This window comes from Acidithiobacillus sp. 'AMD consortium', from assembly GCF_008926505.1.
Taxonomy (GTDB): domain Bacteria; phylum Pseudomonadota; class Gammaproteobacteria; order Acidithiobacillales; family Acidithiobacillaceae; genus Acidithiobacillus; species Acidithiobacillus ferridurans.
On the sequence record NZ_CP044411.1, the window covers coordinates 2,687,276 to 2,744,946 of the forward strand.

Here is a 57,671-nt window from a genome sequence, read left to right on the forward strand (position 1 = left end):
GCCGCTTGGAGCCAATTATTTATCAATCCGTCACTCAAGAGGCATTTTTGAGCACAGCAACGCCACAAGAAACACCTGTAGATCAATCGCCCGCTCCTGCACAGATTGAATCTACCTCCTGAGTTCAGCGGCGTTTGACGCGACGGCCGTTTTTGCGGCAGCAAAAATGGGTGCCGGGTCAAACGTCCGCTGCAACGATTTGTTAGCTGCGGGCTTCACGCTCGCGCCCTTCGCGAACGGAGCTGACAATTTCGTCTCGGCTGAGATTCAACTTCACGCCCTTGACGTCCAGAGGAGACGGAGATTCCTGAACCGGGCGGATTAGGAATGCGCGACCATCTCGACGTGTGATTTTAACCGCCCCTTCAAGTTGGGCTGAATCGAGTACTGACGAGAACTTTTGACGAGCTTCAGAGAATGTGTAGACCTTCATGAGCTAGACCTCCAGGACTTTGATGCCCAGGGACTCAGCCACCTGTTTAAGGGGTTGGTCGAGGGTAAGCAGTGGTGAATTGGATTGCATGGCACACACCAGCAAGTAGGCGCCGTAAGAAACATACAGCAACATTGCCATCACCTCCTCAAAGCCATCCAATCAGCCTCGAAATCTGCTTCGGTCTCCTCGAAACTCACAAAATCGACGGGATGCATATCACCAAAATAGTGTCGGTGATGGTATCCATGCTGATTGTCGTAGCCCACAACGCGACCATTATCTACTTACTCTGTCCATGCTTCTCCAGACTCTCCATGTACTGGCGCAGAACCTGGTTCATCAAGACTTGGTAGCGACCACCGCGGGACTTGAACCAAGTAATAACATCTTGATCGACTCTTATGGTTATAGGTTTTTTAGCACCATGATCTAGAACTTTTGCTTCTTTCCAGAAATCGGCGCCAAGCTCGGGCGCATCACTATAATCGATGTCATCATCACCCAACGCGTCCAAACGATTCCAGTCAGTCTGGGAAGTTTCCTGATTATCAACTCCTACGGTCCGCGTAATAACTGCAGGCTTATTCATTTGTTGCGTTTTCATAAGATCGAGTCTCCCGGCTATTAGCCTTTCGCAATGAGATGATCCGGACGACGTTTGCGCTCCTGTTGGTGTAAACAACGACCATCGCCCCTCCCTCTATGCGACCAGTCCCAACATAGCGGGATTCACCATATTCTCGTCTGGCATCCTCTGCCACAAGCATGGTCCCACCCCACATTTTTGGCGCATCCACAAAATCAACCCCATGTTTTTCAAGGTTGATAAGGCGCTTTGCTTCATCCCATTCAAAAATCATATGTACAATAATACATATTTACCATGGCCACCACCAACGCTTTCTCGAAGCGCACCGGGTTGGTGGCCGTGTAGCGCACCGTATGCTGGATGTTCCGATGCCCCAGATAGTCCTGAATGATCCGGGTGGTGGTGAGATGCTTTCTTTCGCCCTCCGAGGCCGTCCGGCGCTTTTTGGGTGTGGCTTCTGCCGCAGATAACAGCCCTTGTCCTGCGGACAGCAAATCAGAGGGCAAGACCGCGGCTACTGGTTCGACCGGATCGGGTGCCGCAGCCGTCACTGTGACCGTTTCCGCTGGCGTGACGCCCTGGCCGAGCGGGTGGCGGCACTGACCCGGGAGCGCGATACGCTAACCGGCAAAGCCGCCCAGCGGGCCGCCGACCTGGCCGAGGCACAGCGGCGCATCGGGCGCGAGCAGCAGGCGGCAGAGGCCGCCCGCGTGGAAGTGGCCACCGCCCGCCTCAAGATCGAGGCACAGGCCGAGTGCGGGAGCGAGCAGACTGTCGAGATCGAGCACTTACGTGTAACGGTTTGCAATCGAAAACGGTGTGCTCGCGATCAACGGGCGTTTTCGGCTCAGATTAACTGCGACTGACGACGCCTATATCGGCAGACCAACGGTAAGCGTCTAAGCAACCCACCTTCCCAAATTTCCTGACCTGACCGATCCTGATCTGCATTCAGCGCGGAGGGATGGTGATGAAGAAAGAAGAGAAAGTCGCTTATTGGCGGCAGCAGGTAGAGGGATTTCAGGCGAGCGGACAGTCGGTCAAGAATTATTGTGCGCAGGCGGGGATCGCCGTAGCCACGCTGCATTACTGGCGCAAACGCTTTGCCGATTCTATACAAACGCCGTTGCTGTCCGCCGTGCCCGAAGGGTTTTTGCCGGTAACTCTGGCCGCGCCGGTCAGGACGCCTGTTTCACCGGTGGAAATTCACCTGTTATCCGGTCGTAGCCTGAAGCTTGCGGCGCCGGTAGATACCAGCTGGCTCCAGACCTTGGTGCAGATTCTGGAAAGACCATGTGGCTAAATTCGAGCAGCCGGATCTGGCTCGCGGCAGCGCCCGTAGATATGCGGTTAGGCTTTGATGGCCTGGCGGCCAAGGTACAGGGGGTATTGGCTGCCGATCCTTTTTGCGGTCATGCTTTTGTCTTTCGCAACCGCCGAGGGGATCGTCTGAAATTGTTACTGTGGGATGGACTGGGCTTCTGGCTGGTGTATCGCCGTCTGGATCAGGGACGACTCCATTGGCCCCGCGCCGATGCCGGTGCCATAGAACTCTCCGCTGCGCAGTGGGCGATGCTGGTAGAGGGGCGCCCGTGGACGCCGTTACCGAGCCTGGAAAAATGCACACCAACACTGCTGTAACTAGCGGGAATTTCTTGTATAAATAGCCCAGTTCCGATACTATTTTCTGATGATTTCAGCGCCGCAAACGCCTCTTCCCACCAGCCCGGACGCCCTGCGCGATCTGGTGCTGAGCCTGCTGCAACAGCAGGAGGAACAGGAAGCGGAACGCACCCGGATCATCGCCCAACAGCAAGCGGCCATTGCCCTGCGCGATGAAACCATCGCCCGCCTGGAAAGCACCATCGCCAAACTGCAGCGCTGGCGATTCGGACGCCGTTCGGAAAAGCTCTCTCCCGACCAGATCAGTCTTTGGGAAGAAGCGCTGGATACCGAAATCGCGGCGATGGAAAGCCTCCTCGAAACCGTTCTGGAAGACAGTGCGGCCGTGACCGCTGGCCGTGCAGAGGGAGCAGCCGCCGACGCGCAGACCGTAACGGTCCCCGCCCGTCCCGTACGCCGGCACCCCGGCCGCATGGCGATCCCCGCCCATCTGCCCCGGGTAGAAGTACGTCACGATCCCAAGACTTGCACTTGCGCGCAATGTGGGGGTCCACTCGAAACGGTCGGGGAAGAGATCAGCGAAAAACTGGATTATATCCCCGGACGCTTCCAGGTCATTCGCCATATCCGCCCCAAACTGGCCTGCCGCCCCTGCGGTACCCTCGAAAGTCCGGCATTACCGGCACAGGTGATTGACAAGGGCTTGCCCACGGCGCGCCTGGTGGCCCATGTGATGACGGCGAAACACGTGGATCACCTGCCTTTGTACCGGCAGGAAACCCAGTACCAGCGAGCGGGCGTACCGATCTCTCGCGCCACCCTCTGCAGCTGGCTGGGTCAGGGCGAATACTGGATCAGCCTGCTCGCCGAAGCCTGCAAAAGGGCCTTGCTGGAAGGAAAGATTCTGCACGCCGACGAGACGCCCTTGCCGGTCCTCAACCCCGGCAGCGGCAAGACGGACAAAGCCTATCTCTGGGTGTATCGCAGCCAGGCGGATGCCCCGCATCCCGTCGTGGTCTTTGATTATGCCCCGGACCGTAAGGGGATCCACGCGCAGCACTTTCTGGGTGACTGGCAAGGCATCCTCCAGACCGATGACTATGGGGGGTATGATGCCCTCTACCGCAAGGAACAGATCATCGAAGCGGGATGCTGGGCGCATGTCCGCCGCCACTTCTATGACGTGGAACAGCGGGGTCCCAGTCCGGTAGCCCAGAAGGCCCTGGCCTGGATCGTCAAACTCTACGCCATCGAAGCGGAGATCAAGGAATCTCTACCAGATCAGAAAGTCGCCGCCCGGCAGCAGCGTGCCGGTCCCCTGCTGGAAGCCTTCCATGCCTGGCTCACGGAAACCCAGATGCAGGTGGCGCCGAAAAGTGGCATCGCTAAAGCCATCGGCTATGCCCTCAACCGTTGGAAAGCACTGACGCTCTACCTCGAAGAAGGACAACTCAGCATCGATAATAATCCGGTGGAGCGAGCGCTGCGGGGCGTGGCCATTGGTCGCAAGAATTTTTTATTTGTTGGAAATGATGCCGGTGGCGAGCGTGCCGCGTCCTTCTACAGCATCATCGAAACGTGCAAACTCAACGGCATCGAGCCCTTCGCGTACCTCTGTGACGTGCTCGAAAAGCTCCCGACCTGGCCCAACAAAAAACTCCACGAACTCTTGCCGTGGAACTGGAAAAAATCTGCATTAGCCTGATTGGCGCCAACCCGCAAGGGTGGGTTGGCTGAACGTTTACGACCAACGGCCAGCATTTTGTCCCGCAGTTCAGCGGCGCGTGAGGGTCGGATCCAGATCATCCATCTGCCGTGACAGCACCGATTCGACCACTTCTGCTGACATCAGGCGCTCGCCCACCTGATTTCAAGAGCAAGATTAGGGTTCAACCTGGCAAATGCCTGATGACATTCCGCCACATAATCCGCTGCTTCTCGAGAATCTTCACAGTCTACCAATTGTAAAGAAGGTAAAGATGGATATTGTGCCAAAGTATTGATCCGACCAGAATGGATCGATTGATCAGCACATCCTTCGGGTAACATCATCCCGTCATGACGGTCTCCCCGCAACAACCTAACATGCAATGGGTTAAATATTGCCCATTCCCGGCGAATGATCGCCATCCACTTAATAAATAGTTTCTTAATGTTTAAAGTTGAGTTTTTAGGACTTGTGAGACAAATATTCTGATAGACAATAAAATAAACCAGGGATCCCAGGGTAACGTAGTTCTAACATGAGATAACCCACCAATCACATTCCGCAAAGTACACGGCATGGTCAACGTACCGCCCTTGCAGGCATTCAGCCTCCTTATAAAACCCATGGAAACGATAGCCAAGCCGTTCAGGGATTCGCCGACTTTGGCTATTTTCGGCTGCACATCGAATTTCCACACGACGGATACCTTGGCGGCATAATGCCTCTTCTGTTAAATAATTACAGACTCGTGACATTATTCCCCGCCCTTGGCTTTTTTCGCTCAACCAGTATCCCAGTCGGCCAGCGCTCGAAAACGGTTCAAAGTAATGAAAACCTACACGCCCCACAATCGTATGATTGAATTTAATGACGTAATTAATATCCGTTCCCTGCTGAAGCTAAACAGGAGCTGTCATAATATGACTCCTTGTATCATCAACACAACGTGTTTCATCAACCCATGGGAGCCAACGGGACAAATAATCTCTGTTTTGATCGATCAAAGCAAAGACTTTCTCCGTGTGTTCAACCGCCAGCATAGCAACGCTTAGAGAGGGGTCAATTTGTATCTCTTGCGGCCACACAAGGCTTTTATTATTTCGGTTCTCATACATTTCCTGGCTCCTCGCTATTTTGAGTGAATAAAAACGAGACAGAACGCATTGTAATACCTAATGCTAGAACTTTTCTTGTCAAGACACGCGGATGGGCAATCCGCAGTTCAGAACAACGACCCGTTGCGGTAACGAAATAGTGCGACTTGTCACGCACCAATAAAACCCCTTCAGAATCCCGAACATTTTAGCTGAGCAAGGGTTAGGCGTCAGTTTCAATACGAGCTCCACGAACGATTGCTCCACTGCTGAGGATATCGGCAAACAGTCCGCCACGGTGAACCCAGTGCTTTATGACCGCAGCAGGGGTAAGAGACTCGCTACTTAAATGATTGCCAAGAAGGATGCATGGTTCGCACAGTTCGACACCGCGCAGCCTGACATTTCCGATTGAGAACTCAACATTCACCAGATCGTTCAACCTCACTCCTCTGGTTACAAGGTTTCGACGCGTGAGCGAAAGATCAGTGGTGCGATAAAACTCAGCGCAGAAGCGTTCGATTTCTTCAGCTTCGACCAATGTGATGTTCTGACCCGGTTGGGTACGTTTCCCAAAGTTCCGATCACCTAAGACTCCCATTCCGCCTTGAACTGCGATGTGTTGGCGCTCTACTTGATCCGCGCCGCGCTCTGGGCTGATGAAGATGCGTTCAACGATCACCGCTTACTCCTCGCCTAACGGCTGCTGCGAAATGTTGGACGGCATTATCACTACGCCTCAACGCCGGCCATGCGCAGAATTTCCTGGGCTGGCGTGGATGAGTGTGATCACCCATATCGATGCTTGTTCGGGATAGGTGCCCCAAAGTGGCGTTACTCCCGTAATGTCGCGCTGGAATGCCGTGGCCAAACCTTCGCTCACAACGGCCTCCAGCATACTGTACGGGCGCTGGGGGTTCGCTTCAATGACCCAGCCGCGTGCGAGGTGATGGCACTCGTGGGCCAGCATTGCGAACAGGTGCATTTGTGCAACTGCGGCGATACCACCAGAATGATGAGGATCTACAACCCAGCTGATCCTGCCCAATGAAACTGCCATACCGATAGAGCCGACTTCGGGGATGACGCGGCTACCGGTTTGAGCAGCGAACTCGATCGTCGCAGGCAACAACGGTATAGCCGACTGACCGGAATCGTCGGGCTGTCGCATCAGATGCGCAACTGGTTGAGCAGGTCGTCAGCATCCTTGGCGTGGTGAACATCCTCGCCACGCTCGCTATTCGCCAGCGTTTTCGCCGTCAACGCATTGGGTACGCGCATCTCGAACGGCAAAGCCTTTTCCTTGGCGATCTTGGTCAGCGCGATGCGCACCACGTCGGAAACGGTCAGGCCCATGTCGGCCAACACAGCGGCCGCTTCATTTTTCAGCGTTTCATCAATCCGCGCCCGGACAAATGCAGTTGCAGCCACGATCTAGCCTCCTATCAGAATGAGCCTTAGTTGTAGCTCAAACGAAGCACAATAGCTAGCGACTCATCCCTGGCGAATGGTCGCGCCCGGCGCCGTAGGCGGTAAGTGGGCGCTCCTTTAAAGATCATGACTAAAGATCATGACCGATAGCAGACTCGTCCCGGCAAAATAACAAACGCGTCTAGAAATTCGCGGGAATATCGCCCATGCGCCGGAAGGTGGCATTGAAAGGGTCCATATATTTGAGCAGGGTCAGCATGGAGCCACGAAACTGGAGTTGTTGGGTCAGAAAGGCTTTTTTGCCGCTGAGTTCCCGCTGGTGAATGCGCATCCAGGTTTCTCGGCTGGCATGTACGCGCAGTTGGGCTTTTTTAGGCAGGGTTTCTGTAACGCCATGCGGTAAGCCATTGACCAGGGTCAGGTAAACATTGGGGTAATCTGTGTCCAGCCAGCCGTATTCGATGCTGGCATTGAATCCTTTCAGTGCCGCCGCCAATGCCTCATCCGCGCTGCAATGCGCGGCATAGGCTTCCATCCAGGGAATACTCAGAAAACGTTCCATGATTTTTCCGAGGATACTGGAATGGGTCAATGATTGCCAAGGCGTCGTGCAACGGCGCACGCGCTATATCTTGATGAGTACGGACAAATGGCGTACAGTGAGACTGTTGCCATAAATCCATCCTAACGGGGCCGCGCCATGCTGAAAACGCCTGAAACGCACGATAAACCGCGCAATGCGCGCCTGGAAGCGCGCGTCTCCAGCGACCAGAAAGACTTTTTCCAGCGGGCCGCCTCGCTGACTGGGCGCACCTTGAGCGAACTCGTCATCGACAGTACCCAGGAAGCGGCGGCCAAGATCGTGCAGGAGCACGAAGTCATCCGCCTGTCCCGCGAGGAACAGGTCGCCTTTGTGAGCGCCTTGCTGGCGCCGTCCGAGCCGGGCGCGCGCATCGATAAGGCCGTCCGGAGCTACCGTCAAAAAACGAGGCCCTGATTGGCGCTCTCTTTAGTCCCTGAACATGTTGCTCCGCTTGAAAAGGCGCACGACCGCAAGTCCTTCGATTGCGGCAACGAGGAGCTGAATCGTTATCTGCGCGAGCAGGCGCGGCAAGACGCCGCGAAGCGCGTCGCCGCGCCTTTCATATTCACGCAGCCGGACAGTCCTGCGGTGCTCGGCTTCTACACCCTATCGTCATCCATCATCCCGGTAGCTGAACTACCGCCGGTCTTGATGAACCAACTACCGCGCTACGGGCAACTGCCGGTCACGTTGCTCGGAAGGTTGGCGGTGGACCGCTCGGTCAGTGGCCAGGGGCTGGGGGAGTTCCTGCTCGTAGACGCCCTACGCCGCAGCCTGGAAGCTGCGCAACAGATCGCGGCCATGGCGGTGATTGTGGAGGCCAAGGATCAGCGGGCCGAGAGCTTCTATCGGCATTTCGACTTTCGGCCTTTCCAGCAAACCCCGTTGCGTCTGTTCCTGCCCATGGGGCAGATTGCGAAACTGTTCGCGTAGTGGCTTCCCCAGGCGAGGCCCCTGTATCATAGAGTCCAGGCAACATCGGAAAAGGCGAAAGGTGGCTGATGAAGAGTATCGATCCATGAGTGAAAATAGCCTGATTCTTTCCCATATCAGTAAGTCCTTCCCCATCCACCATGGCCGGGATATGCGGCTGGTGCTGGATGATATTTCTCTGGACATTCATCCCGGTGAGCGCTGGGGGATTATGGGGCCAAACGGCGCGGGCAAATCGACCCTCATTCAGATTATCAGCGGCTCACTGCGGGCGGATGCGGGAACGGTGCGTCGCGGTATGACGGTTTCCTGGCCCTTGGCTTTTGGGGGGGCTTTTCAGGGGGCGTTGACCGGTCGGGATAATGCCCGCCTCATCGCCCGAGTATACGGGGTGGATGTGAAAGAAACCGTGGCACAAGTGGAAGATTTTGCGGAGCTTGGTATTTACCTGGATGAACCGGTCAAAAGCTATTCTTCGGGTATGAATTCCCGCTTGAGTTTTGCCATCAGCATGGCGGTGGATTTCGACTGCTATCTGGTGGATGAGGTGATTTCGGTGGGCGATGCGCGTTTCAACCGCCGCTGTGAGGATGAATTAAAGCGCCGGGCCACCAAGGCGATGGTGCTGGTGTCTCACCATGCCGATCTGATCCGCAATAATTGTGACCATGCGGCCATTCTCGAAAACGGGCGCTTGCGGGAGATTGATGACATCGACGAAGCCGTCCATTACTACACGAATATGTAATGGGAATGCTGCCAGACAGTAATGCCGATTGGCAAAAGATCGCACAAAATCGGCCTTATTATGGGGTGTTGAGCGAAGCGGCATATCAGGATTCTGCACTTTCCGACGAACAGCGCGCGGCCTTTTTTGAATCGGGTCAGCGCTACGTCAATATGGTTCTGGATCAATGTACGCGGTTTTTCGGGCCGGACTGGCAGGCGGGTAAGGCGCTGGATTTTGGCTGTGGGGTTGGACGGCTCGCCTTGCCCCTGTCGCGCCGCTTTACCGAGGTCACGGGGCTGGATGTGGCTCCGGCCATGCTCAGTGAGGCCCGGTTCTTGGCCGAACAAGCGAACGTTGCCAATATCCGGTGGCGGATCGCCGATGACGCATTGACCGCCATTGCGCAGGAACATTTTGATTTTATGTTATCTTTTATCGTGTTTCAGCACATTCCCGAAGTGCGTGGGCAGGCGATATTAAAACGGCTTTTGCAACATCTGGCGCCTGGGGGTATGGGTGTGTTCCATTTTAAGTATGCTCAGGTTAGCCCGCGTCATCCGGCGGCGACCTTCTTGAGTCACCGCATTCCGGGTGGGCGCATGCTCATCAATGCCCTGCGCGGCAAGCCGCTGCGAGAACCCCACATGCAAATGAACGCCTATAACCTCAACCGGTTGGTGCAGGCTTTTCAGGCCGCGGGCGCTCGGGAAATCCATACTCGTCTCGAAGATCACGGTGGGCATTGGGGTGTGGAAATGTATATTCGGCGGGGATACTGAGGCGGTGTCGCGCAGGGAACAGACATCCTGGTGGCGGCGTTGGCGTGGCCGTAATGAATCGACGGAAGACCCCGCCTGGGCGGCGCTGGATGATGAGGCGTTTCTGGACGCGATTTATCTCAAGTATCTGGGGCGTTCCACTGATCCAACGGGCAGGGACTTTTATCTCCGACGTCTGCAATCTCCACAGGCCCGCCGCCACGTCATGCGGACCCTCCAGAACTCCGAGGAAGGGCGGGCCTACCAGGAGCAGCAGCAACGGGTGGCCCTGCTGAACGCCTTGGAACAAGATGAGCAGCAATTCCCGCCGATACCCGCCATAGGCATTGCCCCGGCGGCCGAACAGCCCCGCTTGGCCATTCTGGGCACCTGTCTGATGGAAGGCTTGTTGCGGACGGCGCTGGCGGCCCACTGGCCGGTGCGCCATTATCTGATGGATTCCGGTCCCCATGATCCGGTACCCCCGCTGCCGGTCGGGGAACAGGATGCCGTTCTCGTGCAACTCACCCTGCGTTCCTTGCTGAGTCTGGTAACGGACGGCGGCGACGGGGATTTGTTCCACTTGCGCCCCGATCTCGACTGGAATCTGCTGCGGGAAAGTACCCGTCGTCCCCTGACCGCCATGGTGGAACGGGTGCTGGCGGGGTTGCCCGAGGGGATTCCCGTATTTTTTCTGAGCTTTCTGGAACCCGCCCCGCAGATCAACGGAATCCTGGGCCGGAACCGGCAGAAGTCGCTCTATGCCCTGATCCGGGACTTGAATGATGCCCTGGAGGAGCAACTGGCATCGCACCACCACGCTTTCTACCTGGAACTGAACGACCTGCGCCTGCACTATGGGGACAGTACCGCCTACGATGGGCATGTTTCCCATTTTACCCACGGCGGCTTGCTCAGTAGTCGTCAGGGAGATTTGATCCACCTGGGGATTCTGGACAAGGTCCGTGCGGCCTTGCGGATTTTGCAGGGCGAACATCCGGTGAAACTCATTATTACCGATCTCGATAATACGCTCTGGAAAGGCGTGCTCGCGGAAGCCGATGAGATTATCCCCCTGGAAGTCACGGAAGGTTGGCCCTTGGGTTACGCCGAAGCCTTGCTGGCGTGCAAGGCGCGGGGGCTTTTACTTGCGATCTGCAGTAAAAACGATGCCGCCAGCACCCGGGAGAATTTTGTGCGGGTCTGGGGCCGACGCCTGCGCCTGGAGGATTTCTGCTCGGTGCAGATCGGTTGGGAACCCAAGCCCGCCGGTATTGCCCGGATTCTGGCCGAAACCAACATCCTCCCAGAGCATGTGCTGTTTATTGATGACAACCCCCTGGAGATTGCGGAAGTTTCCCATGCCTATCCGGCCATGCGTACCCTGAGCGGCGACCCGGAGCGCTGGCGCTACACTCTGCTCTATGCGGCGGAAACCCAGGTGACCGACGTTTCCGAGGAATCCGCCCGACGCACGGAATTGATCCAGGCCAAAAAAGCGCGTGAAGAAGCGGCGGGGGGTCAGGATCGGGATGCCTGGCTGGCATCCTTGCAATTGGCCTTGCGCATGGAAGTCATGGCCGATGCCTCACACCCCCGCTATGCGCGGGCCCTGGAGTTGCTCAATAAAACCAACCAGTTCAACACCACCGGCCAGCGCTGGAGCGGTGCCGAAATGCAAGACTGGCTGGCCTCGGGCGGGGCATTACTGGCCGCCAGCGCGGAAGACCGTTTTGCCCCCCACGGACTGATTGCTCTGGCCTTGCTGCGCAATAACGCCATAGAGCAGGTGGTGCTGTCTTGCCGGGTATTTGGTCTGGGCATCGAAACCGCCCTGCTCGCCGCGGCGGTGCGGCAGATTCAGGCTGCCGGACACCCGGCGTATCTCGGGTATTACACGCCCACCGGCCGCAACGACGCCTGCCGGGATTTCTGGTCCAACCATGGCTGTACTTGGGATGCGGAGGCGCAGGTATGGCGGGGCGACGTCGTGCCTGTTAGCCCTGCCTGGATTCATCTGAACGGTTCCAAAAGCGATGGGCTACATCACGCATCCGCCAAAAAGTAGCGGGAACATCGCCCATGGGCGGAACGTCGCGCGGATGCGCCGCAAAGTGCAGGTAACCGTGCTGGTCCGGGAAAATGGGCGATCGTTGCCGTCCGGCTGCATGATGAGGTTTCTGGGCATGCTTGTGCAGATCGTCTATCCTACTCGCGGCCTGACCAACGCAGGAGTGCTCCCTTGAGTGTTTGCGCCTTATGAACCAGGGTGACCGCCCCTTATTGATCGATGTCACGCGCTTGATAGGGCGGGCGCGTAAAAAGCGGATGCCCACCGGGGTGGATCGCGTCTGCCTGGCGTATATCGCCTTTTTTCACCATCGTGCCCAGGCCCTGATGCAACACGGAGCCATCGCCGTGGCGTTGTCGCCCACCGCGTCATCTGCCCTTTTCGCCTGGCTCCTGGCTTGGCGAGATGGCCAGCCGCATCCCACTCTGGGGACGACCATGGCCTGGCTGGCGAGGCTGCCTTTGCGCGCCGTGCCTATGGGAAGTTGGGTATTGAACATGGGGCACAGCGGCCTGGACCGGCGCGGCTACGGTGCATGGATGGCACGCAAACGGATTCGCTTGCTGGTAATGGCCCATGACCTGATCCCCCTCACCCACCCCCAGTTCTGCCGTCCAGGGGAAGATGGTCGGCATGCCGCGCGTGTGCGGGTGATCCTGCGTCATGCGGCGGGTGTCGTCAGCAATTCTCAGCACACGGCGCGCGTTTTACGACATTATGCCCAACAATGGGGCGTAACCCTGCCGCCCATCTCAGTGATTCCTCTGGGTGCCAATCATTTTCACCACGCCCCACCCTCTGCAATCCATGCCCCCTTGCCGGCGTCTTATTTCCTCATGGTGGGAACCATAGAACCGCGTAAGAATCATCAGTTTGCCCTGGATCTGTGGCGGGAGTGGAAAAGCCGCCGGACGGATGTTCCGTTGCTGGTGGTGATTGGCCAGGTGGGATGGATGTGCGGTGATATTCAGGAACAGTTCCGTGCAGACGCGGCCCTGAAGGATTCGGTGCGGGTGTTGCATCATTGCGGGAATGACTGTCTCCGGGCTTACCTGCAGGGCGCGCGTGCTTTATTGTTCCCTTCCCACGAGGAGGGTTACGGCCTGCCGCTGGTGGAGGCGTTGGCGGTGGGAATTCCCGTCATTGCCAGCCCGCTGCCCGTTTTCCGGGAGATCGCCGGAGACGTGCCCGATTATATCGAAACCTCGGACGCCTCGGCCTGGCTCGCCGCTTTGAGCGACTATAGCCGCCCCGATAGCCCCATGCGCCAGGGGCAACTGGAGCGCCTGCGGCATTTTTCGCCCCCTACCTGGGAGCAGCACTTTGAGCAGTTCACCGAGTTCATGAATCGCTTATGACCATTTCTTGAAACGTCTCTCCAATCTACTGGCTGAACTTTACCTATAAAGTATTGCGTGAAGCCGTGGTGCTTGGTATTGAAGACATCGAGGCCGGCCGTTACACCGCCATGAATTCGACTGCTGATTTGCGCGCCCACATCAGCACCTTGACCAACGAGGACCTATGCTGAGACTTTGAGCCTGGCAATTGCCTAAAATGCTCATATTAACGATTCATGGGCTTGCTTTGCCTAGTCCATAATTCTGCATAGTGTCCGTTGGCCTGCAATAATTGCTGGTGATTACCCATTTCAGTAACCTGCCCATTTGCCATCACAATAATACGATCAAAATGGGCAATCGTGGAAATACGATGCGCAATGGAAATTACCGTACGTCCGGCCATGAGAGCATCCAACTCATGTTGAATTTCCTGCTCAGTAACAGAATCCAGAGCGGAAGTCGCTTCATCCAGGATCAATATGGGCGCATTTTTGAGGAACACTCGGGCAATGGCGATACGTTGACGTTGCCCGCCCGAGAGCTTGATGCCGCGTTCGCCCACCTGCGCATCAAGACCAACCCTCCCGTAGGAATCCGCCAGATCCAGCACAAAAGTATCTGCTCGTGCCTTGCGCAAAGCTTCTTCAACTTCTTCCCGAGTGGCACTTTGCCGCCCATAACGCACATTATCGAGAATGGATCGGTGGAGTAGAGAAGTATCCTGAGAAACAACGCCGATATACTGGCGAAAACTTTCTTGCTGTAAGTCCCTGACGTCCTGACCATCAATCAGGATACGTCCCTCGTTCACATCGAAAAAGCGTAACAGCAAACTGACCAACGTAGATTTTCCGGACCCGGAAGGACCTACAATAGCTACTCGCTCGCCGGGGGCGATGGTAATGGACACATTATCAATGTGTTTGATTTCGTCTACTGTGCCGTGCCGCTGATGGTAGCCGAACGAGACCTTATCAAAATCAATGCGCCCGCCCTTGAAAACAAAGGGCTTGGCGGTAGGGGTATCGCCCATAATCCGAGGACGGTCTACAGAACGCATGCCATCCTGGACAGTGCCGATATTTTCGAAGATGGCGGAAAGATTATTCGCGACCCAGCCCGACATATTCGCAATCTGCCAAACCAATGGAATGGCCGTGACCAATATCCCGACAGATATAGTGCCTTCATGCCATAACCAGAGTCCAACACCAGTCGTCGCACTGAGCAATAGGGCGTTCAGCACGGTCAAGGACGTCATCCAGGTGGTGACCATGCGCAGTGACGCTTTGAATGCAGAAGTATGACTGGTCAGCGCATCACGCACAAACTGATCTTCATCTTCTGATTTGGCAAACAGTTTTACGGTATGAATATTAGTATAGCTATCCACAATCGCTCCCGTCAGACCTGATCTCGCCTTGGACAGCATATTGGATCGCTGGGTCAATCGTGGAATAAAAAACCACATCAATGAACCATAAAATAAAAACCACAAAGATACCGGTACTGAAAGCGTCCAGCTTTGCTGTGCAAGAATAATGATGGAGCTGATTCCATACGTCAGTAAGTACCAGACGGCAGTTAGTGTTGCAACCGTGCTCTCCCGTAAGGAAGGGCCTGTTTGCATAACTCTATTGGCAATACGTCCGGCAAAATCATTTTGGAAAAATCCCCAGCCTTGACGAATCAGACCACGATGATTCTGCCAACGGATCAAGTTGGTAAAATTTGCAGCAATCGTCTGGTTTGTCACCATGTCATGGAAAAAATGAATGAACGGACGCAGCACTATGATCACAAAAGCCATGATCAGGATAGCGTGAACTTCATTTAATGGTAGCGCATCAGACTTTGCATGAGACACGTATCCAGTAATTTTACCAATAAATAATGGAATAGAAAGATCAACAATAGCTGTCACAAAACCTGCAACAAACAGCAATATCATTGATCCTTTAACCTGAGAGACATAATTCCAATAAAAACTCCAGACAGATATTCTTTGATCATGATCTAAAATCTCATGGGTTTCGTGATCCCGAAATATGTCTATCATTTTTTCGAATGTCTTATACATTCTATTCACCCGGCTGATTTTAGCGGCTGCAATGGAAGAAACACTGCGTATAGAAGAAGACCTTACTTCACCATGGAGTAACGCATGGTGACATGATCAATCCCCGCTTCTTCAAAAATGCTTCCTTCTGCCTTATAACCCAACACACTGTAAAAGTTCTGGGCAGAAAGTTGGGCGTGACACCAGATTTCTGACAAGCCCGCATCTCTCGCACTCTGGTGAAGCCGCTCTACCAATTGACGACCCGCCCCCCGCCGCCGATAAGGTTGGATCACCGCCAAGCGGCCCATCTTACCCTCTAGTTCCAGATCCAGACGAACCGTTCCAATCGCAATGTCATCACAACGCGCAAGAAAATGCTGACAATACATATCCCTTTCGTCCATCTCTAGGTCCTCTGGTACGCCTTGTTCCCGAACAAACACGCGCACGCGCAACTCCTCAATGATCTCGCGTTCACGTATAAAGTCTGCAAGGTAAACTTCAAGATTGTCTGCCAAAAGACACCTATTCAGAAACTGGATCAGTGTAAGGACTGGGGGGTGCAATCTACAGAATAAACACCTTCCATCAACTGTGCGTGCGTCACGTTCTGAGCATATTTCACAACATACTCAGGATAAGGTAGGAAAATCACCGGTTGCTGAGAGTATGCATAATTCTCATACCTATCCAGAAAGCGGGCGCCATTTTTTTCTGTAGTGTCGTAAATCATCTTGTCCATCATTGGGTTACTATAATCCCCATAATTACCGCCTCCCCCGGTATTAAACAAACCATCACCGCTGGGGTAGTAATCCGGATCATAAGACCAGACGATCATGGAAGCATCCCACTTCCCGTGAGGGTGCAATTTAGCTAGTTCCAGATTGAACGGCACGACGCGCAGGCGCATATCTACACCAATAGCCTGCCAGTCTGCTTTCAACATTTCCGCGACCGCTATCAATGTCTGGCTGGTGTCAGGAACCATCATCGTAAACTGAAGACGCTGTCCATCATGCATCCGTATACCATCCGGCCCTGGTTCCCAGTCTGCCTCGGTCAGCAGCCGCTTTGCGGTGGAAGGATTGTAGGCAAGGGCGGGATTTGCCACGAGCTTCTTCATCTCAGGGGAAAGATAGGTATCTGGATTAGTGGGCACCGGATTAAAACTGGGTACGCCCAATCCATGAAATGCAATTTGGATAATCTGTGTCTGGTTGATTGCCAGAGCAAGTGCTTGGCGCACTTTTACGTTACGAAAAAAGGCCACCCGGGGATTAGTGAAATTCAGTGTCACATAATTAAAGCCATAGCCACCGTTACTGACACATGTTTTAAGATCTTTCACCATTCCGCGTGCTGCATACAGGTAATGCGGAATCATTCCTGCCTGAATGGTGCCTGTTCTCAGGGCCCAAAAAGCAGTGGAGTCGGAAGTATACATTTTAAAATGTAAGTGTTCCAAGGTAGCAGGTTTTCCAGAATAATGGGGATTCCGAATAAAACTGATTCCTCGGCCAAGGGTGAAATGTTGCAGCTTGTAAGGACCATCAACAACGGAAACCATGTCCGGGTTATCCTGAAGCTTAAACAGCGTATCAATGGAATACCGTTTCCAGCGCCATGCGGGTACCGGGAACAATTGTGATAATCCATTGAGCTCGAACCAGTCGGGATTCACACTGCGCTTGAGCGTTATTTGCAAAGTCAGCGGATTGATCACTTTTGCATGGACAATGATATCGGGAATACCGCCCATTCCCGCATTGGGGTAACGTGATCCGTATTCACGAATGAGCTTCAGGCAGGCCAGCGTATCTTCCGCCGTTACCGGCCTTCCGTCAGACCAGTACCAGTTTTTAAGATGAATGGTAAATTGCCGACGATCTGGCGATACGTTAATATTTTTGGCAATGGATTGCTGCCAGTTGATTTTCAGATTAGTACCAATCCACAAAAGAGGCCGAAACATCAAGCTGATTATCTGTGCATTGGCGCTGGAATCATTATTTACCACCGGCAGCAGCGAGTTGACATTCATGGGTGGAGACAAACCTACTGAGGTCACTGTAGTCATTGATGTGGCAGCGGTAACTGCGCTGCCAGGCAAAGCAAAACTGAACAAGACGATGCCAGCAAAAGCCGACAGCACGTGGGGGAGTCGATTCATATGTTAGATCATCATCCTATAGAGTTATTTTCAGCGCAGTCATCACCCCTGGCAGGCTGGAAGACCCCCAACCCCTTTGCCCATAGCTTTGGGTTTCGGGAATCTGGTGTACATGCATCCCAAGAGCTTCCAGATCCTCCCCCAACAACTGATAAATACTGGAGTCCATACGTACTGGTGATAGTGGTCCCACTAAGGCGCCTCCTTCTACCCAGAAGCAGTCATATCTTGTCATGGCTGTCAGCCGACAACTGGCGGGGTCAGAAATATTTGTATACCATATCCGCCCAATATAAAGTCCGGTGCCAATTCTTTGTAACACTTCGCTATCTGGCAAGTCACCTCCCCGCAGATAGAGAGCCGAAGGATATCCGCTGTCACTATTGATGGTCGTGTCAAACTCCTTCGCGGCACGGGGACTGCTTAAATGATGTCTAGCTAGTCCATCTTGAATAAGCGGCACTTCGCCTGGCAATAAAAACCCCTCACCCGTGAACGAGGGCACCTCGCCCATCTGCCTATTTTCATAGAGATGAATCCATTGGGACAATTGCTTTTCACCGTTGTATAACTTGTTTAGGGGGCTGCTGCCACTACGGATGGAATCTACGGAAAAGCCATTCCAGCTAATCGTGCTTAACAATTCTCCTAAAGCCTCTGCAGACAACCAGGCGCGGTAAATACCCGCCTTGATATTCACGGCAGGTTGCTGTAAGGCTTTCAGATCCTGAGACATGCCACTTATCAATGCCGGAATGTCCGCCAGATCAGGATCCCGTCGCACCCGCTTTACGGCATTGTAATCTGCATCAAAAAAGCTCACATCAATACTGCTGCCACCACCCCGATGAATCAGGCAATGACCAAGACTGCTGCAAACAGCAAGCACCTGTGGGCCGCTCAACACCAGACCCACGAGGTCTTGCTTCCCCGCCGATTCACAAAGGGTATTCACCAATGCATCAAAATGCATGGACCCATGGGCATTCCCGGTTTCCAGTTGCTCAGGTGTTTCATTCAGGGTTAGCCAGGGATCCTGAGGGACATACGGCAAATCTTCCCTTAGTGCCTGTACCAGACCACGAATCTGGTCTGGAGATGGTAAATCACCTTCTACGGACATACTGATCATAGATAGACCATTACTAAGGAATAAAGTCAGTTGTTCCTGAAATATGCCCCCGTTCTGGTTCACCCGCGCCTGGGTCAGGCGCGCATACTGGGTTTCTTCCTGGTAAACCTTGGCGTAAAGGCGCTCGTTACCTGAGACTAAAGCAGATAGAACGTCCGGTAAGGCTTTAATATAGTCATCTATCGTTGCCGTCATACATCACCACCAAAAGTTTCAATATTACGAAACAGACAAACCGGAGAGGCATGCCCCACTGTAATAGCCTGATTGGGCTCGCCCTTACCGCAATATGGTGTTCCCGCAATCTGGTAAGTGTCACGATTGCCAACCGCCGCCAAAGAATTCCAGAAATTCAAGGTGCGGCCTCGATAGTTGGGGTTTTTAACCCAACCCCCAAGCATGCCATTTTCGATACGCCGCCCCCACTCGCAGCCAAACTGAAACTTGTCGCGACGCTGGTCGATGGACCAGGAGCGATTCTCGTCCATCCAGATGCCTTTTTCGACCTGAGAAATCATTTCCTGAAAACTGCTATGCCCCGGCTGTAAATTGACGTTTGCCATTCGGTCAATAGGTGGACGCAGAGGATCGCAGACCCGCGCACAGGCTACGACTTCCATACCGGCTCTGGAGGCAGAACGAGCGCCACCCAAGGGTCTTTGCAAAATACCATTCTGGATCAGATAAATGGGCAAGGCTGGGGTACCTTCATCATCGTAGGCATATCCAGCAAGTTGTCCTTTTTCGGTGGGGTCAAATAATATATTCAGTAAGGGGGTACCATACCGAAGCGTGCCAAAGTCAGATTGCTTCACAAAACTCCAGCCCGCATAGTTTCGTTCATCTCCAAGAATACGGTCGAGCTCCAGTGGGTGGCCGATACTTTCATGAATCTGCAGCGTCATTTGCGCAGGAGATAAAACAACATCTGTCACTCCAGTCGGACACTCTGGTGCTTGCAACAGTTCCAGGGCTTCCGTCGCAATCCGCAGTGCAGTGTCCGGGGTAAAGTCCAGAGCCTTCAGCGTTTCTGCATTGAGCGATCCCTGCACATAAGGTCCATAACTACGCGACTGGGCCTCATGGCCATCGCTGGCAGTTGCTTCCATATGGGGAATGCACAACTGGGTTTCTTGAAACTGCTCTGCACCAGCGCTGTGCATAAAAAAACGATGTCGATCCATACTTGTCAGTACCACTTGACGGTCCCGGATGCGCTCGTCTGTTGCCATCGCAGCATCCAGTGCGCGCATATAATCAAAGCGCTCCTTTAAGGACATCCCTGCACCCGTGGGAGATTGCCATTGCCCCTTCTGAACTGCTGCAGGCCAACAGGCCGTTTCCATCAACCGGAATGCAGCCAGTGCCTCTGCGCGACTTTTCGCGCTTGCGATAGCGCGACGCAAGCCGCCTTCCGAAAGATCCGTGGTAGAGGCATAGCTGACATTATTTCCGGAACCCAGCGTGATCAGTGCTGCTTTTAATACTTCTCGATCGGGCGCGTCAGCAACCCCTCTGCGCACGGAAGTCGTGAGTTGGGAGCGTTCCTCAATCAATACTGACCAATAACGAAACGCACGCAATAAATCGGCAGCCCTATAGGCAGTAACACGCATATGTTCCACAATCATTGGCCCACTATTCAGCATGAACAGCCTCCTTCATCGGATAAACATCCCGTAACGGAAAGTGACAAGCCACCTGATGTCCTGATCCGACCGAGTTAAGCGAAGGCCTGTCACTACTGCAGATGGCCTCAGCTTGCGGACAACGGGTATGAAAGGCGCAGCCTGATGGCAGATTTACCGGTGAGGGCGGGTCACCGACCGGCTCCGGTAGATGTGGCCGCTCCCTCTGTCGGACCATGGGCGGCAGAGCATCCATCAACGACGCCGTATAAGGGTGTGCCGGGCTGGAGATGAGCGTGGCGGTGGGGGCGATTTCCACCACACGCCCCAGGTAAAGCACGATGACATTTTGCGCGAGATAAGAAATCGCACCCAGATCATGGCTGATGAACACATAACTGAGGCCCATCTCCTTCTGTAGGTCCCGCAACAGATTCAGAATGCGCGCCTGCATGGAAACATCCAGTCCCGAGGTAGGTTCATCCAGCACCAACAGCTGTGGCTCCGTAGTGAGCGCACGGGCAATGGCAATGCGCTGGCGTTGCCCACCCGAATATTGCCCCGGGTAGCGGTTCATGGCACGCCGGTCCAGTCCCATTCGCTCCAGCAATGCCTCTGCCTTCTGCCACCGTTCACCGGGCGTGCCGATGCCCTGCAGTAACAAAGGCTCCATAATGATTTGTCCGACCGTCATGCGCGCATTCATGGAATCAAAGGGGTCCTGAAAAACCATCTGCATCTGCTGACGATAGGGACGCATCTGTTTTTCAGGGAGGGCCGTCAGATTGGTTCCTTTGAAATAAACCGCTCCGGCACTGGGACGTACCAGATGCAAGATAGCGCGGCCCAGTGTGCTCTTCCCGGAACCGGACTCGCCAATCAAACCCACCGTCTGCCCTTGTTCCAGACCAAAATGGATATCACTCAGCGCATGAATGGTGCCCTGGCTCTGGCGGAGCAGCCCGCCCTCACCCAGGTGAAAACGCACATCCAGATTTTTCACTTCCAACCAGGCGCTCATGCGGCACCCCCGACCGGATGAATACAGTAAAAATGATGGTCGTCACCGCTACGCGGTGGATAGGCCGTCAGACATTCCGGAGTCATTGCCGGGCAACGTTCGGCAAAGCGGCAACCTACTGGAAACTCCTGAGGGCGCGGTGGGATGCCGTCAATATCGGTTAGTCGTTCTTCGTTGTTGACCAGGCGGGGAATGGCGTGAAGTAATGCCTGGCTGTAGGGGTGTCGGGGCGCACTAAAAAAAGCCTCTGCAGGCCCCTGCTCCACCGTCTTTCCCGCATAAAGCACCATGACTTTCTGGGCATACTCGGCGACCAGGGACAGATCATGGGTAATGAAAATCACGGCCATCCCCTGCTCTTTTTGCAGGCGTTGGATCAGGCGCAAAATCTGGGCCTGATTGATGACATCCAGGGCGGTGGTCGGCTCATCGGCAATCAGCAGTCGGGGTTTGCAGGCCAGTGCCATGGCAATCATTACCCGTTGCCGCATCCCCCCAGAGAACTGATGGGGATAATCATCCAGCCGTTTGGCCGCATCGGGAACCCCTACTTCCTGTAGCAAATACAGGGCATGTTTACGCGCCGCTGTTGGGGATGCGCCCAAATACAGTCGATAAGGCTCGGCAATTTGCTGGACAATGGTGAGACTGGGATTGAGGGATGACAAGGGGTTCTGGAAAATCATTCCGATTTCCCGGCCACGCGCCGTGCGCAGGGCGATATTGGATAAGCGGGTAATATCTGTGTCACCAAGCTGCACCGAACCCCTGCTGACTTTGCCACCCCAAGGCAGCAGACCCATGAGGGCTGCCGCAGTCATGGATTTGCCGGATCCCGATTCCCCCACCAGGCCCAGGGTCTCACCAGCGGCCACCTCGAAACTCAAGTCTTCAATGACGTTGAAGGCCTTGCGCCCGCGCCCGAAGGTCACGGTGAGATCACGGACCTGTAATCCGGCACCTGCCGAGGAGGGTGACGCAACCTGAAGATTTTGCACGCGGTCACTGCGCATGACGCTTTCGCGCAGCGGAATATGCGAACAATGAACGGCCTTTTCTGCCATCTTAGCGGCCCTCCAGACGGGCGAGGAGTCCTTGCCCCAGCACATTCATCGCCACAATCGCCAGAAAAATGGCCACACCCGGGAAAACAATCATCCACCATGGTCCGATAATCACCAACTGTAATCCATCATTCAGCAGTCCTCCCCAGGAAGCATGCGGCGGTTGTATCCCCAATCCCAGAAAAGACAAACCGGAAAGCGCCAGAATCAGATCCGCCACCATAAACGTGGCATTGACGATCAGAATCGGCAGCATGGAGCGCAGCAAATGGGTGCGAGCTATATAGAACGTACTGGCCCCAAACTGCCGGGCGGCCAGAACGTAGTCTTTTTCTTTGTAGGCCAGCGCCTCATTGCGCACGATCCGCGCCAGACCCGGCCAGGACAGACAACCCAGCACCAGGATCAGGCTCAAGGCATTGAGGGGGATGATGGCCGCGAAAAAAATCATCAACACGATGGCTGGCAGGGCGAGCAGAGCATCCAGTAAGCGCATCAGCACTTTGTCCAGCCAACGCGGGCTCATGGCGGCAATCATGCCGTAGATGATTCCCAATGAAATGGCTATCAGCGCACCTAACAGCCCTACCTCCAAAGTGGCCTGCCCACCATCCATCATTCGCGCCAGCAGGTTCCGGCCCAGATTGTCCGTGCCAAAAGGAAATTGCCAGGAGGGCGCCAGTAATAAATGATTGGCATGGATGGCCAGAGGGCTGAGCGGATACAGCACTGGGCCGAGCCAGGAAAAGAGCATCAAAAAAACAAATAAACCCAGTCCGGTCCAGGTCATGGGATGACTGTATTGTCCTACCCAATGCCGCAGGGAATCCGTCCAGAGCCGGGTAAACATGCCGGGAATGGGACGTGCCACCAGGCTGTTATTCACATTCATATCGGTCGGACTACTACTCATAGCGCACCCTTACGTCCAATATACTGTTGGTGAGATCGGCCGCCAGATTGCCGAGTATGGTCAACACCCCGATGAGCAGCACAATGGCAGACAGCGTGGGGTAATCCTGCTCCAGAGCTGAGCGCCATAATAACCAGCCCAATCCGGGATAGTTGAACACGCTCTCGGTCAGGATCCCGCCGACAAAAATTCCGGGGATCATCATGCCGATGACCGTGACCAGAGGCCGAATGGCGTTGCGCAGGACATGATTAACGGCGATACGCAGTGGCGGCACACCACGAGCTCGGGCGGTGCGGACATAATCCAGGCGATATTCACTCCGGGCCTGGTGCCCGAAATAGCGGGACAAACCGGCGGTCAGGGGCAAGGCAATGGTAATGGCCGGCAACACCATGTGGTGAAAATAACTGCCGATGTTCAGCACGCCACCGGCACTCTGATCACCGCCAATTCCACCAGGCGGAAACCAGCTGACATAAATGGCAAAAAACAGGATCAGCATGACTCCAATGAAAAAAGTAGGGATGGAGTACACAATGATCTGCCCGGCGCCGATGAGCACGCCGGGAGTACGCTCGGCCCAGTACCCCTGGAACATGCCGATGAGTACCGAAAAAAGAACGGCGATGACCGTAGCCAACACGTAAAGGATGATGGAGTTGGCCAGATAGGAGCCCATCAGAGAGGCAACGGGGGCATGCTGCGTAAAGGAATAACCCAGATTGCCTTCAAACAGATGCGCCCACCAGATGCCGTACTGCTGCCAGAGGGGATGATCCAGACCCATTTGTTTATTGAGCGCAGCAACAGCTTCCGGCGTTGCATGCATACCCAGAATACTGTAAGCAGGGCCACCGGGTGTCGCATGAATCAAAAAAAACACGATGGTAACCAATAAAAATAAGGATAAAACTGATGTCCCCAAACGATTGAGAATCATGCGTCGCATCATCACCAATTTCTCCTAAATCGCATTCCAGGGAAATAGAATCTGTTATTGATCATGGCTAACCCATAAAAACTGTGGATAAAAATTACCTCCCGGGGTGATAGCATGACTCACACCATGAATATTTTTAGCAGCCATCACAAATAATTTCATGTTAGGAAGAACAATAACAGGCTGCTGATCTGTAAAATAGTTTTGAAATTTATACAAGGCATCAAGCCCTGATGTAATTCTTATTCTATCCATCATTGCATCCATTTCTTTGTTGCAGTAATGATAACCATTCTGAACGCCGCCGCACTTAAAAATAGAACCACCAGTAGGATACGCAGTTTGCGACCAGGCTAGATAAACTGCCTGCCAGTTTTTGCTATGTGGATCGATCATTTTTTCGTAAAGTTCGTTGAAAGGCATTTCACGCATCCGCACTAAAATACCAACTTTGGCAAGCATCGTCGCCAACAAGGTGGGCCCACGAATCATGGATGGTGGAATATACAAAGTGAACGCCATTTTATGTCCATCTTTTTCACGGATACCATCAGGTCCACGATGCCAGCCGGCTTCCTTCAACAATTTATTGGCAAGCGCAGGGTCGTAAGCGCCATGTTTTAATAAGGCCTTGGCCTCCGGCGACAAATATACTGGAGGATTTCCCGGCACTAGACCATAAGCACGTGCACCATGACCAAAACCTAATACTTTGATCATCAAATCCTGATTGATTGCATGCATCATGGCTTGGCGCACCAACAAGCTATTCACAAATGCAATTTTTGGATTAGAAAAGTTAAACCCCAGATAATTGAATCCCCAGTTTGGTCCACTGATCGTCAATCGGTCATTAGTCAGTTGTTTACGTGCTGGATACAGAGGATCCGGCAAATTACCCAACTGAACCGTACCGCTCTTCAAGGCAAAAAACACGCTGGCATTCGAATTAAGAAAACGGAATATCAAGCGACTGATATGCGGCTTGTCAGGACCGCTGTACGCTAGATTCGGGACCATACTGGCATAGCGCCCCGCATGAAAGCTTTTCAGCCGAAAAGGCCCATCCACCACCGAAAAGAATTTGGGGTTAGTCATATTGTCATTCATCTGTTTGACTGTGTAACGCTGCCAGCTCTGAGCTGGATAAGGATAGAAATCACTCAATCCAGACAGTTCAAACCAGGTGGGATTGACTGAGCGGGTCGTAACCACCCGAAATGCGTACGGTCCAAGCACCGTAAATGAATGGATGTCCCCAGGAACTCCACCACTATCCCAACCGGGCCACAAGGGCCCTAACTTCATGAGCATGTGGTAGGTATAGGCGACATCGGCCGTAGTCACCGGAACCCCGTCGGACCATTTCCAGTGTCTGGACAAATAGACGGTAAAGCTACGATGCTTGGGACCCACCACAATTTTTTTCGCCACACTGAGCTTAAAATTGATCTTAAAATCACGGTTGACCCAGATTAGTGGCTGGTACATCAAATCTTCAGCCTCAGAATCATAAGCAGAAGAGGTAAGCAAAGGGTTGAAACCGTTCATAGCGGAAGGGGGAGCCAACCCTACTCCGGGAACGGTCACGATCGTGCCGCCATTCTGAATGTTGGGGCTGTCTGCCGCATGGGCGATAGCCCAGGTTCCTACCAAACTTAACACTAACAACGCCTCCTTCAACCTCTTTAGGTTCACGCCGACTTCTCCAGCACCAAAGCCTGGTGATCACTCTCCAGAGCCAGGGCAGCGATTTTGTGCAGTTCAGGAAACGCCTCAGGTGAAACAATGAAACGGTTGAGCACCAAAGATTTATTCTCCGTAAAAACACTGTTTTTGAATGCAAAAGAAACCTTATAGTCACCGACAGATGTCTTTAGACTCTCACTATCGGGCAGGTACAAGGGGCGGTACTCCTCAGGAATCTTGATTTTCAGTGTGAAATTGAGGTTGACCGGCGTGGTTAGGCTAGGCGTGCTTCGCTGGATACTGCTCGCAAAAAGGACCAACGCTGCAGAAATCTGATGCATTTCCGGCAAGGAAACCGAGAACATATTGCCTGGCACAAAGTCACCTGCCCTGTTTAAGCTCAAACGAATCCCGAACGGCTTTTCCAGGTCATCACGGTTCAAGAAAGCAACCGCATTCACATCACCCACATCGCCTTGTGCATAAAAAGCATCACGAATGACTTTTAGCAGTCGCCGGCCTGTGAGCCCGGATATCGCCGAGCGTTCTTGCTGAGCCATATAGCTCGAAGCCATTAGCTCTTCCGTACCAGACAGCTCAGAGCCCTTCAGCGTGAAATCATCCGTCTGGGACAAAAGGGGCACATTGACGTCTGGAGACGGCGTCATAGTCATTTCTGGATTTTTACCGGTAATTAGCACTGGCCGCCCAGCATCCTGAACTGGCAGCACGTCGGCTGAAGCATGGCGATAGGCCAAGTCCATAAAATGCTGCTCTTTGGGTAAATAAACCAGAAAATGATCAAAGGCAAAGGGATCTACACCCGGATATTCCTTGAACCGGGAAGTCTGGGAGATCATGGCAGGCACTGCCGCTATCCCCAAGGAGTGCAACATGGCACACATCAACGCTACTTTGGCATTACTGTCGCCTACGCCGCGCTGCAATGTCTCTTCGGCAGAAAGCGGTTTAAAACCCGCCGTTTCATAATTTACCGATACCCCGTGAATATTTTGCTGAATCCAATGGTAAATACTCGTGATGGCCGGCTCTCCACCATCTCCTTCAGCAATTTTTAAAGCATCTGCATGAATCGTTGGTGTTACCTCGGTGGAAGACGCGGCAAGCTGATTATAGGCATCAGCCAATGCCTTCCAGCTATCTGCCGTGGATAATACCGCCACCCCTGCATATTCAGAAAGAGCAGGAGTCCCAAGGGGTGGGACTAACACCTTATTCACGGCTCCCCTGAAGTCGGCTGAACCTGCTTGCCAGCCTTTGCCTGAACTGCTTTTATAGATTTTCAGGTGCGCATTTTCTCCATTATCCATGGCGATGCTGGCATTATTGACCAACACACTCGGGTCAAGTACCGCACTAAGGGCATATATCCCTGGCAAATATGGATGCGCGTACGTCAGATCATACTGAATATGGATAGCATCTCCAGGGGATACCGCAGGAAAGATAACACTTTCATTCACACCATCACTCAAAAATGGTGCGGAAATGGCACTGTGGGTGGATTGTTTAAAGATCTCTGAGGCTAGGACCGGATGGCGTGTCCCATCAGGGTCTTCTGTATAGGCAGTAATTACTTTCAGTTTTGCGAAATTGCCGGGATAAGCAATATTCACTTGGGATTGATTTTGCACCCCAGTGGCATTGAGCGGCTCCACGACGCGCACCACCTGCATGGTGAAGCTACCATTTTTATGAATTATCAATGAATTGTGAGCCAACAAAACGCGGTAACTGACCTGTGCGGGCGGGGTACTTGCTGCTGGAGCGTTATTGATGGCACAAAAGCTACAGAAGACGGCTAGCGCAATACCAACTTTAGTCATTATATGCGTTCCTCTTTTTTGCGGGCAAAAATCAGCGGGCTTTTCTGATCTGACAAATCTGCCAAAAGTAGTGCACGCAAAGCAGGGTATTGTTGAGGATTATAAACTACGCGATTCAGTTTTAGATCATAATGGACCAAGAGTACATCGTTATCATATCGAATTTCATAGGAGAATCTACCGGCCGCGTTGTGTACATCCTGATTGGAGGGCAAGAAGACCGCTTTATAATCCGAAGGAATATGTATTGTACTTGTCCAGCTCAGCCCGCCCAAATAAGTCTCTACACTGCGCTTTCGCGACTCCGGTCCAGCCACCTCAGCCAGGTATGAAATAGGGTTAGGTGTAGCCGCCAAGCTCGGCACCAGGAACGGTCCGGGTGGCACAGGAAAACTCAGATGGCTGCCCACCTTCGCAAAATCAGGCGTGGACCATTCCGCGTCAACCTGGAACGGCTTATCCAATACAGTAGGATCACCGGGAAAAAATGTACCAGTGCCCCCACCACTCGGAGCAAGGAGCATACTCATGACAGTGGCATAATGCGATGGTGGAACTGAAGCAAAAATCTCACGGTACGCCCACGCCCACCATCCTCTGCTGGTCATTTCTCCGGATCCACTCAGCGTACCATCCCTGTGCAGACGGAGCTTGGCCGTGTAAACAAAGTGGTTTTGCTCTGGCTCGGCACCAGGAGTCACTACAATCCGTGGATCTGGCCCGGTCACCAGCGCAGGTTTATGTCTCTCCCCTACGGCCAGTTGTCCCGGTGTTTCATATTGACCGGTACTATCCAGAAACAGATGTCTCTTAGGAGCATAATCAATAGCGTGATTAAACCAGAAGGGGGTCGGCAAAGGAGGAAGATTGTACACGTTGTTCCAATTCATAAGGACTGGAAATAGCTTAAATCCTTTGGCATTAAACAAGGCTTGCAACAATGTGGAATGCGCTTTGCAATCACCATAGCCTGTTTGCAGGGTTCTATTCGCTGCGATAGGAACGAAGCCGCCTACCCCCAGCTCCAGCCCCACGTATCGGATGTTTGCAGAATCCCAAGAAAACAAGGCCTTCTGTGCGCCCCAGCCAGCGCGTTTTCCAGCAGCCATATCCGCCACTTTCTGCACCAACGGGGTCACATCCGCCATTTTATCCGCTCTCACCCAGTAGGCGGTACCCACTGCCGCCCAACTTGGGAAACTGGTCACTTCAAATATCGGGCTGAACTGACGTTCTCCCACCGTCTCCATACCGGGATATTCAGCATGATGGATAGCCATGCGCGCATGGATTATTTCCTTACTGCCTTCTCTGGTATGAAGAATCTCCCAGCCGCCACGCTGAGCTGCCCGAAGATGCATAGAAACTGGAGCTTCTATTTTTATGGTTTCGTCTCGAACAGACGTGCTCTGAGGAATTTCCCAATAATTCGAGTACTCATTTGAAAAATACGGCTTAAAAAAATGCTTTTCCGTGACAACATGCAGTACATCACCGACAGCGAGTTGGGGCGGGACAATACTGAGCACTTTGGAATGACTATACATCGGTGCCCCTTGTGCCACCGGGACCGGCCGCACAAATATATTAGAATCAGGAACAATGATTTGCTTTCCAGATGGGGTCTCCACCCATGCTCTGACCACTTTAAAGCTTGAAAGCGCTGAAGAATAAGTCTCGCTGTAGGGGTTAATCTTACTTTCACCCTTGCGGTTAAGCAACTGGATACTTTGGCTAACCTGGTCCGTGTAAGTTCCAGTCGCGGCCACTTTAACCACCGCATGGTAAGACAATTGCCGAGTCATCGCACCACTGGAAACCGTATCAACCGGCATAAAACCTGCAGGGCTCGCTTCTGCGAAAAGTCCGCTGGCGCCCAGCAATAAGCCAAAAACACCCAAGGTAACATCTTTTCGTAAAAGATACCTATGCATTAGGTTCGCGACCTCTCAACATTGTCATGCGGGCACCTCCATCGGCGTCGGATGAAAGCATTTTCCGGTAAACCTGGCACCAAGCTTTTGCCACTAACAGAGCAAGGACAACGGAAGCAATTTTTCTGCCACGTCACGTCCTGAAGTGACTTACATTATTCTATCATTAAAAACATAGCGTTTTCAATTGGATATCTTTGTCACGTCGAAACCGGACAGATCATGAGGGGCTGCGCGACAAAGCTTTCTCGCTCAGAACGCATGCCCCATTCTGCCTGACTTTTCCCGGCTGCACCACGGCAGTGCAGCCCGTTGAGACCATTCGATCGTCTGCCGGATCCCTGAAGGCGGGCGTTAAATATGTTTTTAATTCAACAGCATGATTAGCTACATCGGAAGAAAAACCAATATAATACGACGCCTTTTATAAAAAATCGTATCGGGTACAAATATTACTTTCCAGATTCTCAGCAGACCGCCTTGAATGCAAATGTTAATTTACAATGAACTAGGATAATCAATTATCGTTTTCCATAATATCACCACGGCATCATAGTCACGACTGCACCAAAATGGAGGTCAAACTGATGGTGACGCACCAACAATGTGCAAAGACATTGCTTGACGGCGTCATAACAGCAAATCCACGGGCGCCATGCGAGAAACAACCCCGAGAATAACAAACAACTTTATTTTTATTTTTCAACTAGTTATTGAGCTCTACCAGCAGACGCCACCAGCGACACCACGAAACCCTCCTGGCTTTCGTACAATTGGCACAATATTTGCTGTAATGGGCACGTAGAATTTTCCTGGCACGGTGAAACAACCATTTGAGCTGGAACGTTCTTGAGAGAAATATTGGTATGTATTAGTTTTATCGGAGATAAAATAATGCCTTTAAAGCCGAACAATCCTTCCATCAAAGTGACGTATGCAGACCATCGTGTGCCCAAGGTCAGTAGGTTATTGCTCACGGCAACCATGTTTGCCCTTTATCCCGCGCTCAGCTCAGCAGCTTTTGCATCTACAACAAAAAATTCTGAGGTGTCCAAAAGCGCCCACACTAAAAGAGTGGTCAAACTGAAGGAAATAAAAAAGAAATATGAGAAGATATTGGTTGGCGAGCGCAATATCGCCTCAGCCATGTCCGTCATCGGTCCTGACCAGATCAAACATTCCAGTTCGGCGGAAAGTATATATAGCCTTTTGAAACAAACCCCATCGGTCAATGAATATCAGCAGAATATTGGTCCGGGTACACCGGTGCTGACCGTACGTGGGGTGCGCATGAGCCAGCTTGCCCAAACCCTCGACGGCATTCCAATGACAGACCTGTTGTCTGGTGGGCAAGGTGCATATCTGTCTAACAATATCGGGACGGTCATAAGCAATGGACAAATATCGGGAATTCATGTTTACCCCGGTGTTGCTCCGCCAGATCGCGGAGGTTTTGCGACAGTAGGTGGTACAGTTTCCTACAACACCAAAACCCCTCCAGAAAAACGCTACGCGGATATTTTCACCAAGGTGGGATCATTTTCAACAGATACATATGGTTTTGACGCAAGCTCGGGGAAGATTCCTGGTACAGATGGTCTGCGCGTGTATACCCGGTTAAGCCAAACCCAGACAAATGGCTATATTCAGAATACACCCGCCCGTTATACAGATTTTCTCTTTACCGCAATTAAGCCGTATGACTACGGCTTGTCGAAAGTTACCGGCACGGTCATTTATAATACTGCACATGGCTATTTGATTAGCGCACCCAACGCAGTGGCTCAATTAGACAAATACGGGATTTTTTATAATTATCCCTTGTCGGAAGCCAGCACTCTACAGAAGAACCAATATCTGACTGCTATAATAGGTGACAGCACTTATATCAATAGTCACCTAGTCATTGGTGCCAAGGCATTTTATATTCATAAACATAGCTATCTCGCTGGATATTTGGATCCTAATTTGATTAATGAATCATATCCATATCAGGTGAATTTCAACAACCCTTATTCCGGCTATGGAGCACTACCTCCGACTGCAGCGGCTCCCGGCGTCATCCCCCACACTTATAATCCCGTCGCTGTATTTGGCAGTTATCCTGCGGGTGAAGCCGCGCAAATCAATATTACTGGGAATACCACAATTGGTATAGCACCAAAAATAAACATATTTATCCCCCACAATGATATCACGGTTGGTGCATTGGTGGCTCAGGAAACTGCTGGTCCAGGAGGAGGAAACTATTTTTATGGCACATTGGCTATGCCACAACTTTATGGATATAATTCTTACGGAAATCCCGCATCTCCAACCAACAGTAAACAACAACGAACTGTTTATAGCGGCTACGTATCAGACAAAATAAATCTGTTCAATAACAGGCTGCATATTGAGCCTGGTGTCACTCTAACCGGTGTAAGTACTAGCAACTACGTTCCTGTCAACCAATACGGAACGCCAGCAAATTCCTATACTCTTTCCAACTATGATAAAGAGGTGCTTCCATATTTAGGTTTATCCTACGATATCACCCACAAGGTCATTGCTTATGCCAGTTATGGGAAGGGCGCACGTTTTGCTCCAGTAGCTGATTATGTTTTGGGTCCATCCGGGAGTACAACCCTGGCCCCTGGCGCAGAAACCGTCAACGCTTATGAAGCAGGGCTGCGATATGTAGGCAAACATCTTTATCTGAATTTCGACGGCTTTTTACAAAATATGCACGGAATGTTCTCCTTCTATACGAACTACCTTACTGGCTACTCGCAATACGCCAACGTCGGAGAAGAGCAGATGAAAGGGTTGGAGTTGGCTGGGAAATATGAAATCAATCCAGAGTGGGCGATTTCTGGTCATGTCTCTTATACGGATGCTCAGTACATGAATAGTTTCTCTGCCAATGTGACGCCATTTGAAGGGCAGTATGGTTATGTTTTCGCGGGCGATCCTCTTGCTTCTGTACCAAATTGGCTTGCGGGATTGCGCCTGGGTTATCACAATCATAACTTCCATGCTGCCTTGATGGAGAGTTACACTGGACCCCAGGTGACCACTTACGACTTACCACCGACGGAGTCCAACCCACTGCTGCAGGACGCGACCACGCCTAATCCTGGCGTAAAGCTCGCACCTTACTTCCTGACTAACCTCCAGGCTAGCTACAAGGTTCCAATTCATCAGGATCACTTGTCATCCGTAACTGTGAGTCTGAATATCGATAACTTGTTGGATAGTCACTACTACCTGCATTACTACCAAGCCTATAAGGAATATGCTTTTGCTGCTGTAGGTAACCCTTATGCAGAAGCATACCCCGGCATGCCTCGTTTTATTGAGGTTGGTCTATCTGGGCGCTTCTCATAATGTTAGTTTTCAGTTAAGTTAAGCATCTTAATCGACCCGGTCCAACGCCCGGGTCAAATTTTAGAACATTAGTTAACGAGAATAGTTGGTGAATTCCACAAATATAGAGATTTTCATACAAACGTTAGTGACCCTGTTTGTACTGATGGATCCCATCGGTATTGTTCCGATATTTGTGTCACTTACCAGTGATCAAAGCACTGTTCAAAAAAAAAGGACAGCCAAAAATATTTCTATTGTTGTCGCTTTTGTACTTATTATTAGCACACTATTTGGCAATGATATTCTTCGCTACTTTTATATTGGCATCGCCGAATTTAGAGTCAGCGGAGGGCTACTGCTTTTACTAATGTCCATCCAGATGTTGACTACCGACCTTTTCAGCACCGCTGTTGCCAAAGGCCACACCAGCACTTACAACGGCGGGCGGTTGGTAACACCACTAGGCATCCCTCTGCTGGCTGGACCAGGAGCCATTGGTACGGTCATTATTTATGGACAAAACGCTCACACTTTTTTTAGTTACGGACTTATACTCATCGACGTCCTTATTGCGTCTTTTGCTGCGTACGTCGCAATGTATAACGCACATCATATTTCCCACTTTTTTGGTGAAATAGGTATTGAAATCATAACTAAAATTGCTGGCCTCATTCTGGGTGCAATAGCTGTTCGTTTTATCTGCCAGGGTCTGATCCGTTTATTACCTGGCCTTAGCTAACCGCGAGATCTATACCATATGGATATATCTATCATTGGCGCCAATGGCAGCACCGGGAAGCATATCGCCAGCCGGATTTTGCTGGAGCGTCTTCTGCTACCTACAGATCGCCTGCAACTGGTAGGAAGACGAGATGGAAGCAGTGGCAATGCGTTGTACGGATTTCGCCAGGATCTAAAAGACGCTTTTGCCGAGCACTGTCCTATTATTGATATCGCACTGCAGCCCGAAGAGGTTGTCGCCGATATCATCGTCATGACTGCCGGGGCAACTCTCCAAGCGCATAGCGACCCAAATAAAGCTCCACCCAGCCGTGATGAATTAGCTAAATACAACCAGCAGATTTCTATACCATATGCAGATGCTTTGGCTCGATATGGTCATGGTCACGAGGTGGTGATTGTGGTCACTAATCCCGTCGAATTGATTGTGGAAGTCTTTTCTCAGCGTTATGACCGACATAGGATTGTCGGAATGGGTGCTTATCAAGACAGCCTGCGCTTTCGTCGGGAAGTGGCACGCTCGATCAATGTATCCCGGGAAGCTGTCCGCGCCATGGTACTTGGCGAACACGGTGACGGGATGGTACCGCTCTGGAGCAACATCACGGTACAAGGATTTTCCGATAATGAAACGATATGTGCTATCCGCAAAGTGCGCAGTAGCACCAGTAGTCGCGACTTCCCCGAAACCCTGATTCGGATGCGTAACGAGATTATAAAGATCGCACAAAGCGGTGATATAGCCGAAGCTTTCCGGCGTTTTGATACTCTTCCGCCAGATGTCAGACTCATGATTGGACCATTTTTAACCTTGTTTGCTGGTGCCAAGACAGACATAGCAACAGCGAATGCCAGCGTGGATCTCATCAAATCCATGTTAAGTGGCAAGGATACGGTGATTGCCGCTCAGGTTTCACTTGCCGACGAGTTTCTGCAGGTAAAAGGTCCGATTGGAGCGCCGGTGGTCATTAGCCCTAAAGGATGGGATGCCGTTTACCCCATGACACTTTCTGATGGGGAACAGCAGCTTTTCCATCAGTCGGCACAGTCCATAAAGGAGAAATTAAACCGATGGAACATTTAGATTGTGATGCCTTACCAGAACAGATAATCACATTGATAGTGCGCGACGAGCCCGGCACACTGTTTCTGATTTCCTCCGTATTCTCCAATCGAGGTATTTCCATGCGCAGCATTCAACTTCATGAAGAGCCTGTTCTGCATCATGACATCTCCTGTACTCGGTTGGTCATCCGTTTTTTTGGGGAGGAAGGTCGCAAAAAAATCATCAGTCGTTTACTCACAAGGCTTGATTGTGTGTTAGAATCCAGCGATTCCGGATGATTCAAAGAAATAACCATAATGTCATTGTTCATAACTTTTAGTATACCAAACAAAATAATAGAGGTGATTTAGTGGGTGAACCTACCCCCTCCAAGGTTCCTGAGAAGCCTTCCCGCTGGAGTTATCAGGGTCAATCCAAAAGTTTTCGTTATGCCATTATCAGTGCATTGGCGGTAGAAATTGCGCTGGTGGCGGGTCTCATTCTGATTACGCATGATCAACCAAAACCTAAGAAACCACCCAAGGTGATCAGTGTAAAAATCGTTCACCTGCCGCCACCACCGCCTCCAGCACCCCCGCCGCCCAAGGTAAAACCTGTGCCGCATCCACCCAAACCGGTTAAAATACCGGTTCCTGTGGTACATCGTCCTGCACCATTGCCCGTAAAGCCGCCGCCTCCGACGCCTCCGCCACCCCCCAAACAAGTGGTGAAGACGCCGCCTCCGCCGATCAAAACACCGCCACCGCCACCTCCACCCACTCCAGTATATAGCGGGGTAGGAGCTTATGGTGCTGGAGCCAGATCGCAGGTACGCAATAATGTTCATATCTCAGCCATTATTAAACGACTGGGTTTGCATGGTACGGTGATTGTCAGCTTCAAATTAGGCCCAGCGGGTGGAAAAGCGACAGACGTGCACGTCGTGGGCGGTTCACATAATCCCCTGCTTCGCAAAGCTGCTCTGGCTGCTGTGTCGGACAGCACGTTTCCGGCATTTACCAGTCACATGCCCCCTCACACTTTATCGTTCACGGTGCCAATAGATATTTCGTGAACTCAATTAATATCGCCATTAAGAGGAATAAAATTATGTCATTCCAATATATCATTCATCTCGCCAACTACTCGGATGGGGTGCTTTATGTGTTAGCCCTCCTATTTCTCACCGAACTGGCAGTTATTTTTGATCGAGCCTGGTTCATGCGCTCGGCCTTACGCAAAGGCAAGACCATCATTCATCAGCTCTCAGAGGTCAGCAAACTGACCACTGAAAAACTGGAAGAATTGATGCAGGAGGCCAGAGGTCAGCCTGAAGAGCAAATTATCACTGCGGCTTATCGCCACATGGATCTGGTTCACCATTATGGTAGTGCTCGTGGAGAGGCCTTTGATAATCGTCTTGACGAAGCTATTTTCCTGACAACGCCTTTCCTGGATAAGCGTCTGTGGATTCTTGATACGACAGTGACTTTGGCGCCTCTTTTAGGCCTGTTCGGAACGATCCTCGGTATGTTCCATGCGTTTTCCATTTTGGCGGCCCCAGGGCATGCACCTACTCAGGTTACCGGTGGTGTGGCGGATGCCCTCATCGCTACCGCGTCCGGTTTGTTTATTGCTATGGTTGGCCTGATTACTTTCAATGCATTTAACAACGCGATTGATAAAACCATACAACAGCTTGAATCGATTAAGTTGCTGCTGATCAATCGTCTGGACGGGGCACCCAACAACATTTGATTTTCATTTCAAAGATACTCAGGAGCGCATCATGATTCCGCGTCGAAGAAACAGCAAAAAGGGTCGGGTCGAAATCATTCCAATGATTGACGTGATGTTGTTTTTACTTGTCTTTTTTATCATGATCACCTTGCAAATGATCACTGATAAAGGCCTCAAGCTGCAATTACCGACCTCCAGCACAGCCAAGGAACTGCCTCATCCACATTTTGTCATCAATATCGAAAAATCGGGTAAGGTCATTGTTAAAGGCAAACAAATGACCCTGGATCAGTTACAGGGTTTCCTCAGTGCTGACGGTGATGTAGAACATACGCAGGTCACTATCGCCGCAGATAAAGTGGTTCCATTCCAGCAATTCGTGCATGTCATGGATACCTGTCAAAAAGCTGGGGTGACACAAATTGGTATCGCCACCAAGGCGACCTGACGAAGCATGTCCATGATCGAAATGAACATGGACGGTCTGGTTGGCCCCAGCCATCATTTCGCTGGGCTTAGCCACAGCAACCTCGCCTCCGCTCAGAATGCTCATAAGGTAGCCAACCCAAAAGCGGCAGCACTGCAGGGTTTAGCCAAGATGGTGGAAGCATCCAACACAAGGAATCGTCCATGATTGAAGTCTACCAAGCGGATTACCAAAACGCAGATCATTGTCTAGCCATTTGCGAACTCCTCGATCTGTATGCAAGAGATAACATGGGCCAAAGGAAGCCCCTCCGCCAGGAGGTCCATGAAAAGCTGGTAGAGGACCTCATGCGTCGCCCGTGGATTCGTGTTTATTTTGCCGCAAATAAGCAAGAAATGATTGGCATTGCTGTTTGTATTGAAGGGTTTTCCACTTTTAACAGCGCGCCACTGGGGAATATTCACGACGTTTACGTCAAACCGGGCTTTCGCAGACAGGGAGTTGCCCATAAACTCTTTGCCTTTATTGAGAGCCAAGCACGTGAGATGGGATTCTGTAAACTGACTCTGGAAGTGTTGGAGGGTAATCTTCCTGCCCAGGAAACGTACCGTAAAATCGGTTTTGTGCCATATACTATCAACGATAGTGCGGGTGTAGCACAGTTCTGGCAGAAGTATCTGACCTGAAACCGTTCGAGGACTTGGCATAAACGCCGTCCATGCCCCAGAATCAAAACCAATGATGGAAAATCCCATGAATCCATTGTTGGGTACATTGGCGGCTTATCCTTTTGCGCGACTGTGGCAATACCTGCCGGGAACATGGCCTCATGCTGGCAACCTGGGCAACGCGCCACGAGGCGGACTTAAGGAAGGAGTTCTCGCGCGAACGAAAGCCTCCGCGCAAAAGGGCGGCAGGCGCCCCCAAAAAAATAGAAGCTCGTGACGGTCACCGAAGGGGCTGGTAAACTTCCCCACTATGCATAACGCCAACAATGCTCTCCGTGTGCTCATGGAAATGCGCCCTGCCCTGGATGGCTTTTATGGTATCCCGCAGGAAACCCGCCTGCTTTATGGGGTGCTTTCCACCTTGCCGGATTTGGAACTATCCGGCCTGCTGCAGATGTCCAAACGCAGCGTGCGCGGCGGGGTGTATGGCAGCGTGTCACTCTCCGAGGCGGAGCGGGTGCATCGCTTTGCGCGGGTGGTGGTATCCCTCAAGGGCCGCAGCGCGCTGGACTGGAAAGGCGATGTCGCCGAGTGGCTCGATCACTTCTGGCAGACCTGGCGCTTGCGCTGGGGTGCCTGGACCGGGCTGGGGAGGATTCCCTTAGGGCACTTTGAGACCCGGCATTTCCGCGATTTTGTCTGGCAGGAGCTTTATGGCCGGAGCCTGCCCGCTGCTGACCGTGAACAGGTATTGCAAAGCGATTATCGGGTTTGTGCCTATCCGTGGCGGCGTATGCATCTGGTGGGTATTGAGCGGGCGCAGGTCTTGTCCCGTTCCCGCTATCCAGTGCTGGATACGCGGGGGCTGGATGTTTTTGTGGCGCAGACGCCTTTTCCCGGACGGGTGAGCGCGGGCACGGCGTTGGTGGTGCACTACCACGATGCCATCCCGGTGCTCATGCCCCATACCATCTCCGACCGCGCCTTTCATCAAAGCAGTCACTTTCAGGCCATGGCCGCCAACGTGCGCTCCGGCGGGCACTTCGTTTGCGTGTCCGATGCCACACGGCGCGATCTGCTGAGTCTCTTCCCCGAGGCGGAGGCGCGGGCCCACACCATCCACAATATGCTGCCCGCCCACTATTATCCCGCAGAGCCTGAGCCCGAACGGATTCCCGACATCGTCCGCCGTCATTTGCATGGCGAGTATGAGGGGAAGGTGGGGGGTACGGTGACGGGTAAGAGCAGAATCTATCCGCTGGCCCGCGTCTTCCATAACGAAGAGGAAAAAACCGCCTTTTATGCCCGCGCCCTGGGGCCGGGGACGCGCTTCGTGCTCATGGTCTCCACCATCGAGCCGCGCAAAAACCACGCCCGTCTGCTGGCCGCATGGGAAACCTTGCGCGGCATGCTGGATCCGGAGCTGAAGCTGATTCTGGTGGGGCATATCGGCTGGGATTACCAGACCGCGTTGGAGGGCTTCCTGCCGTGGATCGAGCAGGGTAACCTCTTCCTGCTTTATGGTATCCCCGCCGACGCCCTGCGCCTGCTCTACCGGCAGGCGGTGGTGACCGTCTGTCCCAGCGTGGGCGAAGGCTTTGATTTCTCCGGTGCGGAGGCCATGCGCTGCGGTGGTGTGGTGGCCGCCTCCGACATTCCGGTACATCGCGAGGTCTATGGCGAAGCGGCCCGGTACTTCGACCCTTACGACACCGCCAGCCTGGTAGAAACCCTGCGTCAGATCATCTACAGCCCCGACGCCAACGCCCTGCAAAGCCAACTCCGCGCCAGTGGCGCCGCCCAAAGCGCCCGCTACCTGCCCGAACGCATCCTGCCCCAGTGGGAAGCGTTTTTGCGGGGAGTGAAACAGGGATAGACATCATAATCCGCGTCTATTAGGCCGTTATGTGCAAATCACGCACTCCTGCCTATTTGCGGCGATTGTCGGGTGGGCGCCGCGGGCGTGGCGCTGACTTGACCAGCGGTTTCCTGTATTCTTGATAAACTGGTTGAATGGATGAAGTTCCCGGGGCTGAGTCATGCAGATTGTGTACCCAATGGATGGACTGGCCATCTCTCTGAATTTGAAAACTTCGTGAACCGCCTATGAAAAACCAAAAAATTGCCGTCATCGGCTATGCCTCACGCTTGCCGCAAACGTCTGACGCCACTTTCTGGGAAGACTTGCTGGCGGGGCGGGATCTGGTGACGCAGGTGGCCGAGGACCGTTGGGCCACGGCGAATCTGGAGCATCCGCAGCGGAGCCATCCGGGAACTTCGGTGACGTTCGCGGCGGGTTCGCTGGGGGATGTGGCGGGCTTCGATGCGGGGTTTTTTCGCATTTCGCCGCGCGAGGCGGCGGCCATGGATCCGCAGCAGCGCCTGTTGCTGGAGATGAGTTGGGAAGCCTTTGCCCATGCCGGAATCGCGCCTTCCTCTTTGCGCGGGAGTCGTTGCGGCGTCTTTATGGGTGTGGCGAGTACCGACTACGCGTATAGGATGGCCGATGATCTGGCGGCTATCGGGTCCAACTCGGCTACGGGTTCGACGGCGAGTATCGCCGCCAACCGGTTGTCTTACTTTTATGATCTGCGGGGGCCAAGTCTGGTGGTGGATACGGCCTGCTCGTCGGCGCTGGTAGCCTTTCATCAGGCCTGCCAGTCGCTGCTGCGCGGTGAGAGCGAGTTGGCGCTGAGCGGGGCCATCAGCCTGCATCTGCATCCTTATGGCTTTCTGATTTTTTCCAGGGCGTCCATGCTCTCGGCGAGCGGCCGCTGCCGACCCTTTGACGCTGCGGCCGATGGCTATGCGCGTGCGGAAGGCGGCGGGGTCTTCGTGCTCAAGGGCTATGATCAGGCCTTGCGCGATGGCGACCGGATCCTGGCGGTGGTGGCCCATACCGCCATCAACACCGATGGACACAAGGGTGGGCTGACGATTCCCAACGTCGAGGCCCAGGCCCAACTTTTGGAAGAGGCCTATGCCGCGACGGGTATCCACCCTGAGGCTATCGACTACGTGGAGGCCCATGGGACGGGAACCACGGTGGGCGATCCCATCGAGGTGGCGGCGATTGGACGGGCGTTGGGCCGCCATCGCCACCCCCGCTACCCACTGCCCATCGGTTCGGTAAAGAGCAACCTGGGCCACTTGGAGACTGCTTCCGGGGTACCCAGTCTGATCAAGGCCATTCACTGCCTGCAGAAACGCCAGGTGCCCGCCACCATCGGCGTGGAACGTCTCAACCCACGACTGGAATTGACGGAAAACCGCCTGGAGGTGGTGACGGAGAACCTCGCCCTGAAAGGGGAGGGCCGGCTGGTGATCGGCGTGAATTCGTTCGGTTTTGGCGGCGCCAATGCCCATGTGATCCTCGAAAGCGCCGAGCCGGTACAGGCGGAAGAAGTCACTCCTGCGCCCGAATGCCCGCTGCCCTTGGTACTGACGGCAGCGACCCCTGTGGCACTCCAGCAGGTGGCGGGGGATCTGGCCCGGGTTTTGGCGGCGCAACCGGAGACGTCCTGGTACGCCACGCTGTATCAGGCCAATTTTCGCCGGGACTGGCTGCGTCACCGGGCGATTTTTTGGCACGAGGGCCACGATGACCTTGTGGACCGCCTGGCTGCCTTTGCCGCGCATGACGACAAAAGTGTGGGAGTCGTCATGGACACCGCCCTGGCAGATCCCCGGGGCCCGGTTTTTGCGTACTCCGGAAACGGCTGTCAATGGTTCGGCATGGGTTGTTCGTTGCTGTCCGAGCCGATATTCCGACAAGCCATCGAAGAGATCGATGCCTTTTTCTTCCCTCTGGCGGGGTATCGTCTCGTCGATGAGTTGGCGGGGTCTTTGGGCGAGGATCGCTATGCCCTGACCGGTCATGCCCAGCCGGCCCTTTTTGCCCTGCAGGTCGGCATCACCCAAATGCTGCGCTCTTGGGAGGTGCGGCCGGTGGCGGTAACTGGTCATAGCGTGGGAGAAGTGGCGGCAGCTTGGGCCTGTGGCGCCTTGGACCTGGAGGATGCGGTTCAGGTGATCTTCCATCGCAGCCGTTTGCAGGAGCAGAGCCGGGGGCGGGGGCAGATGACGGCGGTGGCGTTGGCGGCCGACGCGGCGCGGAAGCTGCTACGGGAATGGGATCTGGCGGAAGTATTGGACATTGCGGCTTGGAACAGCCCGCGCGGGGCTACCGTCGTCGGTCCCACGGTGGCCTTGAGCGAGATGGAGGCCCGCCTGCGCGCGCAAGGGACGGCATGTAAGCGTCTGGACGTCGAGTATCCCTTTCATAGTCCCGTGATGGAAGATGTCCGGGAAGAACTTTTCGCCGCTTTGTGCGGATTGCGACCGGGCGAGGCCAATATTCCCTTCTACTCTTCGGTCAGTGGCGCTAGCCTGCCGGGGGAAGCCCTCGCTGCGGACTATTGGTGGGCCAACATCCGCGACCCCGTCCGTTTTCAACAGGCCACCGAACAGATACTGGCCGATGGCTTCAATGTCTTTGTAGAACTGGGAGGGCATCCAGTCCTGCGCGGTTATCTACAGGATGGCTTGACCCAGGGCGAACGGGAGGGGCGCATCATCGCCACGCTGCAGCGCGGTGATGATCATCCGCAACGAATTTTGGCGGCTGTCCAACAGGTATTCGTTACCGGGGTTCCGGTAGCATGGTCCCGTTTTTACCCGAAGCCTGGTCCTTTTGTGGACTTGCCTCATTATCCATGGGAGCGGGAACGCTACTGGCACCCGGTTACCGAAGAGTCTGCCGGGACGCTATATCGATACCCGGTGCATCCCCTCCTGGGGCATCCCGTGCCCCAGCATGAGCATGAGTGGGAGCAGGACATCGATACGGCCCGTTTGCCTTTTCTGGCCGATCATCGGGTTGGGGAGGGTGTGATTTTCCCTGGCGCGGGTTATGTGGAGCTGTTTCTTGCGGCGGCCCGTCAGCAGGGCGATGAAAGCGCGCTCCTGGTGCTGGAAGATCTGGAGATATGGGCGCCCCTATCGCTGAACGAGGAAAGTGGCAAGGTCCTGCGGGTGACGCTGGATGCGGCCAGTGGCGAGGTTCAGGCCCTCTCCCGCGACCGCCTCGCCCAGGACTGGACGCTGCACGCCAAGGCCCGCATCGTTGCGGAGCGGAAGGATCTGCGCCTGCGTCGGCCTGCCTTGGAGAGGCCCGAAGGCGCGCCGGACTTTGATGGAGAACAACACTATCGCGTCGCGGAATCCGTTGGACTTCTCTACGGGCCGAACTTCCGGACGGTGACCCAAGGCTGGGTCCGTGGTGATGCGGTGTGGGCGGCGATGGCCTTGCCCTCGGGCATCGCGACCTCTGAGCTCGGCTTTCACCTGCATCCGGCGCTCCTGGACGGCGCTTTTCAGCTCTTTATCGATCTCTTGCACGATAATATCGTCGACCACCCGGGGGTGGCGTTCGTTCCCATTCGCATGGGCAGGATCACGCTACGGCAACCGCTGACCCAAGTCGCCTGGGCCGGCGCGCGATTGCTCCGCCGTTCGCCCCATTCCATCCTGGCGGAATTTACCCTGATGGATGCCGCAGGGACGGTGGTCGCGCTGTGCGAAGGGGTGCGCATGCGGCAGGTGAAGTTGCTGCGTACTCCGGACGAGCCGTTGAGACTCATCGCCACGGAACTCGTGGCCATGCCGCGCCGGGAAGCGCTGCAAGGGGCCACCCCCCTGCCTGTCGCGGCGCTGGCGGAGGCATTGCAGGCGGCTCTGGGGAGGGGAGACGTTCAGCATGCCTTGGACCGCTATCGGGACGAATATGCACCCCTTCTGGACGCGCTGCTCCAGGCATTTCTGAGCGAGAGCGGGGGCGAGGCCGTAGCAGAGACCATGCCTGCCTTTGCGGACGAAGAGCCTATTTCCGCCGGGCAGATTTGGATGACCTTGATTCGGGACTATCCGGAGTTTTCCGCCCTCACCCTACAGGTGGGGAGCGCGGGCTTGGCACTTGCCGCCTCTTCTGCGGACTATGGGGACCATGATCGCGCGGCTGCGCCGCGCCTGGATCCGGACCTTTTGGTCAGGACTATCCTGCAAACCGTCAATGACCCCATCCACGCGGCGGTCACCCGTTTTGCGCAGGAACGATGCGCCCAACTAGCCCCATCCTCCCGCTTGGGGATCATGGAGATCAACGCCCATGGACCTGACTGGATAGTGCAGGCGGCGGAGGCCCTTTCCCGGGAAAATTGCTGCGACCTGTACTACGCGAGTCCCGGAGCAGAGATTCTGGAGTCCCAGGCGGAGACGGCCCGCGAAGCCCAATGGCAATCCCTGACCATTCCCGCGGCAGGTACCTTACCCGCGCCAGACCCACGGCCCACCGTGCATTTCGCCTGGGTGCAGGTGGACGGGATGGATGCGGATAGCGCCGCGCAAATGATCCATATGGCCCGGGACTGCCTTGCGCCTCAGGGGCTGCTGTTTTTGCTGGGCGTGCATCCTGAGCCCTGGATGACGGCCCTGGCGGAGTGTCGGGATGCCGACGCCGGACAGTCTCTGACTGCAGCCCAACTGCAGGCGGATTTGCCGCAAATGGGCTTCGTGGACGCTCGATTATTGGGTCCGGATAATGTGCTGCGCACGGGTCCCTACCTGCTTCTCGCCAGAAAAAGTGAGGACGCCCTTCCGACTGCCCAGCCCGAGCCGGGCGCCAAGGGCCGGTGGCTATTGGTGGGGGAAAAGGCGTGTGGCGATGACCACCAGTCCCCCTGGACGGCGGCGCTGGAATTGGAATTTGCGCAGCAAGGCTTCAAAACGATCACTCTGGAGGCGGCGAACGTGCAGGAACTGGAGAATTCCCTGCGCGTCCTGTCCAGGGAAGAGGTGGATGCCTGGGAGGGTGTCCTGTATTTCCCCGGACTCTTTCCGGCCGCCGACGAGATGTCCATGAGCCGCTTGCTGGGGGAGCAATGCCAGAGTCTGCGCGCCCTCAGCCAGTGGGCCTTGGGCCAGGAGGAGCCACCCTCGGTGTGGGTGCTCACCCGCCATGGCCTATCGGCGCTGTATCCCTCCTCCCTGCCGCCCGCCATGACGGACGGGATGGCGCAACCCCTCCATGGAGCGGGCCTCACCGGCTTTGCGCGGACACTGCAAAACGAGCTGCCGGAGCTTGCCCTGCGCGTGCTGGATCTGACCGAGAGCGAGCCCACCCCTCCATTGCTGGAACATCTCGTGCGGGAGTGCGTCCGTCCCGATAGCGAGACGGAAATCGTTCTGGACGGACATGGGGGCAGGTACGTACCGCGAGTGCGGGAGAAACCGGCCCTGGAGATCACGGCCAGGGCGCCACGGCAACTGCGTTTTGCCGCGCCGGGGCAGTTACGCAATCTTCACTGGGCACGTTTTAACCCTCCGGACCTGGCGGAAGACGACGTGGAGGTGCTGGTCAGCGCCACGGGCTTGAATTTTCGGGACGTGATGTACGCCTTGGGAATGCTGTCGGATGAAGCCTTGGAAAACGGCTTTTCGGGGCCGGGCCTGGGACTGGAATTCGCCGGGACGGTCAGTCGGGTGGGAAGCGGAGTCTACCATGTAGCGCCGGGCGATGAAGTGCTGGGCTTTGCTCCCGCCAGCTTCGCCACCCATGTAGTCACCAAGGGCTATGCGGTCACGCGGCGGCCGGAGCATCTGGGTGTGGAGGCTGCGGCCACGATGCCGACGGCCTTTCTCACCGCCTGGTATGCCTTGATGGAACTGGCTCGCTTGCAGCCGGGGGAGCGGGTCTTGATCCATGGCGGCGCGGGTGGTGTGGGTATCGCCGCCATTCAGATGGCCCAGTGGCGGGGCGCCGAGGTATACGCCACGGTGGGCTCGCCTGAGAAACGGGATTTTCTACGCCTCTTGGGGGTGCCCCATCTGTACCATTCCCGGTCTTACGACTTTGCCGAGGAGATCTGGCGAGACACGAACCAGGAAGGGGTAGACGTGGTGCTCAATAGTCTCTCTGGTGAGGCCATTCGCCGCAATCTGCAGATATTGCGTCCCTTCGGGCGATTTCTGGAGCTGGGCAAACGCGACTTCTACGAAAACACGCCCATGGCTTTGCGCCCTTTCCGCAATAACCTCAGTTACTTCGGGATCGACGCGGATCAGTTGATGCAGCTACGCCCCACGCTGACCCAGGAAATGTTTGGCCAGGTCATGGGGCGCTTTGCCGCTGGGGATTTTTTTCCGCTGCCCTATACCTGCTTTCCGGCCCGCTCGGTCGTCTCGGCCTTCCGTTATATGCAGCAGGCACGCCAGATAGGCAAGATCGTGGTGACCATGGAGGAGCCCCCGCTCCCTGTGGTGAATAACATCCGCCTGCGTGGGGAACCGCTGCAGCTTGCCGCGGATGGGGTCTATCTGGTGACCGGGGGGCTTTCCGGTTTTGGTCTGGAAACGGCGCGACGCCTGGCGGAGCGCGGTGCCCGCAAGCTCGTGCTGATCTCGCGGTCCGGCCGGATGGATGGGCATGCCCGGGAGGCGATGGTCCTGATGCGCTCATGGGGCGTGGAGATCCTGGCGTTGCGCTGCGATGTCACCGATCGCACCCAGTTGGCGGATCTTTTTGCGCGTATCGCGCTGGAATTGGGTCCATTGCGGGGGGTCATCCATGCCGCGGCAGTCATCGACGATGCGCTGGCGCAGAACCTCAGCGAAGAACAAATCCAACGGGTCCTGGCCCCCAAGGTACAAGGCGCGCTCCATCTGCACCACCTCACCCAAACCCTATCCCTGGATTTTTTCGTGCTCTATTCTTCGGTGACGACGATTCTGGGGAATCCGGGGCAGGCCCATTACGTGGCCGCGAACACCTGGATGGAAGCCCTGGCGCAGCAGCGACGCGCCCAGGGTTTGCCGGCCACCGCCATATTATGGGGCGCCATTGGCGATGTGGGGTTTTTGGCGCGCAACAAGAAGACCAAGGAGGCCCTGCAGCAACGTCTGGGCAGCGCCCCCATGTCGTCGCAGGCGGCACTGGATTGGCTTGAAGAGATCCTGGCCAGGGACGTGAGCGGCGATGCGGTGGTGGATTGGGATTGGCGGGCGATTCGCCGTTTTCTGCCCATCGCGCAGTCCCCCAGGTTCTCCCCGTGGAATCTGGCCATGGGCCATGGCGAGTCGACGGATTCCACCGACGAGGATCTGTGCGGATACCTGCTCTCTCTGCCGAATGACGAGGCGGTCTCCGCCATCACCGATCTCCTCCGTCGGGAAGTCGCGGAGATTTTACGCCTGCCGATGGAAAAGATCGAAGCCACCCAGAGCCTGTCCCAAATCGGTCTGGACTCCCTTATGGGCGTGGAACTGGCCTTGGCTCTGGAACAGCGTCTGGGCGTCAAGCTTCCCTCTCTGCTGCTCGCCGAAGGACCAACGCCGGCCAAACTCGCCGATCGCGTGCTTCAGGAGTTGCGCAAGAAACAAGGTCCAGGTGAATATCCGCAGGTTGCGGCGATAGACGAGGAAGAGCTGCGCCGACTGGCGGGCCTGCACGGCGTCGAGGCCCAGGCGCCAACCCTGGATGGATGGGTCATGAATGCGGAGGGGCGCTGAGATGGGTCAGGGGGCCAAGGGGTTGACGGCACAGATCAAGGATCGGCTGATCCAGAAAACGTTGGAGAGGCGCCTGACACAGTTGGAGCAAACGCCGGTACGTTCCGTCGTGGAGAGCGGTATTCCGGAACGGTTTTACCGCTGGGATCTGCACCCGGGCTACCAGCAAGTGCGCCTGTTGCAGGAAGGCGCTGCGCGCTTCGGTGTAGAAAACCCGTTTTTCAAGATGCATGAGGGCACCGCTTCGGCCCACAGCCGGATAGCGGAAAAAACCGTGGTCAATTACGCCAGCTACAATTACCTGGGTCTGTCTGGGCATCCGGTGGTCAACGCCGCGGCTAAAGAGGCCATCGACCATTATGGAACTTCCGTTTCCGCGAGCCGCATCGTCTCTGGAGAGCGGCCCTTGCATACGCAGTTGGAGCGGGCCATTGCCCAGGCCTACGGCGTAGACGACGCCATTGTGATGGTGAGCGGGCATGCCACCAACGTCACCAGCATCGGTTATCTCTTTGGGCCGAACGATCTCGTTCTTCATGATGAATATGCCCATAACAGCATCATCCAGGGCATCAGCCTGTCGGGTGCCAAGCGCCTGGGCTTTCCCCATAACGATCTGGAGGCCTTGGAGCAGATCCTGACGCAACAGCGGCGTCAGGCTGAACGCGTCCTGGTCGTTGTCGAGGGTATCTACAGCATGGATGGGGATTACCCCGACCTGCCCCGCTTTATCGAGATCAAGAATCGGCATCGGGCCTTGCTGATGGTCGACGAGGCACATTCCTTCGGCGTGTTGGGCCGCCACGGGATGGGGATCCGTGAGCACTTTCACCTGGATCCGAAGGACGTCGATATCTGGATGGGCACCCTCAGCAAGGCGCTGGCGGCCTGTGGCGGCTATATTGCGGGGGCATCCGCCCTCGTCGAAAACCTGCGTTATCTGGCCCCTGGATTTTTGTATAGCGTCGGTATGGCGCCACCCGTGGCGGCGGCCGCCTTGGCAGCCTTGCAGGTGCTCCAAGCGGAACCGCAAAGGGTGAGCACCTTGCAGCAGCGAGGCCGGTATTTTTTGGAGAAGGCACGCGACGTCGGCCTGCAAACAGGCGCCAGCACCGGCAACGCCATTGTACCAGTCATAACCGGCAGCTCCCTGCGTGCGGTGCGCCTTTCCAACTGGTTGCTGGAGCGGGGTATTCATGTGCAGCCCATCCTGTATCCAGCCGTCCCGGAACGGCAGGCCCGCCTGCGCTTTTTTCTGAGTTCCGAGCATACGCTGGAAGATATTGATGAGACGATGGCGGTTCTGGCCGAAGACCTGCGTGCCTGACCCGGTTGCCGGAGGAGAGGACCGCCGCTTTTTTGAAATGGCTCTGATAGCCCATGCAGGAGCAGCGCATGAATAACCCGCAAGGCCCAGAAATGCCGTCGATACTGTATGCGGTAGGGTTCTCGCCTTGGAAAAGGCGGAGCCTGCGGGCCTTTTTACCGGGAACCCGGCTCCACTTCATAGAACACGTCGACAGCGCTCCTCCACACAGCAGTCTCTTGCTCTGGGGCAATAGCGATATAGGGGGGCAGGAAGAGCGCAAGGTCGTCCGGGTAGAGGACGGGTTTCTCCGCTCGGTGGGATTGGGGGCAGACCTGATTCCTCCGGTTTCCTATGTCTTTGACCATTCCGGGCTCTATTACGACCCCCGTCGCCCCTCGGATCTGGAGATTCTGCTGCAACATTTCGAAATGGATTCGGATCTTTTGGCGCGGGCGCAGTGGCTTCGCAAGCACATCGTGACCCAGGGTCTCACCAAATATAATGTTGGGGGTGTCACTTGGCGTCGACCGCCGCATGCGCGCCATGTCATCCTGGTACCGGGGCAGGTGGAGAGCGACGCGTCCATCCTTCTGGGCTGTGCTTCCATTCGCACCAACATGCAACTCCTGCGGCAGGTGCGCGCGCAGCATCCCGACAGTTACCTGGTGTACAAACCCCACCCCGACGTGGTGGCGCGCTTGCGCCGCCCAGGCGCGGATGAGGAGGAGGCACCCGGTTATTGCGACGAAGTGGTGACGGATGTATCTATGCATGCGTTGCTGGAGGCAGTGGATGCCGTGCATGTGCTGACCTCTTCCACGGGCTTCGAAGCCCTTTTGCGTGCCAAGCCGGTGACTTGCCATGGGGTGCCTTTCTACAGTGGTTGGGGGTTGACCGATGACCGCATTTCCGTGGCGCGGCGTAGCCGCCGACGATCCCTGGATGAACTGGTGGCCGCCGTGCTGATATTATATCCACGCTACCTGCATCCCCTGACCAAAACCCTGTGCAAACCCGAGGAGGCTATCGCAGGGTTGGGTGCGCTGCGGAGACGCGCCCGTGACCACCGCACCACCTTGTGGCGAAAAGGGTTTCGGATGGTCCTGCGCCATGTCGTAGGGGTGAGATGAAAAATTTTCTCTTTCTGCAAGGCGTTGCCAGCCCCTTTTTCGCGCTACTCTCCGATCGCTTGCGCGCCCGTGGCCGGAACGTGTTCCGGATCAACTTCTGCACGGGAGATGTGGCCTATTGGTGGCCTCGACCAGCAGTAGCGTTTCGCGGCGAAGTGGATCGATTGGGGCCTTTTCTGAACCGGTATCTCGAGGATCACCACATTACCGATATCGTTCTCTTCGGCGACCGCCGACCTATCCATCAAACCGCCCTCGCCCTTGCGCAGGAACGCGGCATCACCGTCCATGTCTTCGAGGAGGGCTATCTACGCCCCTACTGGATCACCATGGAGCGGGGCGGGGTCAACAAGCACTCCCAGCTTCCCAAAGATCCCCACTGGTACCGCCAGGCGGTGGCGCAGGCGTCCATGGGCGCGGAGGGAAGGGAATTCCCCGGTAACTTTCGACTGCGCGCGATGCATGATGTTTTTTATCACGCGGGAGACCTCCTCAATCCCATTGCTTTTCGGGGTTATCGGCACCACGCGCCGGTGCATCCCATACGTGAATATTACTGGTATATCCGACGCTTCCCGCGCATCAAAAAACGATTGAAGAAGGACCTGGTTGCGACTTATGACTTCGTTCGGCAAGGCAAACCCTATTTCCTGTTACCGCTCCAGCTCTATAGCGACAGCCAAATTACCTGTCATTCCAGCTTTTGCGATATGTATGAGTTTATCACCACGACATTGACCTCTTTTGCCTCCCATGGGGATCGGGATCTGCATTTGGTGGTAAAAAATCACCCCCTCGATCCCGGCATGCAGGCCTATGAGACATTCGTTGCGGAACTCGCCGCCAAGCTGGGTATCGCCCATCGCGTGCACTATTACGATTACGGTGATCTGCTACTGCTGCTGGAGCACAGCGAGGGGGTCGTCACCATCAATAGCACGGTGGGTACCTGGGCCCTCAATTTAGGAAAGCCCGTATTGGCGCTGGCCGACCCCGTTTATCATCTGCCGGGTCTGACGAGTGAAATGCCCTTGGATCTGTTCTGGAATGCCCCTGACGCGCCAGATCCAGAGTTGTGGAGTGCTTTCAAGCGCGTGCTCATCCATACCACACAAATCAATGGCGGATTTTATTGCCGTGCCGGAATGGACCTGGCTCTGGATACTGCAGTAGATCGCCTGGAACTTGTTCAGTCCCCGCTAGAGGAACTTTTATGCCGCATCGACATCCCCAAAGCATCCTTATCACCGGCGCAACCAGCGCCATCGGCTCCGCCCTCGCCCTGGCCTACGCCACGCATGGTATAACCCTTCATTTGCACGGCCGGAATACGCAAAAACTAGAAGCCGTTGCGAGCCAGTGCCGGGACCGTGGCGCCCGAGTCACGCAATGTTCCTTTGACATTCGCGATAGCGGCATCCTGAGGGACTGGGTGTCCGATAGCGGCATGACGGATCCGCTGGATGTGGTCATCTCCAATGCCGGCATGAATACCAATATTGGTCGCAACGGAGATGGCGAGCGCTGGGAGGACAGCGCGGCACTCATGGACATCAACCTGCGCGCCACGATGGTGTTGGTGGATGCCGCACTGCCGGCCATGCGCCAGAGGGGACGGGGGCAGATTGCCTTGTTGAGTTCTTTGGCGGGTTACTTTGGGTTGCCGGTCACGCCCAGTTATTGTGCATCGAAGGCGGCTATCAAGGCCTATGGAGAGGCACTACGGGGCTGGCTCGCCCCGCAGGGAGTGGCCGTGAATGTCATCATGCCCGGCTACGTGGATTCCGCCATGTGTCGTGCCATGCCGGGGCCGAAACCCTTTTTGTGGACGCCGGAACGCGCCGCGCGTCTCATCAAGCGGCAGTTGGCCGCCAATCGGGGGCGCATCAGCTTTCCTTTTCCCCTGAACTTTGGCACGTGGTGGCTCGCCGTGCTCCCGGAAGCGATCTCTCAACGCATCGTCCGAGGGATGGGCTATCATGGATGAGCGGCAGCTTTTATGGCTTGCTTTGCCCCTGCTCCTTGGCTACATACTGTCCTATGCCCTGGAGTGGATCCTCCGGCCTCGCATACGGGTTTTTTGGCGGCGTCCATTTTTTACCCATGTGCTGCAAGGGGGCATTTATTTGGCGCTCTATGGACTCATCCTGGCCATAGTGGAAAGGCCATGGTTCGCGCTGACGATTACCACGGCCTTGCTTTTTCTGGTGGTTATGGTCAACAACGCCAAATACGAATCGTTGCGTGAACCCTTTACCTATCAGGACTTCGACTACTTTACCGATGCCATCCGGCACCCGCGTTTATACCTGCCCTTTCTGGGCCTTACCCGGGGCATCGCCGCAATCCTGGCCTTTGTCCTTGCGCTTTATGTTGGTTTTACCTTTGAGCGCCCCCTGCCAGAAAGCTTGGGCTGGATGGATTTCGGGGAGTATGTGGGCGCAATTTTCCTGCTTGCGGCAATATTTATTTGGGGGGGAGGTCGGAGAAAGCAGGAGCTGAGCTATGACCCGATAGTGGACATGAATGCGCTTGGCTTCTATGGCAGCATCTGGTTCTATGCCAGGGAAGAGCACGGCCCCTGTCATATCGCCACCCCGTTCGCAGGTCTCCCGGTACCAGCCATCGATCCGCCCACGCTACCCAACATCGTTGTTGTGCAGAGTGAATCGTTCTTCCGTGCCGATCGTTTTTATGATCAGGTCCGCCAGAACCTTTTCCCAGAATTCACGCAGATCGAGCGGGAGGCCATTTGGGCAGGGAAGGTGCAGGTGCCCGCATGGGGCGCCAACACCGTGCGTACGGAGTTTGGTTTTCTGTCGGGATTGGCCGAATCCGATATTGGCGTTCACCGCTTTAACCCTTACCGAAAACTCGCCCTACGCGGCTTTACGTCCCTGGCAAGCCATCTGCAAAATTTAGGTTATGAAACCATCTGCATTCATCCATACCCCGCAAGCTTCTATAACCGCCACAATATCTATCCACAGATCGGATTCAGCCGATTTATCGATATTCGTGAGTTTTCACCTGGCGAGAAGGATGGCCAATATACAGGCGATATCGCCATCGCCAATAAAGTCCGGGATATCATTTCATCTGTAGTTGAAAAACCACTATTTATCTTTTGCATAACCATGGAGAATCACGGCCCCTTGCATCTGGAGTCGCCCCGTGAAGGTGATGCGGACTTGTTCTACGCCACGGGCATCCCCGATTCGTGCCGGGATCTCACGGTCTACATGCGCCATCTGATGAACGCCGACCATATGGCCGGGATGATCCGGGATACCTTGGGCCGTGAACCGCGCGAAGGGATATTTGCCTGGTACGGCGATCATGTCCCCATCATGCCGTCTGTGTACCGGCAAATGGGCACCCCCGAAAGTCTCACCGATGGCTTCATCTGGCGCACGCAGTCCAGTGCGGATACCTATTCCAGGGCGCATTCTGCCCAGATCACCGCTATGGGGGTAGAGTGTTTGGGGGGTGAAATCATTCGTCTGTTACCTTCCGGGCGGGTGGCGGATCCGGAAATTCGGATATCAGCGACCTCCGCCGAGATTTCGTAGAATCCGCCGAATGGGCGTGGGCAAACCTTGCGCCAGGGCGTCTGCGGGGCGATACCAGCGCAGAGTGGCGGCCGAATCCGCAACGGCGCTACCCAAAACGCGCGCATGCGCACAGCGAAAACGTAACTGGAAGTGGGTAAAAACATGTTGCTGTTCTTCCCCCAGCGCCGTCAACCGGAGATCCAGCCGCAAACGGCGCGACCATGCCTCCTGCAAAAATTGTCGTATGGCGGGGGTATCTTCCAGCGGAGGAAGGGTATCGTTGCAAAGGTTGGAAAGTTCGCCGCTGTCGGGCGCCGCCTGCGGTAGGCACCAGAGCCCGCCCCAGATACCCGAATCCGGCCGTTTTTCCAGCAATATCCGTCCTTCCGGATCTGCGGCCAAGAGAAAAAAGGCGCGGCGCTGTGGTTTTGGAGGCCTGTGAACCGTCACGGGCAGGGCGTGACTGCGTCCTTCGGCATGGGCCTTGCAACGGCTGGCCAAAGGGCAATCCGTGCAGCGCGGCTGGCGGGGGGTGCAGATCATGGCGCCGAGGTCCTGAATGGCCTGATTGTAGCCATGGGCATCCTCAGGAGTAAGGGCGCTGGCCAGTGTCCAGAGCCACTGCTGAGTCGCAGTGGCCTTCGGATCCGCAGCTATGGCATGGCTACGGATGAGCACGCGCCGGGCATTGGCGTCGAGGATCGCCTGTCGGTGCCCAAAGGCGCTGGCCAGCACCGCCGCTGCGGTGCTACGCCCCACCCCCGGCAGGGTGACGGCCTTTTCCAGGGTGTCGGGAAAGTGGCCGGCAAAGCCGGCCATCACCACTTGTGCGGCGCGCTGGGCGTTGCGGGCACGGGTGTAATATCCCAGCCCGCTCCATAGCGCGAGCACCTGATCCTGGGGCGCCGCAGCCAATGCCCGCCAGTCAGGCAAGGCCTGCAGAAAGCGGGTGTAATAGGGTTTGACGCTCTCCACCCGGGTTTGCTGGAGCATGATTTCTGCGAGCCAGAGACGATAGGGATCGCGGGTCTGCCGCCATGGCAGATCATGGCGTCCGTGGCGGGTGTACCAAGCCAGCAAGGGTTCCGCGATAGGAATCATGGCCGCACCGCCGAGGCGGCGCTGTGGATGACCAGATTTTGGGCCTTGAGCTTTCCCCAGCGCAGTTGGGCGATGCGGACTTCGCCGGTTACCGGCCACTGTTGCGGCAACGCCGGCAAGACCGCTGCCTTGCCCGGCCGGGGAGCAGGCAGGTAATGTCCCAGATCGAGTTGCGCCACGCTCAGGTTGAGCTGAATCGCCAGCGGTTTCCAGGTCCCGGATATTTTGCCGGTCCAGGCGCTGTTGTCCAGATCACCCTGGGCGACGGTCCACTGAAAGTGGGGGTTATCCAGCCGGATGGCGCCGGTCGACGTCAATCGCTGCAAGGCGCCGGGATCCGTCAGCTTCGGCAGGGACAGCCCGCAGCGCGCGGCTATCCGGGGCAAGTGCCGGATAGCCACCTGATAGGCCAGGTGGCCCTGCAACTTTTTCCAGTTGAGGGCCACCGCGCGGACCTGAAGCGCCAAGTCATTCCCCACGGTCAGTGCGCCTTGCTGCACCGCGATCCGGCCTTGCGCCATATTCAGATGCAACGCCTGCACATCCAGCCGCGCACCACCTTGCTTCCGCTCCTGCCAGCGGGCGCGCATCGTCGGCAGGACCAACTCGCCGGAGACGCTTTGGAGTGCCGGAATGCCCACCTGTAACAGCGTTGGATCACGGGCTGTACCCACCCGCAAAGCAATGCGGCGCGCCTGCAACGTCGGTGCGGACGTCATCCCCGCCGCAAAGTGCCAGCGTCCCGTTTTATCCCGCCAGTGCCAGTCACCAACCAACCGGCTGGGCCCGTCTGCCAGTACCTGGCCATGCACGGCGGTCAAAGACAGTGTATGTCCCGCCACACCGGACCAGCGTAGTGTGCCATCGCGCACCACCACCCTGCCCGGCAGGGAGAGCGCGGCACCGCTCGCGTTGGCGGCGCCGTTCCAAGGCGCGTCCAATACGGGTGTATCCAACTCGATCCGCCGCAACTGCACCCGCCCGTGCAGAAGGGCACGCCAGGGCAACGCAACGGTGATCCGGCCTGCGCTGAACAGGGGGAGATCCGACGGGCCAAGGCGCAGGCCCGACAACACGATCCGCAATTCCCGCTTTCCCCAATGCCATCCAGGATTGGCGGCAAGAGACACCGGCTGCTGCAGGCGCCCCGCCAAAAACTCCTCGACAGCGTAGCGCGGACCACCCGCGAACCAGAAAAACACCCCACCCAGGACGACGAGCATCAGCAGAATGAAGACCGCCGCCATCCTCCGGTGCAAGGTCGGCCTGGCTATGTCTGGCCCCCCATCGACACCGGCCATTCCCCGGAAAGCGCGCGTGCGGCCAGGGCTTCGGCATCCGCGATGGTCGTCTGCCGGATCACCTCTTTGACCTCGGGAATGGCACCGGGATACATGCTGAATTCACGCAAGCCCAAACCCAGCAGCAACACCGTAAAGGCAGGGTTTGCCGCCATTTCACCACACATCGCTACGGGGATACCCCGGGCGTGCCCGGCGGCAATGGTGTACTGAATCATCGCCAGCACCCCCGCATGCAGCGGGTCGAAAAGATCGTTGACGTCGTCATCGCCGCGATCCACTGCCAACGCGTACTGAATCAGATCATTGGTGCCGATGGAAAAAAAGTCGGCCTGCCCGGCAAAATAGTGCGCGGCCATCGCCACAGCCGGCACTTCCACCATGATACCCAGCGGCATCTCCTCATCACAGGCGTGCCCTTCGGTGCGCAATTCGGCCTGCAACTCGCTGACCAGCGCCCGGGTCTGCAGCAATTGTCCCATGCTGCTGAGCATGGGCAGCATGAGCCGCACCGGTCCCAGCGCCGAGGCGCGAAGAATGGCGCGCAGATGCGGGCGGAACCATTCCGGGCGCCGCAGACAAAACCGCAGTCCGCGCAAGCCGAGAGCCGGATTGAGCGCGGTATGGACTCCTGCATCATCACTACGCAGCCCCTTGTCGGCACCGATGTCGAGAGAGCGGATGGTCACCGGCGCACCCTCCATCTGTTCGACTACCCGGGCAAAGGCAAGGAACTGCTCCTCCTCATCCGGAATGTCCGGACGATTCATGAAGAGAAACTCGCTGCGGTAAAGGCCCACACCATCCGCATTGATGCGCCGCACCATATTCGTATCATCCGGTAGCTCGATATTGGCGCGCAGATGGATGAGCACCCCGTCTGCGGTTATGGCGGGCAGATCGCGCTGCTCCTCCAGCAGCCGCCGGCGCCGCTGCCGCTGTTCCTGCAATGCCTGATACTGTCGCAAAATCAGGGCGTCCGGCGCGACCAGCAGGATCCCCTGATCGCCGTCGACGATCACCATGTCGCCACTGCGCAGCAGGCGCGTCGCCGAGTGCATACCCACCACGGCCGGCAGGCCAAGACTGCGGGCAAGGATGGCGGAATGGGAGTTTGCTGCACCGAAGTCGGTTACCCAGGCAAGCACCTTGTCTTTCTTCATCAACACCGTATCGGCGGGTGTCAGATCTTCCGCGATGATGATCCGCCCTTCGGCGCTCTGCAGGATGGGGGTCTTTACGCCGATCAGATAGCGTAAAACCCGGTTGGTTACCTGAATGATATCCTCCCGCTTGGCACGCAGATAAGGATCTTCCATGCGGTCGAAAATCTCCAGCAACCGCTCTCGCTCCAATTGAATGGCCCAGGCGGCGTTGCGATGTTCATCACGGATGGAGCGCAGGGGTCGTTCGCGCAGGGCGGGATCGTCCAGCATCAGAAGATGCGCGTCGATAAAAAGGCGGGTGTCCTGCGGGGCGTCACCCGGGATGGCGTCGCGCACTGCCAACAACTCATCCCGGGCGCTGCTCAGGGCGGCGCGAAGGCGCAATACTTCCGGCTCTATGGCCTCAGGCGGTAACAGGTGCTCGGGAATATCGAGAGTGGTGGGCTCGAGCACCAGCGCCGTACCGATGGCGATGCCTCCGGAGGCAGCAACCCCCGCCAGTTCAAAGCTCATGATTCTTCACCAAAACGATCCGCCGCGAGGGCAAGCAGGGCATCGGCACAGGCCTGTTCTCCCTCACCATCGGTTTCCAAGGTCAGAATGGTCCCCTGTGCCGCGGCGAGGGTCATCAGCCCCATGATGCTCTTACCATTGACTCTCTGGCCATCCCGCTCCAGCCAGACCGCACAGGGACAACGTGCCGAGAGGCTGACGAATTTAGCCGATGGTCGCGCATGCAGGCCGAGCCGATTGAGAATAGGATAGTCTACACGCAGTGTCACAGGCCCCCCGCCTTCCTTCCCTCAGTGAACGAAAATAAAGCGGCTACGCTGAAAGCATAGCGCGCGACGCCTGCCCGGACCACAATG

The 57,671-nt window shown here is 55.3% G+C and carries 54 protein-coding genes (1 of these 54 cut by a window edge); 26 read left to right on the forward strand and 28 right to left on the reverse strand.

Annotated elements, in window-relative coordinates:
- Positions 1–122, forward strand: partial view of a hypothetical protein gene (locus tag F6A13_RS15490; RefSeq protein WP_172959336.1) — the 3' portion only. 19 nt of this gene lie to the left of the window's left edge; 122 of the gene's 141 nt are visible here — the last part of the coding sequence; the start codon falls outside the window, past its left edge; its stop codon occupies positions 120–122.
- An 80-nt stretch (positions 123–202) separates the two neighbouring features.
- Here the strand turns inward: F6A13_RS15490 and F6A13_RS13995 are convergent, their stop codons facing one another.
- From F6A13_RS13995 to F6A13_RS15715, 6 genes are all read right to left on the reverse strand, one after another.
- Positions 203–433: a type II toxin-antitoxin system Phd/YefM family antitoxin gene (locus F6A13_RS13995; RefSeq protein WP_126604463.1), complete on the reverse strand. Its 231-nt coding sequence runs from the start codon at positions 431–433 to the stop codon at positions 203–205.
- A gap of 3 nt (positions 434–436) precedes the next feature.
- A complete protein-coding gene (locus F6A13_RS14000; protein WP_225981856.1) occupies positions 437–574 on the reverse strand; it encodes a hypothetical protein in 138 nt (45 codons plus the stop codon).
- A 142-nt stretch (positions 575–716) separates the two neighbouring features.
- Positions 717–1,040, reverse strand: coding sequence for a BrnA antitoxin family protein (locus F6A13_RS14010; RefSeq protein ID WP_215856090.1), 324 nt, complete (start codon positions 1,038–1,040; stop codon positions 717–719).
- Positions 1,018–1,296 (reverse strand): BrnT family toxin, encoded by a 279-nt coding sequence (locus tag F6A13_RS14015; protein ID WP_151528379.1) that lies wholly within the window; start codon positions 1,294–1,296, stop codon positions 1,018–1,020. The genes F6A13_RS14010 and F6A13_RS14015 overlap by 23 nt, the downstream gene beginning before the upstream one ends.
- On the reverse strand, positions 1,286–1,576 hold the full coding sequence (locus F6A13_RS15710; RefSeq protein ID WP_225982034.1) for a hypothetical protein: 291 nt from the start codon (positions 1,574–1,576) through the stop codon (positions 1,286–1,288). The genes F6A13_RS14015 and F6A13_RS15710 overlap by 11 nt, the downstream gene beginning before the upstream one ends.
- Positions 1,577–1,645: 69 nt before the next feature.
- On the reverse strand, positions 1,646–1,813 hold the full coding sequence (locus F6A13_RS15715; protein WP_225981857.1) for a hypothetical protein: 168 nt from the start codon (positions 1,811–1,813) through the stop codon (positions 1,646–1,648).
- Between the two features lie 182 nt (positions 1,814–1,995).
- Here F6A13_RS15715 and tnpA point away from each other — a divergent pair, with 182 nt between their 5' ends.
- Genes tnpA through F6A13_RS14040 form a run of 3 tightly spaced genes read left to right on the forward strand, consistent with a single transcriptional unit; the run spans position 1,996 to position 4,353 of the window.
- Positions 1,996–2,328, forward strand: a complete 333-nt coding sequence (tnpA, locus tag F6A13_RS14030; RefSeq protein WP_126604936.1) for an IS66 family insertion sequence element accessory protein TnpA — start codon at positions 1,996–1,998, stop codon at positions 2,326–2,328.
- Positions 2,319–2,666 (forward strand): IS66 family insertion sequence element accessory protein TnpB, encoded by a 348-nt coding sequence (gene tnpB / locus F6A13_RS14035; protein ID WP_012536650.1) that lies wholly within the window; start codon positions 2,319–2,321, stop codon positions 2,664–2,666. The genes tnpA and tnpB overlap by 10 nt, the downstream gene beginning before the upstream one ends.
- Positions 2,667–2,715: 49 nt before the next feature.
- Positions 2,716–4,353, forward strand: coding sequence for an IS66-like element ISAfe4 family transposase (locus F6A13_RS14040; protein WP_151528380.1), 1,638 nt, complete (start codon positions 2,716–2,718; stop codon positions 4,351–4,353).
- Between the two features lie 533 nt (positions 4,354–4,886).
- On the opposite strand, the gene F6A13_RS16060 is transcribed toward F6A13_RS14040, so the two are convergent.
- The 6 genes from F6A13_RS16060 to F6A13_RS14075 all read right to left on the reverse strand — a co-directional run bounded on the left by F6A13_RS16060 (position 4,887) and on the right by F6A13_RS14075 (position 7,443).
- Positions 4,887–5,237 carry a GNAT family N-acetyltransferase gene (locus F6A13_RS16060; protein ID WP_151528444.1) on the reverse strand — a complete coding sequence of 117 codons (351 nt, stop codon included), beginning with the start codon at positions 5,235–5,237 and terminating at the stop codon, positions 4,887–4,889.
- An 18-nt stretch (positions 5,238–5,255) separates the two neighbouring features.
- Positions 5,256–5,471 (reverse strand): hypothetical protein, encoded by a 216-nt coding sequence (locus tag F6A13_RS14055; RefSeq protein WP_151528381.1) that lies wholly within the window; start codon positions 5,469–5,471, stop codon positions 5,256–5,258.
- Positions 5,472–5,673: 202 nt separating this feature from the next.
- The gene (locus F6A13_RS14060; protein ID WP_151528382.1) at positions 5,674–6,132 is read right to left on the reverse strand and encodes an MOSC domain-containing protein; all 459 of its coding nucleotides are present in this window, start codon (positions 6,130–6,132) and stop codon (positions 5,674–5,676) included.
- Positions 6,133–6,189: 57 nt separating this feature from the next.
- Complete coding sequence (locus tag F6A13_RS14065) at positions 6,190–6,621, reverse strand: DUF2268 domain-containing putative Zn-dependent protease (protein WP_151528383.1); 432 nt, start codon at positions 6,619–6,621, stop codon at positions 6,190–6,192.
- On the reverse strand, positions 6,621–6,881 hold the full coding sequence (locus tag F6A13_RS14070; RefSeq protein WP_151528384.1) for a type II toxin-antitoxin system RelB/DinJ family antitoxin: 261 nt from the start codon (positions 6,879–6,881) through the stop codon (positions 6,621–6,623). The genes F6A13_RS14065 and F6A13_RS14070 overlap by 1 nt, the downstream gene beginning before the upstream one ends.
- Positions 6,882–7,062: 181 nt before the next feature.
- Positions 7,063–7,443 (reverse strand): SCP2 sterol-binding domain-containing protein, encoded by a 381-nt coding sequence (locus F6A13_RS14075; protein ID WP_151528385.1) that lies wholly within the window; start codon positions 7,441–7,443, stop codon positions 7,063–7,065.
- A 138-nt stretch (positions 7,444–7,581) separates the two neighbouring features.
- Between F6A13_RS14075 and F6A13_RS14080 the strand changes: the two genes are divergently transcribed.
- The 6 genes from F6A13_RS14080 to F6A13_RS14105 all read left to right on the forward strand — a co-directional run bounded on the left by F6A13_RS14080 (position 7,582) and on the right by F6A13_RS14105 (position 13,314).
- Positions 7,582–7,878 (forward strand): DUF1778 domain-containing protein, encoded by a 297-nt coding sequence (locus F6A13_RS14080; protein WP_151528386.1) that lies wholly within the window; start codon positions 7,582–7,584, stop codon positions 7,876–7,878.
- Complete coding sequence (locus F6A13_RS14085) at positions 7,879–8,397, forward strand: GNAT family N-acetyltransferase (RefSeq protein ID WP_151528387.1); 519 nt, start codon at positions 7,879–7,881, stop codon at positions 8,395–8,397. It abuts the gene before it with no gap.
- 85 nt (positions 8,398–8,482) lie between these two features.
- On the forward strand, positions 8,483–9,145 hold the full coding sequence (locus F6A13_RS14090; RefSeq protein WP_126604466.1) for an ABC transporter ATP-binding protein: 663 nt from the start codon (positions 8,483–8,485) through the stop codon (positions 9,143–9,145).
- Complete coding sequence (locus tag F6A13_RS14095; RefSeq protein WP_151528388.1) at positions 9,145–9,906, forward strand: class I SAM-dependent methyltransferase; 762 nt, start codon at positions 9,145–9,147, stop codon at positions 9,904–9,906. Before F6A13_RS14090 ends, F6A13_RS14095 begins: the two co-directional genes overlap by 1 nt.
- A gap of 4 nt (positions 9,907–9,910) precedes the next feature.
- Positions 9,911–11,953, forward strand: coding sequence for an HAD-IIIC family phosphatase (locus tag F6A13_RS14100; RefSeq protein WP_151528389.1), 2,043 nt, complete (start codon positions 9,911–9,913; stop codon positions 11,951–11,953).
- A gap of 191 nt (positions 11,954–12,144) precedes the next feature.
- Positions 12,145–13,314: a glycosyltransferase family 4 protein gene (locus tag F6A13_RS14105; protein WP_151528390.1), complete on the forward strand. Its 1,170-nt coding sequence runs from the start codon at positions 12,145–12,147 to the stop codon at positions 13,312–13,314.
- A gap of 208 nt (positions 13,315–13,522) precedes the next feature.
- On the opposite strand, the gene F6A13_RS14110 is transcribed toward F6A13_RS14105, so the two are convergent.
- From F6A13_RS14110 to F6A13_RS14165, 12 genes are all read right to left on the reverse strand, one after another.
- Positions 13,523–15,379 carry an ABC transporter ATP-binding protein gene (locus F6A13_RS14110; protein WP_151528391.1) on the reverse strand — a complete coding sequence of 619 codons (1,857 nt, stop codon included), beginning with the start codon at positions 15,377–15,379 and terminating at the stop codon, positions 13,523–13,525.
- Positions 15,380–15,441: 62 nt separating this feature from the next.
- Entirely contained in the window at positions 15,442–15,879 is a 438-nt protein-coding gene (locus F6A13_RS14115) for a GNAT family N-acetyltransferase (protein WP_151528392.1), read from the reverse strand.
- A gap of 23 nt (positions 15,880–15,902) precedes the next feature.
- Complete coding sequence (locus tag F6A13_RS14120) at positions 15,903–17,534, reverse strand: peptide ABC transporter substrate-binding protein (RefSeq protein ID WP_151528393.1); 1,632 nt, start codon at positions 17,532–17,534, stop codon at positions 15,903–15,905.
- A gap of 16 nt (positions 17,535–17,550) precedes the next feature.
- Complete coding sequence (locus tag F6A13_RS14125) at positions 17,551–18,861, reverse strand: metallopeptidase TldD-related protein (RefSeq protein ID WP_151528394.1); 1,311 nt, start codon at positions 18,859–18,861, stop codon at positions 17,551–17,553.
- Positions 18,858–20,315, reverse strand: coding sequence for a TldD/PmbA family protein (locus F6A13_RS14130; protein WP_126604474.1), 1,458 nt, complete (start codon positions 20,313–20,315; stop codon positions 18,858–18,860). The genes F6A13_RS14125 and F6A13_RS14130 overlap by 4 nt, the downstream gene beginning before the upstream one ends.
- Positions 20,305–21,315 (reverse strand): ABC transporter ATP-binding protein, encoded by a 1,011-nt coding sequence (locus tag F6A13_RS14135; RefSeq protein WP_126604475.1) that lies wholly within the window; start codon positions 21,313–21,315, stop codon positions 20,305–20,307. The genes F6A13_RS14130 and F6A13_RS14135 overlap by 11 nt, the downstream gene beginning before the upstream one ends.
- Entirely contained in the window at positions 21,312–22,379 is a 1,068-nt protein-coding gene (locus tag F6A13_RS14140) for an ABC transporter ATP-binding protein (RefSeq protein WP_126604476.1), read from the reverse strand. The genes F6A13_RS14135 and F6A13_RS14140 overlap by 4 nt, the downstream gene beginning before the upstream one ends.
- Position 22,380: 1 nt before the next feature.
- The gene (locus F6A13_RS14145) at positions 22,381–23,292 is read right to left on the reverse strand and encodes an ABC transporter permease (RefSeq protein WP_126604477.1); all 912 of its coding nucleotides are present in this window, start codon (positions 23,290–23,292) and stop codon (positions 22,381–22,383) included.
- Entirely contained in the window at positions 23,285–24,247 is a 963-nt protein-coding gene (locus F6A13_RS14150; protein ID WP_126604478.1) for an ABC transporter permease, read from the reverse strand. Before F6A13_RS14150 ends, F6A13_RS14145 begins: the two co-directional genes overlap by 8 nt.
- Positions 24,248–24,289: 42 nt before the next feature.
- Positions 24,290–25,933, reverse strand: a complete 1,644-nt coding sequence (locus tag F6A13_RS14155; protein ID WP_126604479.1) for a peptide ABC transporter substrate-binding protein — start codon at positions 25,931–25,933, stop codon at positions 24,290–24,292.
- Positions 25,930–27,771 carry a DUF3857 domain-containing protein gene (locus F6A13_RS14160; protein ID WP_126604480.1) on the reverse strand — a complete coding sequence of 614 codons (1,842 nt, stop codon included), beginning with the start codon at positions 27,769–27,771 and terminating at the stop codon, positions 25,930–25,932. Before F6A13_RS14160 ends, F6A13_RS14155 begins: the two co-directional genes overlap by 4 nt.
- A complete protein-coding gene (locus F6A13_RS14165; RefSeq protein ID WP_225981858.1) occupies positions 27,771–29,672 on the reverse strand; it encodes a DUF3857 domain-containing protein in 1,902 nt (633 codons plus the stop codon). Before F6A13_RS14165 ends, F6A13_RS14160 begins: the two co-directional genes overlap by 1 nt.
- A 927-nt stretch (positions 29,673–30,599) precedes the next feature.
- Between F6A13_RS14165 and F6A13_RS14170 the strand changes: the two genes are divergently transcribed.
- The 16 genes from F6A13_RS14170 to F6A13_RS14245 all read left to right on the forward strand — a co-directional run bounded on the left by F6A13_RS14170 (position 30,600) and on the right by F6A13_RS14245 (position 53,252).
- On the forward strand, positions 30,600–33,074 hold the full coding sequence (locus F6A13_RS14170; protein ID WP_126604481.1) for a TonB-dependent receptor: 2,475 nt from the start codon (positions 30,600–30,602) through the stop codon (positions 33,072–33,074).
- An 88-nt stretch (positions 33,075–33,162) separates the two neighbouring features.
- Complete coding sequence (locus F6A13_RS14175; protein ID WP_126604482.1) at positions 33,163–33,795, forward strand: MarC family protein; 633 nt, start codon at positions 33,163–33,165, stop codon at positions 33,793–33,795.
- A gap of 18 nt (positions 33,796–33,813) precedes the next feature.
- A complete protein-coding gene (locus F6A13_RS14180; protein WP_126604483.1) occupies positions 33,814–34,881 on the forward strand; it encodes a malate dehydrogenase in 1,068 nt (355 codons plus the stop codon).
- The gene (locus F6A13_RS14185) at positions 34,869–35,141 is read left to right on the forward strand and encodes an amino acid-binding protein (RefSeq protein ID WP_126604484.1); all 273 of its coding nucleotides are present in this window, start codon (positions 34,869–34,871) and stop codon (positions 35,139–35,141) included. Before F6A13_RS14180 ends, F6A13_RS14185 begins: the two co-directional genes overlap by 13 nt.
- A gap of 71 nt (positions 35,142–35,212) precedes the next feature.
- A complete protein-coding gene (locus F6A13_RS14190) occupies positions 35,213–35,917 on the forward strand; it encodes an energy transducer TonB (protein ID WP_126604485.1) in 705 nt (234 codons plus the stop codon).
- A gap of 35 nt (positions 35,918–35,952) precedes the next feature.
- Positions 35,953–36,600, forward strand: coding sequence for a MotA/TolQ/ExbB proton channel family protein (locus tag F6A13_RS14195; protein WP_126604486.1), 648 nt, complete (start codon positions 35,953–35,955; stop codon positions 36,598–36,600).
- 31 nt (positions 36,601–36,631) lie between these two features.
- Entirely contained in the window at positions 36,632–37,030 is a 399-nt protein-coding gene (locus tag F6A13_RS14200; protein WP_126604487.1) for an ExbD/TolR family protein, read from the forward strand.
- Positions 37,031–37,036: 6 nt separating this feature from the next.
- Positions 37,037–37,216, forward strand: a complete 180-nt coding sequence (locus tag F6A13_RS14205; RefSeq protein ID WP_225981859.1) for an N-succinylarginine dihydrolase — start codon at positions 37,037–37,039, stop codon at positions 37,214–37,216.
- The gene (locus tag F6A13_RS14210; RefSeq protein ID WP_126604488.1) at positions 37,213–37,695 is read left to right on the forward strand and encodes a GNAT family N-acetyltransferase; all 483 of its coding nucleotides are present in this window, start codon (positions 37,213–37,215) and stop codon (positions 37,693–37,695) included. Before F6A13_RS14205 ends, F6A13_RS14210 begins: the two co-directional genes overlap by 4 nt.
- Before the next feature lie 292 nt (positions 37,696–37,987).
- Positions 37,988–39,553, forward strand: coding sequence for a glycosyltransferase family 4 protein (locus tag F6A13_RS14215; protein WP_126604489.1), 1,566 nt, complete (start codon positions 37,988–37,990; stop codon positions 39,551–39,553).
- 230 nt (positions 39,554–39,783) lie between these two features.
- Positions 39,784–47,241 carry a type I polyketide synthase gene (locus tag F6A13_RS14220; protein WP_126604490.1) on the forward strand — a complete coding sequence of 2,486 codons (7,458 nt, stop codon included), beginning with the start codon at positions 39,784–39,786 and terminating at the stop codon, positions 47,239–47,241.
- Positions 47,225–48,568, forward strand: a complete 1,344-nt coding sequence (locus F6A13_RS14225) for an aminotransferase class I/II-fold pyridoxal phosphate-dependent enzyme (RefSeq protein WP_225981860.1) — start codon at positions 47,225–47,227, stop codon at positions 48,566–48,568. Before F6A13_RS14220 ends, F6A13_RS14225 begins: the two co-directional genes overlap by 17 nt.
- 68 nt (positions 48,569–48,636) lie before the next feature.
- On the forward strand, positions 48,637–49,680 hold the full coding sequence (locus tag F6A13_RS14230; protein WP_126604492.1) for a beta-3-deoxy-D-manno-oct-2-ulosonic acid transferase: 1,044 nt from the start codon (positions 48,637–48,639) through the stop codon (positions 49,678–49,680).
- A complete protein-coding gene (locus tag F6A13_RS14235) occupies positions 49,677–50,987 on the forward strand; it encodes a capsule biosynthesis protein (protein WP_126604493.1) in 1,311 nt (436 codons plus the stop codon). Before F6A13_RS14230 ends, F6A13_RS14235 begins: the two co-directional genes overlap by 4 nt.
- Positions 50,894–51,667, forward strand: coding sequence for an SDR family NAD(P)-dependent oxidoreductase (locus F6A13_RS14240; protein ID WP_126604494.1), 774 nt, complete (start codon positions 50,894–50,896; stop codon positions 51,665–51,667). The genes F6A13_RS14235 and F6A13_RS14240 overlap by 94 nt, the downstream gene beginning before the upstream one ends.
- Entirely contained in the window at positions 51,660–53,252 is a 1,593-nt protein-coding gene (locus F6A13_RS14245; protein WP_126604495.1) for an LTA synthase family protein, read from the forward strand. Before F6A13_RS14240 ends, F6A13_RS14245 begins: the two co-directional genes overlap by 8 nt.
- Here the strand turns inward: F6A13_RS14245 and mutY are convergent.
- Genes mutY through F6A13_RS14265 form a run of 4 tightly spaced genes read right to left on the reverse strand, consistent with a single transcriptional unit; the run spans position 53,226 to position 57,584 of the window.
- Positions 53,226–54,335, reverse strand: coding sequence for an A/G-specific adenine glycosylase (mutY, locus tag F6A13_RS14250; protein ID WP_126604496.1), 1,110 nt, complete (start codon positions 54,333–54,335; stop codon positions 53,226–53,228). The two genes, F6A13_RS14245 and mutY, sit on opposite strands and share 27 nt — an antisense overlap.
- Positions 54,332–55,582, reverse strand: a complete 1,251-nt coding sequence (locus F6A13_RS14255) for a hypothetical protein (RefSeq protein ID WP_126604497.1) — start codon at positions 55,580–55,582, stop codon at positions 54,332–54,334. The genes mutY and F6A13_RS14255 overlap by 4 nt, the downstream gene beginning before the upstream one ends.
- A 23-nt stretch (positions 55,583–55,605) precedes the next feature.
- Complete coding sequence (gene ptsP, locus F6A13_RS14260) at positions 55,606–57,315, reverse strand: phosphoenolpyruvate--protein phosphotransferase (RefSeq protein WP_113527483.1); 1,710 nt, start codon at positions 57,313–57,315, stop codon at positions 55,606–55,608.
- A complete protein-coding gene (locus F6A13_RS14265) occupies positions 57,312–57,584 on the reverse strand; it encodes an HPr family phosphocarrier protein (protein ID WP_113527482.1) in 273 nt (90 codons plus the stop codon). The genes ptsP and F6A13_RS14265 overlap by 4 nt, the downstream gene beginning before the upstream one ends.
- Positions 57,585–57,671: the final 87 nt, after the last annotated feature.

Coding starts and splice junctions, on each gene's coding strand:
- F6A13_RS14200 (WP_126604487.1), top strand. CDS start 36,632: ATGATTCCGCGTCGAAGAAACAGCAAAAAGGGTCGGGTCGAAATCATT.
- F6A13_RS14145 (WP_126604477.1), bottom strand. CDS start 23,292: ATGAGTAGTAGTCCGACCGATATGAATGTGAATAACAGCCTGGTGGCA.
- F6A13_RS14180 (WP_126604483.1), top strand. CDS start 33,814: ATGGATATATCTATCATTGGCGCCAATGGCAGCACCGGGAAGCATATC.
- F6A13_RS14205 (WP_225981859.1), top strand. CDS start 37,037: ATGTCCATGATCGAAATGAACATGGACGGTCTGGTTGGCCCCAGCCAT.
- F6A13_RS14095 (WP_151528388.1), top strand. CDS start 9,145: ATGGGAATGCTGCCAGACAGTAATGCCGATTGGCAAAAGATCGCACAA.
- F6A13_RS14120 (WP_151528393.1), bottom strand. CDS start 17,534: ATGAATCGACTCCCCCACGTGCTGTCGGCTTTTGCTGGCATCGTCTTG.
- F6A13_RS13995 (WP_126604463.1), bottom strand. CDS start 433: ATGAAGGTCTACACATTCTCTGAAGCTCGTCAAAAGTTCTCGTCAGTA.
- F6A13_RS14240 (WP_126604494.1), top strand. CDS start 50,894: ATGCCGCATCGACATCCCCAAAGCATCCTTATCACCGGCGCAACCAGC.
- F6A13_RS14255 (WP_126604497.1), bottom strand. CDS start 55,582: ATGGCGGCGGTCTTCATTCTGCTGATGCTCGTCGTCCTGGGTGGGGTG.
- F6A13_RS14170 (WP_126604481.1), top strand. CDS start 30,600: ATGCCTTTAAAGCCGAACAATCCTTCCATCAAAGTGACGTATGCAGAC.
- F6A13_RS14090 (WP_126604466.1), top strand. CDS start 8,483: ATGAGTGAAAATAGCCTGATTCTTTCCCATATCAGTAAGTCCTTCCCC.
- F6A13_RS14160 (WP_126604480.1), bottom strand. CDS start 27,771: ATGACTAAAGTTGGTATTGCGCTAGCCGTCTTCTGTAGCTTTTGTGCC.
- F6A13_RS14110 (WP_151528391.1), bottom strand. CDS start 15,379: ATGTATAAGACATTCGAAAAAATGATAGACATATTTCGGGATCACGAA.
- F6A13_RS14010 (WP_215856090.1), bottom strand. CDS start 1,040: ATGAAAACGCAACAAATGAATAAGCCTGCAGTTATTACGCGGACCGTA.
- ptsP (WP_113527483.1), bottom strand. CDS start 57,315: ATGAGCTTTGAACTGGCGGGGGTTGCTGCCTCCGGAGGCATCGCCATC.
- F6A13_RS14015 (WP_151528379.1), bottom strand. CDS start 1,296: ATGATTTTTGAATGGGATGAAGCAAAGCGCCTTATCAACCTTGAAAAA.
- F6A13_RS14055 (WP_151528381.1), bottom strand. CDS start 5,471: ATGTATGAGAACCGAAATAATAAAAGCCTTGTGTGGCCGCAAGAGATA.
- F6A13_RS14220 (WP_126604490.1), top strand. CDS start 39,784: ATGAAAAACCAAAAAATTGCCGTCATCGGCTATGCCTCACGCTTGCCG.
- F6A13_RS14185 (WP_126604484.1), top strand. CDS start 34,869: ATGGAACATTTAGATTGTGATGCCTTACCAGAACAGATAATCACATTG.
- F6A13_RS14215 (WP_126604489.1), top strand. CDS start 37,988: ATGCATAACGCCAACAATGCTCTCCGTGTGCTCATGGAAATGCGCCCT.
- F6A13_RS14065 (WP_151528383.1), bottom strand. CDS start 6,621: ATGCGACAGCCCGACGATTCCGGTCAGTCGGCTATACCGTTGTTGCCT.
- F6A13_RS14040 (WP_151528380.1), top strand. CDS start 2,716: ATGATTTCAGCGCCGCAAACGCCTCTTCCCACCAGCCCGGACGCCCTG.
- F6A13_RS14225 (WP_225981860.1), top strand. CDS start 47,225: ATGCGGAGGGGCGCTGAGATGGGTCAGGGGGCCAAGGGGTTGACGGCA.
- F6A13_RS14075 (WP_151528385.1), bottom strand. CDS start 7,443: ATGGAACGTTTTCTGAGTATTCCCTGGATGGAAGCCTATGCCGCGCAT.
- tnpB (WP_012536650.1), top strand. CDS start 2,319: ATGTGGCTAAATTCGAGCAGCCGGATCTGGCTCGCGGCAGCGCCCGTA.
- F6A13_RS14210 (WP_126604488.1), top strand. CDS start 37,213: ATGATTGAAGTCTACCAAGCGGATTACCAAAACGCAGATCATTGTCTA.
- F6A13_RS14135 (WP_126604475.1), bottom strand. CDS start 21,315: ATGAGCGCCTGGTTGGAAGTGAAAAATCTGGATGTGCGTTTTCACCTG.
- F6A13_RS14235 (WP_126604493.1), top strand. CDS start 49,677: ATGAAAAATTTTCTCTTTCTGCAAGGCGTTGCCAGCCCCTTTTTCGCG.
- tnpA (WP_126604936.1), top strand. CDS start 1,996: ATGAAGAAAGAAGAGAAAGTCGCTTATTGGCGGCAGCAGGTAGAGGGA.
- F6A13_RS14125 (WP_151528394.1), bottom strand. CDS start 18,861: ATGACGGCAACGATAGATGACTATATTAAAGCCTTACCGGACGTTCTA.
- F6A13_RS14195 (WP_126604486.1), top strand. CDS start 35,953: ATGTCATTCCAATATATCATTCATCTCGCCAACTACTCGGATGGGGTG.
- F6A13_RS14080 (WP_151528386.1), top strand. CDS start 7,582: ATGCTGAAAACGCCTGAAACGCACGATAAACCGCGCAATGCGCGCCTG.
- F6A13_RS14105 (WP_151528390.1), top strand. CDS start 12,145: ATGAACCAGGGTGACCGCCCCTTATTGATCGATGTCACGCGCTTGATA.
- F6A13_RS14130 (WP_126604474.1), bottom strand. CDS start 20,315: ATGCTGAATAGTGGGCCAATGATTGTGGAACATATGCGTGTTACTGCC.
- mutY (WP_126604496.1), bottom strand. CDS start 54,335: ATGATTCCTATCGCGGAACCCTTGCTGGCTTGGTACACCCGCCACGGA.
- F6A13_RS14150 (WP_126604478.1), bottom strand. CDS start 24,247: ATGATGCGACGCATGATTCTCAATCGTTTGGGGACATCAGTTTTATCC.
- F6A13_RS14140 (WP_126604476.1), bottom strand. CDS start 22,379: ATGGCAGAAAAGGCCGTTCATTGTTCGCATATTCCGCTGCGCGAAAGC.
- F6A13_RS14245 (WP_126604495.1), top strand. CDS start 51,660: ATGGATGAGCGGCAGCTTTTATGGCTTGCTTTGCCCCTGCTCCTTGGC.
- F6A13_RS14000 (WP_225981856.1), bottom strand. CDS start 574: ATGGCAATGTTGCTGTATGTTTCTTACGGCGCCTACTTGCTGGTGTGT.
- F6A13_RS14230 (WP_126604492.1), top strand. CDS start 48,637: ATGAATAACCCGCAAGGCCCAGAAATGCCGTCGATACTGTATGCGGTA.